The organism is Pseudomonas sp. TSO6, assembly GCF_056098905.1.
Genome location: NZ_JBLZWV010000063.1, coordinates 1 through 57,671, shown reverse-complemented (window position 1 = coordinate 57,671; position 57,671 = coordinate 1). Strand labels below are relative to the sequence as shown.

The following is a 57,671-nucleotide window of genomic DNA, read 5'->3' as shown; positions in this document are numbered from 1 at the left end:
AGTCGTCTGCAGTGCCTCAAGGCAAGGCCGCAGCAAGCCAAGGTTCTTTTCCACCGCCAGCCGCCCGACATGCAGCACGGCGAGATCGTCCGGGCCGAGCCCCCAGCTTTCGCGCAACGCCTGGCTGCGCCGGGCCGGGTTGAACAGGCAGGCATCGACACCCCGTGCGAGCAGCTCCAGGCGCTCGAAACCACGTCGCTCAAGCTCCAGGCGCTGGCTGACACTGGGCACCAGGGTGATTGCCGTGCGCCGATGGAACCAGCGCAGGTAGTGGGTGAGCAGGCGTGCCAGCAAACCCAGGCCGTACTGGCCGGAGTACTGCGGGAAGTTGGTGTGGAAGCCGCTGACGACCGCGATTCCCAGGCGCCTGGCCGCGCGCAGTGCGCTGAGCCCCAGCGGCCCCTCGGTGGCGATGTACAGCACATCCGGGCGCTGCCGCCGCCAGCGGCGCAACAACTTGTGCATCGACACCTCGCCCCACTGCAAACCGGGGTAACCAGGCAGCGCCCAGCCACGGCAGAGCATCAGGTACGGGTCGTTGTGCACGGGGGCTTCGCCGGCTTGGCGCGGGCGCACCACTTCCACCTCATGGCCGCGCTGACGCAGCCCTTCGCCAAGGCGGCCAAGGGTGTTGGCCACGCCGTTGATTTCGGGTGGGAAGGTTTCGCTGACCAGGGTAATGCGTAGGGCGGGTGTATTCATGACAAAAAGTTTCCGCTTGCCGGGTTGCGCCAATGTGACTGCAATGTGACGTACAGATGACGCCTGACCGCTGACGCTTTTGCCTTTATGAATATTTCGTTGCGCGGTGCTCAAGAAGGTGCAACCGGCAGCCGATGAAGATGCATTCGACTAGGTGATGCGCTCCAGGAGTGCGGTGATGTTCAACAGCAAGCTCAAGCAAGAAATCCGGCAGCTGCGCGAAGACCTGATGTCCGTGGAACAGGTCAAGAGTAGTCTCGACAGCGAGATGCTGGTACTTCAACTCGACCCACAGGGACGGATCGAGATGGTCAACGGCAACTTCGAGAGCGAAATGCTCTACCGTTCCGATCAATTGCTTGGACGCAACATCGAGGACATCGTCCCAGCTCATGTGAAGTCGCTGGATTTCTACCAACGCATGAAGAGCGCGATCAGCCGTGGCGAGCATTTGAACGGCGCCTTCCGTCTGCTGCGTGGCAACGGCCAGGAAGCCTGGCTGCGGTCGATCCTGCAGCCGGTGAAGAACAGCGAGGGGCGCATCAAGTACTTTACGCTGCACTCCAGCGACCTGACCCGCACCATTGAGACGTCTCGCGAGCACGAAAGCCTGATCAAGGCGCTGATGCGCTCTACCGCGGTTATCGAATTTGCCCTCGACGGCACCATCCTCACCGCCAACGAACGCTTCCTGGCCAGCGTTGGTTACCGCCTGGAGCAGATCCGCGGCAAGCATCACCGCATGTTCTGCGAGCCGGAGGAGGCCAACTCGGCCGGCTACCAGGCCTTCTGGGACAAGCTGCGCCGTGGCGAGTACGTGGCCGAGCGTTTCAAACGCATCGATGCCCATGGCCGGGTGGTCTGGCTGGAGGCCTCGTACAACCCGCTGTTCGATGCCCACGACGTACTCTACAAAGTGGTCAAGTTTGCCACCGTGATTACCGACCAGGTCAATCAGGAGCAGGCGGTGGCCGAGGCAGCAGATGTTGCCTACAACACCTCGCTGGGTACTGATGTCAGCGCCCAGAAGGCCACCGATGTGGTCACCCAGACCGTCAGCGTGATGCGCGGCCTGGAAGCTTCGATGCAGGAGGCGGCCGAGGGCATCCAGGCGCTGGATACACAGTCGCGGGTGATTGGCTCGATCATCAAGACTATCAGCGACATTGCCGGGCAGACTAACCTGCTGGCGCTCAACGCCGCCATTGAGGCGGCCCGCGCGGGCGAGCAAGGGCGTGGCTTTGCGGTGGTTGCCGACGAAGTGCGCCAGCTCGCCTCGCGCACCAGCACCGCTACCGAGGAAATTGCCCGGGTAGTGAAGCAGAACGAGCAGCTGGCGCAGGCGGCGGTGGAGATCATCGACACCAGCAAGCGCCAGGCCGAGCAGGGGCTGGCGCTGGCCGATGAGACGGGCAACGTGATTGTCGAGATCCAGGACGGGGCGAAGCGGGTGGTGGATGTGGTGGGGCAGTTCTCCAGCCGGTTGGGGCAGTAGAGCCCCGAGCAGATCTGGTCTGCCTTTTGGTGGACCCAATGGCTTTCACCATCACTCAGGCTGCCGCCTCATCTTGTAGGAGCAGCCTTGTGCTGCGAAGAGGCCGGTAAGGCTAAAGATTATCTTCGGCTGCAATGGCCTCTTCGCAGCACAAGGCTGCTCCTACAGGGGCGCGTACACCTCGGCAGTCAGTTACGCTCCCGCACCCAGAACAACGTGGCCCCGGCCACCGCCGCCGGCATCATCAGCACGTTCACCCCTGGGATCATCAGTGCCAGGTAGGTGATGCCGCCAAAGCCCAGCGACTGCCAGCGCTTGCTGCGCAGCCAGGCGAGCATGTCCTGCCAGCTCATCTTGTTGTTGTCCGCGGGGTAGTCGATGTACTGAATGGCCATCATCCATACCCCGAACATCAGCCACAGTGGCGCGGCGATTACGTTGACGACGGGGATCAGCGACAGGATGAACAGGCCGATGGCCCGTGGCAGGAAGTAGCCCAACTTGCGCATTTCGCGGCTGAAGGTGCGTGGCACCATGGCCACCAGCTCGCCCCAGCTGAACGCCGGGAAGGTGTCTTCGCCACGCACCACCACTTCGACCTTTTCCGCCAGGAAGCCATTGAACGGCGCGGCAATGATGTTGGCCACCAGGGTGAAGGTGAAGAACACCATCAGCACCAGCAGGGCAACGAACAGCGGCCAGAGTATGTAGCTGAGAAAGCTCAGCCAGGCTGGCAGCGTTGGCATCAGGGCATCGAGCCACAGGCCGAACTGGTGGCCGGCGAAGTAGACCATGCCACCGAACAGCAGCAGGTTGACCGCCAGCGGCAGCAGCACGAACAACCGCAGGTTGGGGCTCAGCACCAGTTTCAGGCCTTCGCGCAGGTATTGGGGGCCGGAGAGGACAGGGGCTTGCATCGGGAGACTCCGCAGAGAAGGAAAACGCGCTGACCTTACCGAGTTTGCCGCGCCGACGAAAGGTGGCTGGCAAGCGGGACACGGGCTGTAACAAAAGCGCCAGGGCTGGGCTACGGATGAAATCAGTGAATAGACCGTGCCTATGAGGTGGATTGTCTAAGGATATTTCCTTAATCTTTGCGACCTCGCTACAGTGCGCTCAACTTTCCGCTTTTCGGGCCTGCGCGTTGTAGCCTTCCCCAAGTGCTGCGTGGGTCCGTTTTAATTTTCCAGCTGGCGCAGCCGGTACACCGATGCCGGCCCGTGCCGCCGGCTCGACAGGAGTTCGACATGTCTGAAGTACGTCATTCGCGCGTCATCATTCTCGGTTCCGGCCCTGCCGGTTACAGTGCTGCAGTCTACGCTGCCCGCGCCAACCTCAAGCCGCTGCTGATCACCGGCATGCAGGCGGGCGGCCAGCTGACCACCACCACCGAAGTTGACAACTGGCCGGGCGACCCCCACGGCCTGACCGGCCCGGCCCTGATGCAGCGCATGCAGGAACACGCCGAGCGTTTCGAAACCGAAATCGTCTTCGACCATATCAATGCTGTCGACCTGGCCAACAAGCCGTTCACCCTGCAGGGTGACAGCGGCAAATACACCTGCGACGCACTGATCATCGCCACCGGTGCCAGCGCCCGCTACCTGGGCCTGCCGTCGGAAGAAACCTTCATGGGCAAGGGCGTTTCGGCCTGCGCCACCTGCGACGGTTTCTTCTACCGCAACAAGCCGGTCGCGGTGGTTGGCGGCGGCAACACTGCCGTGGAAGAAGCGCTTTACCTGGCCAACATCGCCAGCAAGGTTACCTTGGTGCACCGTCGCGAGACCTTCCGCGCGGAGAAGATCCTGGTCGACAAGCTCAACGCCCGTGTGGCCGAAGGCAAGATCGAGCTCAAGCTCAACGCCACCCTGGACGAAGTGTTGGGTGACAACATGGGCGTAACCGGTGCGCGCCTGAAGAACAACGACGGCAGCAGCGACGAAATCAAGGTCGACGGCGTATTCATCGCCATTGGCCACACCCCGAACACCTCGCTGTTCGAAGGCCAGCTGACCCTCAAGGACGGCTACCTGGTGGTCAACGGGGGCCGTGAAGGCAACGCTACCGCCACCAACGTTGAAGGTGTGTTCGCTGCAGGTGACGTGGCTGACCACGTTTACCGTCAGGCCATTACCTCGGCCGGCGCTGGCTGCATGGCGGCCCTGGACGTGGAGCGTTACCTGGACGGCCTGGCCAACGCCTCGTTCTGATCCAGCAACACAGGGGCCGCTTTGCGGCCCATCGCCGGCAAGCCAGCTCCCACAGGTAATGCGAAGGCCTGAAGGCAGTGCGTTGCCTCTGGGGCTTGCTGCGAGAGGCCCTCGGCAACGACAAAAAAACCGGCTCAATGGCCGGTTTTTTATTGCCTGCGGTCAGCTCACAGGCTCAACCGCATGGACAGGTCCACTGCTTTCACATCCTTGGTCATGGCACCAATCGAGATGTAGTCCACGCCAGTCTCGGCAATTACCCGCAAGGTCGTCTCGTTCACCCCGCCGCTGGCCTCCAGCTTGGCCTTGCCCGCGTTAATACGCACCGCTTCGCGCATTTCGTCCAGGTTCAGCTCGTCGAGCATGATGATGTCCGCGCCCGCTGCCAGCGCCTCGCGCAGTTCATCCAGGCTTTCCACTTCGATCTCTACCGGCTTGCCCGGCGCAATTCGGTGCGCCGCCGTTACTGCCTCGGCAACACCACCGCTGGCGGCGATGTGGTTTTCCTTGATCAGGAAGGCGTCGTACAGGCCGATGCGGTGGTTGTCGCAGCCGCCGCAGGTAACCGCGTACTTCTGTGCCAGGCGCAGGCCGGGCAGGGTTTTGCGGGTGTCCAGCAGGCGCACCTGGGTGCCTTCCACCAGGTCGGCCAGGAAACGCGCACGGGTGGCGACCCCCGACAGCATCTGCAGGAAGTTCAGCGCGCTGCGCTCGCCGCTCAGCAGAGAGCGGGCCGGGCCTTCCAGGTGAAACAGCGGCTGGTTGGCCGTGGCGCGATCACCGTCGGCCACCTGCCAGTGCACAGCCACACGCGGGTCGAGCTGGCGAAACACGGCGTCGACCCAGGCAGTGCCGGCAATCACGCAGTCTTCGCGGGTGATGATGGTGGCCTTGGCCAGGCGCTCGGCCGGGATCAGCTGCGCGGTGATGTCGCCACTGCCGATGTCCTCCAACAGTGCGCGGCGCACGTTGGCTTCGATTTCAGCGGTCAGGTCGGCAAGGCGTAGGTTCGGCATGGTCGGCTCCACAAGCTAGATGCCGGCGATTATAGGGCAGGGGGCCGATGTGTACAGCCGCCCCGGCCATGACCTTTGGTCGGTCTTCGTGAGCAATGCCTGCAAACCAGGGTCATTAACCCGTCCATGAATCGGCGCTGGCAGCTGTGCGATTTTTTACCGATAATGGCGACCAGTATTTGGCGTCATAGCTTTGACGATTTACAGCCCCTTCGGGCAAGACACCCTGCAAGGAGTCCAGGATGCAAAAAGAAGGCAAGGTGGTGCCCCTGGCGGCAGCCATCGACCGAGGGGGGCGTACGCCTCTGCCTTGCCTTCCGGTATTGCTCCTGCAAGTGCGCGACAAGGCTGCGCTGCAACTGCGCCAGGGCTTGCAGGCGCTGTTCGACAATGCTGACGACACCCTGTTCGAGATGGCCGACAAGGCCGTTGATCGCTGCGACCAGAACCTGTACTTCGAGGCCATGCGCGATCTGCGCCTGAAGCGCAAAAGTATCGAACGCGGCTTCCTTGATACCTTCTATGACGCTTACGCCCGCATCGGCCAGGTCGACCTGCTGGCGCAGCTGGCAGAAGCCGGCAACCTGCGTAGCAAGGTGCAACTGGAACGGGCTGCGGCCATCGAAGGCATGGTCGCGCGGGTGCTGTCGCGCGATGGTATTGCCCTGCAGCAACTGGGCCTGCGTTTGCAGGCCTTGCTCGACCGCCCCGTGCATGAGCAGCGCAACCCGCTCGGCCCTGCTGCATTGTGCGGGTACTTCCTTGAAGCTGGCCGTAACCTGGGGGTGGGCTTACGGGTCAAACTGGTCCTGCTCAAGCTTTTCGAGCGTTATGTCTTGCGCGATGTCGACGTCATCTATGCCGAAGCCAACCAGTTGCTGGCCGTCGCCGGTGTGCTGCCCGAGTTGCAACCGGCCCCGCGCCGGCGTGCCGAAGACCGGCGCATGAGGGCAGGACGAGGGCCGGCAAGCCAAGGCCAGGAAGTGGGGGCGGATGCGGCAGGCCAGGCCTTCTTTGCCTCGTTGCAAACCTTGCTGGCCCCGGCGCGCGGGCAGTTCGCACCGCGATTGCAGGCGGTGGCTGCGGCCCAGTCGATCAGCACTGCTGACCTGGTCCGCCTGCTTTCGCATTTGCAGCACTACGTGCCGGCTACCGGCGAGCCTGATGATTTCGAACTCGGCCAACAACTCGAACAACTGCTGCTGCGGGTCAGCGTGCGCAGTGGCACGCGCCGGCGCATCGCCGTAGCCGACGAGGACATGATCAACCTGGTCGGCCTGCTGTTCGCCTGTATTCAAGGCGACGACAACCTGCCGGCCAGCCTGCGTGCGCTGATCGCGCGCCTGCATATCCCGCTGCTCAAGGTCGCCCTGCTGGACAAGGGGTTGTTCAGCCGGGCCAGTCACCCTGCACGCCGGCTGCTCAACGAAATCGCAGGCGCAGCCATTGGCTGGGAGTGCGGTGGCGAAGGCCTGCGCGACAACCTGCACTTGCGGGTAGAGCGCATAGTCCAGCGCTTGATCAATGATTTCGCCGAAGATACCGGCCTGTTTGCCGAGCTGCTCGACGAGTTCCTTGCGTTCAACCAGGAGGAACGGCGGCGCAACGAATTGCTTGAGCAACGCACGCGCGACGCCGAAGAAGGGCGTGCCCGTGCCCTGCAGGCCCGGCAGCAGGTACAGCGGGTGCTCAACCAGCGCCTGCGTGGCCGGGTCTTGCCCTTGGTGGTTGTGCAAATGCTGGTACAGGCCTGGAGCCAGGTGCTGCTGCTGGCCTGGCTCAAGCAGGGTGAAGCCTCCCAGGCCTGGCGGGATAGCTTGCAGACGGTGGACACGCTATTGGCCACTATCACCCTCGGGCATGAGCCGCAAACCCTGTTGCAGCAGGTGCCGGGCCTGCTCAAGGCGCTGCGCGATGGCTTGGCCAGCGTGGCCCTGAATTCGGCGGCAACCCGTGAGTTCTTCCTGCAACTGGAGCAATTGCACCTGCGTGCCTGCGCAGGCGCTGAGCTAACGGTTGGCCATGGCCAACCTTTGGCCGAAGTGCTGGTGGACGAAGATATCGTGCTGGCGATTGCCGAAGAACCGTCCTGCGCGCCCTTGCACATTGCCGATGGCCAGGCTGCAGCGTTGCGGCAGGTGCAGCGCTTGCGCATCGGGACCTGGGTTGAAGTACTTGATGACGACGAACCGCTGCGCTGCAAGCTGGTGGCACACATCGACAGCAGCGACAGGCTGGTGTTTGCCAACCGCACCGGCATGAAGGTGCGAGAGTGGAGCGGCGCGGGCCTGGCGCAGGCGCTACACCGGGGGGACGTGCGGGTGCTGGATGACGGGTTGTTGTTCGAGCGGGCGCTGGAGGCGGTGCTCGACGGGCTGCGGCAACCGCAGGTGCGGTAGCCGGCAACATTACAATCATTCACATGCCAACGGCGTTGGCGGCAGGGCATACTGTGGTTCTGTTCAAGGCGCTTTCAGGATTTGCCCCATGCAATTGGACCGTGCCACTGGCTGGTTCCACGGAATCGGAATCACCCACTGCCCCTCGCCGAACTTCAATGCCCGCCCCGAAGGCGAAGTGGTTTCCCTGCTGGTGATCCACAACATCAGCCTGCCGCCGGCCTGCTTTGGTACCGGCAAGGTGCAGCAGTTCTTCCAGAATCGCCTGGACCCCGACGAGCACCCTTATTTCGCCAGCATCAGCCAGCTGACCGTGTCGGCGCACCTGTTCGTCGAGCGTGACGGGGCGGTGACGCAGTTCGTGTCATTGCTGGAGCGCGCCTGGCACGCAGGTGTGTCGTGCTTCGACGGGCGCGAAGGCTGCAACGATTTTTCCATCGGCATCGAGCTGGAAGGCACCGACGACCTGCCCTATACCGATGCCCAGTACGGCGTGCTGGAGCAGCTAACCCGGCACATTCGCAGCGCCTGGCCGGCCATCGACCTGGGCCGCATTCAGGGCCACAGCGACATTGCCCCGCAACGCAAGACCGACCCCGGCCCGTCGTTCGATTGGCCGCGCTACCGTGAAGCGTTGCTGCACAACGAGGACAAGGCATGAGTTTTCTGGTGTTGCTGCTGGCGCTGTGGGTCGAGAAGTTTTCGGCCCTGCGCCATCAAGTGCAGCGTGATGGGTTCTTTCTTGGCGAACTGGTACGCCTGGAGCGCAGCGGCAAGGTGCACCCCTGGTGGACGCTGGCCATCCTGGTGTTGGCACCGGTAGCACTGCTGGTGTTGCTGCTGCATGTGCTGGAGCCGGTGGCCTATGGGCTGTTGGCGTTGCCGGTGCATCTGCTGGTGTTGGTCTACAGCCTGGGCCGTGGCGATGCCAAGGCGTCGCTGGGACCGTTCCGTGATGCCTGGCGACGCGGTGATGATCAAGCGGCGCTGCATGTTGCAGAGCGCGACCTGGGCGTGGTGGCGGACGAGCCGCATAGCCTGTTGGTGCGTGTGCAGGGCAACCTGCTGTGGCAGGTGTACCAAGGCTTTTTCGCGGTGATCTTCTGGTATTTCGTGCTGGGCCCTGGTGCGGCGCTGGCATATCGCCTGCTGGCGCTGTGTGGCGAGCACAGCAAGCAGCCTGCGTTGAAGGCGCGGGCCGAACAACTGCGGCACATCATGGACTGGCTGCCGGTTCGCTTGATGGCGTTGAGCTTTGCGCTGGTGGGCAACTTCCTCGCAGTGACCCGGGTGATGCTGCACGAGGTGCTCAACTGGCACATCAGTGCTGCGCACCTGGTGGCGCGGGTGGGGCGCATTGCCGATGACATTCCCGATGAAGAAGACAGCCAGCGTGGGCTGGGGCGGCTGGACAGCCTGTGGGAGCTGCTGCTGCGCTGTGCGGTGTTGTGGTATGCCGGGTTCGCGCTGTGGACCGTGCTGGTCTGACATAGGGTCGCCTTGCTATTTGCGTCGCCTGGCAGATCGAGCGCCGCGCGGGCGGCGCTCGATCTGCCAGGCCACGCAACTACAAAGGCGAGCACCAGCCAAACAACTCGCAAGCATTGCGGCTACTGGCCAGCGCCAGCGCCTCTACATCCACGCCCATCACCTGGGCCAGCGCCCCGGCAATGTCCGGCAGATGCTCCGGGCTGTTGCGTTGCCCCGGGTACATCACCGGCGCCATATCCGGCGCATCGGTCTCCAGCACCACACTCTCCAGTGGCAGGCGCGCCAGCGTCTTGCGCAGCCGCAGCGCCTGTGGCCAGGTGCCGGCACCGCCAAGCCCAAGCCGAAAGCCTAGCTTGATGTATTCGCGCGCCTCTTCGTAACTGCCGGCAAACGCATGAATCACGCCCGCCCGCGCCGGCTTATAGCGCTTGAGCGTGGCGATTACCTGGGCATGGCTGCGGCGTACGTGCAACAGCGCGGGCAGTTCGAAGTCGCAGGCCATTTGCAGTTGCGCTTCGAACAGGTCCTGTTGGCGTGTCTTGTCCAGGTCTTCGAGATAGTAGTCCAGGCCAAACTCTCCCACGGCGCACAGCCGTGGGTCGCCATGCAGGCGTTCTAGCCATTCACGCAGTTGCGTCAGGTGCTCCGGGCGATGCTGGTCGAGGTACACCGGGTGCAGGCCGAGTGCTGCGAACAGGCGCTGATCGGTGCAGGCGAGGTCCCACACACGCTGGAAATTCGCCTGGTACACCCCCAGTACCACCATCCGTTCCACCCCGCGTGCCGCCGCGTTGGCCAGCAGGCGCGGGCGGTCGGCGTCGAAGTCGGGGAAGTCCAGGTGGGTATGGGTGTCGATCAGGCGCATGTTCAGGCCACCGTGATGCGCTGCTTGAAGGTGCGGCCCACGGCATGCACGCCAGGTTCGTAGCGTTTTTCCTCGATTGCGGCCAGCGCCAGTTCCAGCGCGGTGGCGGCAATCAGGCCATGCTGCTGGGCCATGGCATTGACCGGCAGTGGCAGGAAGTCGAGCAGCTGGTTGTCACCAAAGGTGCCCAGCTGCAACTGGCGCGAGTCGGCAGGGCGCGCCTGCAGGGTGTCGAACACCCCTTGCAGCAACACGTACGAGGTGGTCACCAGGGCATCCGGCAGGCCGCCCAGGTCATGGATAAGCTGTTGCATAAGGCGCTGGCCGCACTCACGGCTGAACGCCTCGCCCTGGTAGCGACGGACATCACCGGTATAGCCTTGCAGGGCTTCGTCGAACCCGCCGGCACGCGCCTGGCTGACCGACAGCTCGGGGCGTGCGCCTATCAGGGCAATGCTGCGTGGGGCGGCGCTGAGCAGGCTGGTAGCCAATTGCCGGCTGGCATCGCGGTCATCGCTGATGACCGAGCAGAAGTGCGCAGGGTCCAGCCGGCGGTCGATGGCGATCACCGGCAGGCCTTTGTCCTGCATATCGCGGTAGCTGTCGTCTTCCGGCGGCAGGCAGCTGGCGACGAACAGGGCATCGCAACGGCGCGCGCGGAACAGTTGCTGCAACTGGCGCTCGCTGTCGGGCTGGTCGTCGCTGCTGGCGATCAGCAACTGGTAGCCACGGGCGCGGGCGCCTTGCTCCAGCTGCTTGGCGATGCGGGCGTAGCTGGGGTTCTCCAGATCCGGGAGAATGAAGCCCAGGGTGCGGGTGTGTCGGCTGCGCAGGCCGGCGGCCTGCGGGTTGGGTGTGAAGCCGTGGGCTTCGACCACCGCGCGCACCCGTTCGACAGTGGCGTTGCTGATGCGCTGCTGTTCAGCCTTGCCGTTGATGACGTAGCTGGCCGTGGTCACGGACACACCGGCCAGACGGGCGATATCGCTGAGTTTCACCGAATTTTCCTTGTTATTTCCGGGGCTGGCTCTGAGGCCGGACCGGGTATTTTGACCCGGCGCTGGCGCCATGCGCAGACGACCATTGTCGCAATTGTCCGACAGGATGGGGCTTTTTACCGGGCAGATTATCGAGTAACGTGGCCGTCTGGTCAGATTAAACGTTTCAGCTGCCGAATTTTCTGCCTCGGCTGCCATCTGTGCAAGGCTGTTGAACTGGCCCTTCATGTGAATTTCACAACAATACTCCAGTACCCGACCGGGAACTGCAAAAGGAGAAGGTCATGCTCGAACTCGCCAAGGAGCAGATAGCCATGGGCCAGACGGCCGCCGACAAGGCCGGGGCGTTGCGCCTGCTGGCGGACCGGCTGGTTGCCGATGGCCTTGTCGCGCAGGGGTATCTGCAGGGGCTGCAGGACCGCGAGGCGCAAGGCTCCACCTTCCTTGGCCAGGGCATTGCCATCCCCCATGGCACCCCGCAAACCCGTGATCTGGTGTATGCCACCGGCGTGCGTCTGTTGCAGTTTCCCGAAGGCGTGGACTGGGGCGATGGGCAAATGGTCTATCTGGCCATCGGTATCGCCGCCCGTTCCGACGAACACCTGCGCTTGCTGCAACTGCTGACCCGCGCCCTGGGCGAGACCGACCTGGCCGAGGCGCTGCGCCGGGCCAGTTCCGCCGAAGCACTGCTCAAGCTGCTGCAAGGCGCGCCACAAGAGCTGGCGCTGGATGCGCAACTGGTCGGCCTGAACCTGCCGGCTGAAGACTTCGACGAACTGGCCTGGCGCGGTGCCCGCCTGTTGCAGCGCGCCGATTGCGTCGACAGCGGTTTTGCCGCTGTGCTGCAGCAGGCCGAGCCGCTGCCACTGGGCGAGGGCCTGTGGTGGCTGCACAGCGAGCGCCAGGTGCGCCAGCCGGGCCTGGCTTTTATTACCCCACAGCAGCCACTGCGTTACCGCGACCAGCCGCTCAATGGCCTGTTCTGCCTGGCCAGCCTTGGCGCTGCTCATCAGGCCCTGCTTGAGCGCCTGTGTGAAGTGCTGATAGAAGGCCGCGGGCAGATGCTCTACCAGGCCACCAGCAGCCGTGCGGTACTGGCAGTGCTGGGCGGCGAGGCGCCAGCGGACTGGCCTAGCGCGCGCATTGTGCTGGCCAACCCGCATGGCCTGCATGCCCGCCCGGCCAAGGTGCTGGCGCAACTGGCGAAAGGCTTCGAAGGGGAAATCCGCATACGCCTGGTCGACAGCGCGCAGCCGGCGGTGTCGGTGAAGAGCCTGAGCAAGCTGCTCAGCCTCGGTGCCCGTCGTGGCCAGGCCCTGGAACTGGTGGCCGAGCCGGGTATCGCCGCCGATGCCTTGCCGGTGCTGCTGGCTGCTATCGAACAAGGCCTGGGTGAAGAGGTGGAGCCGCTGCCGCAAAGTGCGGAGCCCGTTGCCAATGTTGCCGCCCAGGTGCTGCAAGCCCCCGCGGTCGGTAGCCGGGTTCAGGGCGTGGGCGCTGCCCCCGGCATTGCCAGTGGCCCTGCCCATGTGTGTGTCGAGCGTGAGTTCGACTACCCCCTGCGCGGCGAGTCCTGTGCCCAGGAACGGCAAAAGCTGCGCCAGGCCCTGGCAACGGTGCACAGTGAGCTGCAGGCCTTGGTCCAGCGCAGCGACAAGGCCATTGGCGAGATTTTCGTCACTCACCAGGAAATGCTCGCCGACCCGGCCTTGACCGACGATGCCGAGCAGCGCCTTGCCCAGGGGGAAAGCGCTGCGGCGGCGTGGATGGCAGTGATCGAAGCCGCGGCCCGCCAGCAGGAGGCGTTGCACGATGCCCTGCTGGCCGAGCGCGCCGCCGATTTACGCGACATCGGCCGCCGCGTGCTGGCGCAATTGTGCGGTGTGCACGCCCAGGCTGAGCCCGAGCAACCGTACGTACTGGTGATGACCGAAGTTGGCCCTTCCGACGTCGCCCGGCTGGACCCAAACCGGGTCGCCGGTATTGTCACTGCACAGGGTGGTGCCACCGCCCACAGTGCCATTGTCGCCCGTGCCTTGGGCATCCCGGCTGTGGTCGGCGCGGGGGCGGCGATCCTGTTGCTGGAAGCTGGCACGCCATTGCTGCTGGATGGCCAGCGCGGCGTGGTCAGCGTGGCACCGCCGGAGGATGAATTGCAACGCGCCCTGGCCGAGCGTGATGCGCGCGAACAGCGTTTGCAGGCCGCTTGGGCCAACCGTTTTGAACCCGCTGTCACCCGCGATGGCCACGCCGTGGAAGTGTTCGCCAACATCGGTGAGAGCAGCGGCATCGCCAAGGTGGTGGAGCAGGGCGCCGAAGGTGTGGGCTTGCTGCGCACCGAACTGATTTTCATGGCCCACACCCAGGCCCCCGACGTTGCCACCCAGGAGGCCGAGTACCGTCGCGTGCTCGATGGCCTGGACGGCCGGCCGCTGGTGGTGCGTACCCTTGATGTCGGCGGCGATAAGCCGCTGCCGTACTGGCCGATCAACGCCGAGGAAAACCCCTTCCTCGGCGTGCGCGGCATACGCCTGACCTTGCAACGCCCGCACGTGATGGAAGACCAGCTGCGCGCCTTGCTGCGGGCCGCCGACCAGCGGCCGCTGCGCATCATGTTCCCGATGGTGGGCCAGGTGCATGAGTGGCGCGAGGCGCGGGCCATGGTCGAGCGCCTGCGTGCAGAAATCCCGGTGGCCGACCTGCAACTGGGCATCATGGTGGAGGTGCCTTCGGCGGCCCTGCTGGCCGCGCAACTGGCCCGCGAAGTGGATTTCTTCAGTATCGGCACCAACGACCTGACCCAATACACCCTGGCCATCGACCGTGGCCACCCCAGCCTTTCGGCCCAGGCCGATGGCCTGCACCCGGCGGTATTGAGCCTGATCGACATGACCGTGCGCGCCGCCCATGCCCACGGCAAGTGGGTAGGTGTATGCGGCGAGCTGGCGGCCGACCCTCAGGCGGTGACTGTGCTGCTGGGGCTGGACGTGGACGAACTCAGCGTGTCCGCGCGCAGCATCGCCGAAGTCAAGGCCCTGGTGCGCCAGGCCGATCATCCGACGGCCCGCGCCCTGGCGCGCGAGGCCCTGCAACAAGACAGCGCCGCAGCGGTTCGCGCGCTGGTGGAGCGTTACTGAATGGCCAAGATCCTCACCCTCACCCTGAACCCGGCGCTGGATATCACCATCGGCCTCGATACCCTGCGCCCGGGGCAGGTCAACCGCAGCCAGGCCCAACAGAGCCACGCGGCGGGTAAAGGGCTGAACGTTGCCCAGGTACTGGCCGACCTGGGGCACAGCGTGACCGTTGCTGGTTTCCTCGGGCGCGATAACCTGCAGCCGTTCGAGGCGCTGATCGACTGGCGCGGCTTTACCGACTGCTTTGTGCGCGTGCCGGGCGAAACCCGCAGCAACATCAAGCTGGTGGAGGCCGATGGCCGCGTCACGGACATCAATGGCCAAGGCCCGGAGGTCGACGAGGCGGCATGCAGTGCCTTGCTGCAGCACCTGCAGCAGGTCGCCCCGGGGCACGATGCCGTGGTGGTGGCGGGCAGCCTGTCGCGAGGGATCAGCGCCGACTGGTTCCGCCAGTTACTGGACCGGTTGAAGGCCCTTGGCCTGAAGGTGGCGCTGGACAGCAGCGGCGAAGCCTTGCGCGCCGGCCTGCAAAGCGCGCCCTGGTTGGTAAAACCCAATACCGAAGAGCTTGGCGAAGTGCTTGGCCAGGCTGTGGATAACCCAGCGCAGCAACGTGCTGCCGCCGAGCAGTTGCTGGCCCGCGGCGTCGAACATGTGGTGGTGTCTGCCGGCGAGCAGGGCGTCAGCTGGTTCGCCCGCGACCTGGCCCTGCATGCCTGCCCGCCCAAGGTAACGATTGCCAGCACGGTAGGGGCGGGGGATTCGCTGGTGGCCGGAATGGTCCATGGCCTGCTGCAGGGCGAGGCCCCTGCGCAGACGCTGGCCCGCGCCACGGCGATTGCCGCCCAGGCCGTCACCCAGGTTGGCTTCGGCATCAGTGACCGTGAGCAGCTGGCGCGACTGGAAGCCGCAGTGCAACTGACAGAACAACAAGAGGGTTGCCGATGAACATTGCCATTGTCACCGCCTGCCCCAACGGCCAGGTGTCGAGTGTGCTGAGCGCGCGCTTGCTGTCTGCCGCTGCCCAGCGGCGCGGCTGGAGCACCAGTGTGGAAGTGCAGGATGCCGGGCACCCCGAGCGGCAACTGAGCACCGTGCAGATTGCCGAGGCCGACTGGGTGCTGGTGATCAGCACCGGCCCGGTGGACCTGGCCCGCTTCGTCGGCAAGCGTTTGTACCAGAGCACGCCATCCCAGGCCCTGGCCGACCGCGAGGGCTTTCTCGATGAAGCGGCGGCCAACGCCCAACTACTGCTAGCTGCAGCAGACGCGCCGGCCGAGGTTGCCAGCGCTGGCACACGCATTGTCGCAGTCACTGCCTGCCCGACGGGCGTCGCGCACACGTTCATGGCGGCGGAGGCCTTGCAGCAAGCCGCGCAACAAATGGGCTATCAGCTCACAGTCGAAACCCAGGGTTCGGTCGGTGCGCGTAACCCTTTGTCTGCCGAGGCCATCGCTGAAGCGGATGTGGTGCTGCTGGCTGCTGACATTGAAGTGCCGACCGCGCGGTTTGCCGGCAAGCGCATCTACCGATGCGGCACCGGCATTGCGCTCAAGCAGGCACGCGCCACCCTGGACAAGGCGCTGGCCGAAGGCAAAGTGGAAACCAGCGCCGATGCCGCAGCGGCTGCCACGACGGCGAAGGGTGAGAAGACGGGTGTGTACAAGCACCTGCTCACCGGCGTGTCATTCATGCTGCCCATGGTGGTGGCGGGCGGCCTGCTGATTGCGCTGTCGTTCGTGTTCGGCATCGAGGCCTACAAACAGCCGGGCACCTTGCCGGCTGCGTTGATGCAAATCGGCGGGGAGGCCGCGTTCAAGTTGATGGTGCCGCTGCTGGCGGGCTATATCGCCTGGTCCATCGCCGACCGCCCGGGGCTTGCGCCGGGCATGATCGGTGGCCTGCTGGCCAGCACCTTGGGTGCCGGCTTCATCGGTGGCATCGTCGCCGGCTTCATTGCCGGTTATAGCGCCAAGGCCATTGCCCGCTGGGCGCGCTTGCCCAGTAGCCTGGAGGCGCTCAAGCCGATCTTGATCATTCCGCTGCTGGCCAGCCTGGTCACCGGCTTGGTGATGATCTACGTGGTCGGCCAGCCGGTGGCGGCCATGCTCGAGGGCCTCACGCACTTCCTCGACAGCATGGGCACCACCAATGCCATTCTGCTGGGGCTGTTGCTGGGCGGCATGATGTGTGTCGACCTGGGTGGGCCGATCAACAAGGCCGCTTATGCCTTCTCGGTGGGGTTGCTGGCGTCGTCGAGCTATGCACCGATGGCGGCGACCATGGCCGCCGGCATGGTGCCGCCGATCGGCCTGGGCATCGCCACATTCCTGGCCCGGCGCAAGTTCGCCCAGAGCGAGCGCGAGGCGGGCAAGGCCGCGTTGGCGCTGGGGCTGTGCTTCATTTCCGAAGGGGCAATCCCGTTTGCTGCCAAGGACCCGCTGCGGGTGATCCCGGCCAGTATCGCCGGTGGTGCGCTGACGGGGGCATTGTCGATGTACTTCGGTTGCAAGCTGATGGCGCCGCATGGCGGCTTGTTCGTGCTGCTTATCCCCAATGCGATCAACCATGCCTTGCTGTATTTGCTGGCTATTGTCGCGGGTAGCCTGCTGACGGCGGTGGTGTATGCGGTGATCAAGAAGAGCGAGCAGGTGGAGCTGACCGTAGCGTCAGTGAAAGGCTAGAACCATTGGTTGGCCCTGCTGGCCCTATCGCCGGCAAGCCAGCTCCCACCGGTCGGCGTTTAGATCTGGATCTGCACTAACCCTGTGGGAGCTGGCTTGCCGGCGATAGGGCCGGAGCAGGTCAGCGCCCATGCTTCTTGCGCAACGGTACCAGCAGATCCCCCAGCCCGTTGTGGTCGATTTCATGCATCAACGCCAGCAACCCGCCCAGTTCCCCCGTGGGGAAGCCCTTGCGCGCAAACCACGCCAGGTAGTCCCCCGGCAGGTCGGCGAGGATGCGCCCCTGGTATTTGCCGAACGGCATGCTGCGGGTCACCAGCAATTCGAGCATTTCCGGCTTCATCTTCGGCGCACCTTGAGTGGAAAGCGCCGACCATACTGCAATCTGCACGAAGGCCCAAGCGGCGATCATGCAGAACGCCGGTATCATCCATTCTTTTTATTTCGATAACTAATTGAAAAATAAAGAATTTATTTTTTTAGAGAGCATGGCACGAACGCTGCACCTCTGTAGATGACTATCACCTGCCAAGGAGTTCGACCATGAGCAACCCCAACAAAGACGTGATTGACGTACTCAACGATCTGATCGAATACAGCAAGGATGGCGAGAAAGGGTTTAAAGCCTCGGCCGATGACGTGAAGAATCCCGAGCTTAAAGCGTTCTTCGTTCAGCGTGCGGGTGAATGCGCCAACGCCGCTGGCGAACTGCAAAGCGAAGTGCGTCGTCTGGGCGGCGACCCGGAAACCTCGACCAGCATCAGCGGCGACTTGCATCGTGGCTGGGTCAACCTGAAGTCGATGTTTACCGGCAAGGATGAAGAAGCGGTGCTCAATGAAGTCGAGCGCGGCGAGGACCACGCCCTCAAGGCCTACAAGGAAGCCCGCGAGAAGCTGGTAAAACTGGGGCGCAGCGCCAGTGACATGACCTATGGCCTGGTGGAAAAACAGCTGCAAGGCGTGCAGCGCAACCATGACCAGGTCAAGGCCCTGCGCAACGCCGCCCGCGCCCGCTCCTAAGCGTCGGGCCCCTCTACCCGGTTGCGGCCCTTGGCTTTGGCCCGGTAGAGCGCTTCGTCCGCAGCCCCCAGCACACTGCTCAGGTCGTGCTGGGGGCCGGACAGGCCTATGCCGATGCTCACCGTCACCGAGTGGGCGTCATCGGCAAAAGGTGCCAGCGCTTCCACACTGGTCCGAATGCGCTCGGCCAGCAGCCGCGCCCCGGCTAGGTCGGTTTCCGGCAGTACTACCTGAAACTCCTCCCCCCCATAACGAGCGGCCAGATCTGCAGGACGGCGGATGCTCGCCTCGATGGTTTTGGCCACCTCCCGCAACGCGTGGTCACCACCGGCATGGCCGTGTCGTTGGTTAAACGCCTTGAAGTGGTCCACATCCACCATCAGCACGGCCAATGGCTTGCGATTGCGCTGCGCACGCGCCCACTCCTGGCGCAGCACCTGGTCCAGACGACGGCGGTTGGCCAGGCCGGTCAGGCTGTCGGTTGCGGCCAGCGTCGCCAGACCTTGTTCGGCCTCCTGGCGGCGGCGCAGTTCGCGGCCCAGCAGCAGCGTCAGCCAGAGAATGCCCACGCACAGCACGCCCGTGGCGACGCTGACCAGAATCGCGGTGCGGCGCCATGACTGGAACACCTCGTCGGCCGAGTGCACCACCAGCACGATCAGCGGCAACTGCGCGACCCGGGCGAAGGTGTACATGCGCGGGTTGCCGTCGCTGCCGGAGCGGGCAGTAAAGTTACCGCTCTGTTCGCTGAGAATGCGCTTGAAGTTGGGCCGCTCGGCATAGTTGCTACCGATTGGTGGGTCTTGCGGGCGTGAGGGCTGACGGGCGAGCAGTTGCCCGTCGGCATTGAACAGGTTGATGCTGCTGTCGTCGCCGATGTCCAGGCGCTTGAACAGCTCACTGAAGTACGACAGGCGCAGTGCGCCTGCTGCCAGCCCGGCAAACTCGCCATCGGGGCCGGAGATGCGCCGGCTGAAGCTGATACACCAGTCCAGGCCCCCGAGCCTGGCCTTGAATGGCGGGCCCACCAGCAGGCCCAGGTTGGCATCGCGCTGGTGTGCCTTGAACACACCGGTTTCGCCAAAGTTGGCCTTGCGCGGCACATTGCTGGTGGAGTCGCCCACCACATTGCCTTGCTTGTCCAGCCATAGCACGTCACCGCGTTTGCGGTCGACGAAGGCTTCATTGAACAGCAGGCGTTGGCGCAACGGCCCGGGTATTTCCGGCAGCTCCTTGCGCCCGACGGCCCAGATCAGGCCCTGCAGTGACTGGTCGTAGAGTTCGGCGTTGCGCAGGATGTCGCTTTCGATCAGCTGGACGATGTTGTTGGACGAGCGAATCGCCGACAGCTCGACGCTGTCACGTTCACGCGCCAGCAGGAAGCTGACGATGGCCACGATGGCGAGCACGGCAAGGCAACTGCCCAGGTTGAGGGTCAGCTCGGGGTGCGACCTGTGAAATGCGAAGCGCGGTAATCGGGTGGGCATGCTCGCTACTGCGTGGGCAGGGCCATTCGCGGCGGCGACATTCTAGGGAAGCCGTGATTGTCGGACAAGATTTGTCCGACGGAATCACGTTGTGCTGCATATCTTGATGTATCCCGCAGCCTTGGAGCGAGGTCGCGTTGCGCCGATCGGGCGGCGCTTGATTTCATAGGCGCCGAACATGCTGTGCCGAGCACCTTCCATCACTGGTACCTTCTCAGGCACTTTTCGTCACAACTTAAAACATTTTCTTATTTGACTAAGCTGCGACAAGTACTAACCTATTGACACTTATTTTCTAAGTGGCCTAGGGATTGATACATGGCATTTGACGATACATTTCGTTTGAGTTCTCATGCTGTGATACTTAACGAAAACAATGAAGTGCTTCTATTAAAAGCAAACTACGGAAGTTTCTCGTGGGGGCTACCCGGCGGAGCCTTAGAAGTTGGGGAGACTATTCATGAAGCATTAGTCAGGGAGTGTCTTGAAGAACTAAGTCAGCCAATCACCGCTGCAACACTGACTGGTGTATATTACCACAAGCAATATAACTCACAGGCTTTTATCTTTCGTTGCAGTATAAATGAAATTTCAAAAATAACGTTGAGCAGTGAGCATTCAGAGTACAATTTTTTCCCCATAGCTTCTCTGAGTGAAATCCAAGGTATTCGTGTCAATGACTGTTTGAACTTTTCTGGAGTCGTTACCAGCAGGAAGTTCTGAGCAAGAATTTTAATTATCCCAGCTTTCCATAGTATTCACCGAGCAATCCTACCCCCGCTTAACGGCCCTTCATCTGCCCGCCAGAGCCGCGCCAAACAATTCCATACCTATCGCTCTTGACTTTGCTACTCGCAAGTTGACCTCTCCCATGTATTGAATGCTTCTATTGCAGGCCGTATGAGGCATGCGCGCGTAATAAACTGCTCAGTTGAGCCTCGCATCTATTAGTTTGTACTAAATGTTTCCGCAGCTGCAATCCTTCATGTATCGCCAAGCGAGCACATGAGATACAAATCATGGGGAATCAATAACGCGTTGATATTACACAGAATAATCCATGCCTTGAAAATCACCTGCATCACTAGTTGAAATTTCCTACGGTAACTTACCGTATTTCTCATCGCGATTTGTTTTAGGATCAGTATCGCAAGCTACTACTCAGATAAAACCTACGACACGATCACCGAAGGCAGCGATGAAGAAATATAATGACATGGATTTTATAGGCACAAGGTGGAGCAATTCCACGCAGTCCCCATACAAGACACGAAATGCAAGCAGGTGGCTAACGAAGCGCTCGAAAATCTTATCAATTGGAAGCTGCTTTGCAGTTAACTTCGCACGCTGGATCTCTTTGCATAATATCTCTACTACAGCTCCCGAGTGGGGCCTTCATTACAATACAAGAACTATACTTAATGAGCTGTCGCTTTGTACGAACGGATTACAGAGAAACATTACTTGGGCGGTCCAATCAGCCGATGGCAGGGTCCGTTTTCATGACGCAAAGAGACATCCCATCAATAAAGACTCCGAATTTGAGCTATCAGAGGAGCAGCTCAAATTAGAGACTCATGGGAAAAACGCAATAAAAAACTCTACTGCCTTCATCATCACCGTTGGTCTCAGCGAGATTTGGGAGCAGAGGATTGGAGATGAGTGGCATTACTTAAATCGAGCGCCCCTGCGAAATATCATTTCTGACAAGCCACTCATCTTTCGCCACCGCTTTCAGACTGTAAGTGAAATTAAATCTGACCTTCTTGAAATAATAAATACTATTCATTCCGCACACCACGGAGCAGTACCAATAATTTTTACAGTATCTCCAATACCGTTAAAAACTAGCGGTGTCCCTTACGACCCTCGGATTGCGAATGTCAGGTCCAAATCAAATCTGGTTGCTGCAATTCATGAATTATTTGATGAACACCCAGAGCTAGAAAGCGTTTCATATTTCCCTGCCTTTGAGATGTTTTTTCAATCCTCAAGCCTACCAACGGCATGGCAGCATGACGGACGGCATGTTACAGCAGAGAAAATAGACTCCGTCTGTAGGATGTTCATCTCAATCTATGCGAAAAATAAAGAACAATTCAACAAGAATATCAATTTTATAGTGCCGGAGGTTTGAGGTGAACAGTGCAACTCTTACGCCATTAAATTACGATCTGAATCTGATACCTACGATTCATATATCACCCTCGAAAAACTCAACGCTTCCGTTATTAGCAGCCTCCATACTGATCGAAGGAGTCACCCTTCTAGAAATTGATGATGATCATATTGAAGATATTAAAACCATGATTATAATCCTGTCCAAGCTAGGTGCTCACTGCATCCAAGAAAAAGATCGATTAATCATTGATGCACGTGGTCCTATTTACTCCGAAGCTTGTTTTAAAGAATGCTCGGATACGCGATACAGCTTATTACTGCTTGGTATATTGAGCTCACGGACTGGAAGTGCCAAAGTTTCGGTCCCTGGTGGCTGCGACCTGAACCGTCCTTTCGATTATCATGTCGAGTGCCTAACCAAGCTCGGAAACACAGTAAGCTATAACGATGACGAAATATCATGCACCAAAACTGCTGAGCCGATAAAAACACTACAGTTACCGTACCCATCTGTTGGCACCACACTTCAAGCACTATTTTCTTGTGCCGGCAGTATAAACTCAACAATAACCATCCAGAATGCGGCTCTGGAGCCAGAAATTGATGATGTCATAGCCTTTCTCAATAAGGCCGGCACAAAAATTTTGCGAAACGGTAGTGACTTGATTGTAGTGCCCGTGAGCAATCAAACACTACAAGGAATCAAGCACAAACCCATTTATGATCGAATCGAGGCTAGCTCATATGCTTTTGCATCGATGGCCGTTAGAAAGCTGGTGCTGCTTAAAAACTGCCCAACTCAGTTCATGAGTGAACCACTTCAAATACTTGATAATTTGAAGTGCGCTTACTTTCTATTAGGCGCAGGTGACATCCTGATCGATGGCAGAGTATTTGACGAAAATCAGCCCCTCGAAATCACAGCGCGCCCTTATCCAGGTTTTCCCACAGACCTGCAACCTATCTTAGCCGCTCTGTGCTGCACGCTTAGTTCAAAAAATATAATTCGAGACATGGTTATGCCATGCCGGACAAATTATGTCGATGAACTCAGGAAAATGGGGGCAGAGATTTCCTGCTTGGAAAATACAATTTCGATAAACGGGTTCAAAAAGAAAGCCAATCAAATATCGATAAACGTATCTGCTCCAGATCTGCGAGGTGGAATGGCAATTGTTCTGTTAGCTATCTCCAGCGGATGTCATATTAATATAACCGCCTTTAATCAAATATTGCGTGGCTACTCAAGAATAATAAGCAACGCCCAAATACTTGGGGGGCAGATAACTTATGATGATGCCAAAAAAATCTGACCTAACGGAATTTAATTCTTACTGTATTAATTCAAGCGCAGAGTGTACGTACTCTCCAACCAATTTGAGTGAACTGAAATCCGCAGTAGCACATAGCGAGGGCACAAATAGAATAATACTTGGAGGTGGTAGCAATGTAATCCTCAGCAAGTCCAACTATGATTGCGATACTTCATTTTTGCTAATGCAGCGGATGCCCAAAAAAATCACTTGGGAAGACAATTTGTGCACAGTAAGTAATTCAGTTCGACTACAGACACTCGTCCAAGAATCAATTGACAGAGATCTGATAGGCCTCGAAAGACTGATAGGAATACCTGGCACAATCGGCGGAGCTATTTACATGAATGCCGGAGCTTTCGACTGTGATATTCATCAATCGTTAGTAGAAGTAACAACTATCAATATTGAAAATGCCTTAATCACCACTTATAACAAGGGCGAGCTAAAGAACTCTTATCGAACCAGCATTTTTCAGGGTAGCAGAGAAATTATCATACAAGCAAAATTCAAGTTTATCCGAAGTGCACATGGCCAAGCCGTCGCTGTGTCAGCGAAAGCCATTCTCAATAAGCGCAGTATGACAATACCCTATATTTTACCGAACGCCGGAAGCGTGTTCAAAAGACCTAACCATGAGCTTAGGGTGGGTGAAATGATCGAGGCGTTAGGGATGAAAGGGTTTCGGATTGGGGGGGCTATGATATCCGAACTTCACGGCGGCTTTATTGTAAATATTTGCCAAGCAACCGGAGGCGACGTGATAGCACTAGCCCAATATATAAAAGACGCGGTTTTCAAAAAATACAATGCAACACTAAATCTAGAACAAATCATAATATGAAACTCTATTTCCTTGAGAATATCACAAGTAAGATCAAGTCAATTCTCGGATCTCCTAGCCTAGGCGTTAAAGCTGTGATATTTAACAACAAACAGCAAGTTCTTCTGATACAGCATACTTATCGTGTTGGCTGGCATTTGCCAGGAGGAGGAATAATTGCAGGAGAAACACCGCGTGGGGCCGTCTGCAGAGAAGTACTAGAGGAAACAGGCCTTACAATTTCCAATCCTTTACTCACATCCGTACTCTTGAATAAATGGAGGTATCAGCATGACTATGTCTTACTTTACAAGGTAACTGATTTTTTAGGTTTCCCAGAAATTCAAGATCATCATGAGATAGAAAACATTGGGTGGTTCAACTTGAACAGGCTACCAGATGGGATCACATCAAGCACTAGAAGTCGAATATCCGAAATTCTTAATGGAGACAACCAAAATGATCACTGGTAACAATTTAAAAGTCACTTGCCTGCAAAAGCTAAACAGCACATGCCAAGAGTGGGTGCCTGACATAGTCTTCTCCTTCATTGATCCCGGCACTCGATTGACAGAGTACTTAGAGTATCAACCGGCTAAACATTTTATTTATGAGCTCTACGATCAAGAGCAAAGCGCAAATCTTGAGCACATGGCATCAACCGTAAAAAGATATATGCGAGACATCAGCTCACTAGAAACCCGAGTTGGTACAAAATTACTGTTTCACTGCCACGCGGGCGTAAGCCGAAGTACCGCATTCGTTTATATTTACTTGTATTATCATGGGTCTAACGCCTTCTCGCAGCTATTGCAGTTAACAAACAAGCCCTGGCCAAACTATAAAATATGCGAAATCACTGAAGAGCTTTACTTTTGCGCTGGGGATCTTACCTCAGACCTCCAGCATTACAGGCAACAGCACAAAAATCGCTTGCGAGCTTACAGGCGCCTTAATCTTGCCAGAGGTTTAACTTCACCAGTAAAAAGATAAATCAGGATTTCTATATGAAAGACTACAGACTTGCAACTGGATTAAATGATAAAAATCGTCTGCAAATATTGAGTGAAATCTACAACCCCTCAAGCTTGGTTTTCTTGAGAAAACACGTATTTGACACTCAGGCGCCAGCATCAATGCTGGAGATAGGGTGTGGCCATGGACATATGACTTGCATCTTGGCTAAAGCCTTGAGTCCACACGGGGGGGGAATCATGGGTAGAGATATATCCGAGAGTCAGCTTGAAATTGCAAGGGAGGCTGCAAGAAAAAATAATCTTAGCAATATCAGCTTTGAGTGCAGTGATATCAGTGATAAAACTGAAGTCCCTGGGGGCTTTGATTGCACCTACAGTCGTTTCCTCCTCATGCATTTGCATAACAGAGTAGAAGCCTTGAGATCTATAAGCGAATCATTATCGGAGAGTGGGGTCTCAATATTTGAAGAGCCTTGCCTAAGTAGTCAGTTTTGCCACCCCTACTTTCCGGAGTTTTATGAGGCGAATGCCTTAACAATTAAGCTTGGCGAAAAACTGAACCTCAATTACAACAGTCCCGTGTCACTGCTGGAAGAAATCTCACAATTTTATCACGTAGAGGCCATTAACGTTTCGCAGCCTGTATTGGCCACAAGCGAACACAAAATGATAATCTATGAATCATTTAAGCAAGTTTCAAAAGATTTACTAAGTCATGCCCTCTGCAGCGAGGCAGATGCACATCGAATAGCTGAGGCGCTTTATGATTTTTCTTACTCTCCCAGTGGTTTTGCAGCCGGACTGAGAGTGCTACAGATCAAGGCGCGGCTGAAATAGAAAATCAACTTGAGCAGCTATCAGTTGAGTACTAGTTTACTGCGATATGACCGCATGGCTCGATACTGCGGCGAACAGACAAGGCGGTCGCGTAGATAGGCACAGGCGCTAGTGGCCCGAAACAAAATGTGAGAGCGGGTTTACCCGCGAAGAATCCACCGCGGTGCTTGGCACCGGCTTCGCCGGTGTTCGCGGGTGAATCCGCTCCAGGGTTATATGTTCTCCCTACAAACCGGAATCAGAACACGTTCAGCGGGTAGTCGACGATCACCCGCACTTCGTCGTTGTCGCTGTTGCTGTCGATCGACGCATAACCCTGGCTGCCACGGTGGGTGGCGTAGCGCACCAGTACCGACAGGTCCTTCAGGTCACCCTCCTGGAACACGTACTTCACGTCCAGGTCACGTTCCCAGTGCATGGCGTTCTTGCCATCTTCACGGTAGTAGTCGTAGTGGCTGGTGTCCTGCGTGGCTTTGGTCAGGTCGGCTTCACCGCGCGAGTACGACAGCGAGGTGGTCAGGCCAGGCACGCCGACACCGGCGAAGTCATAGTCGTACTGCAGCTTCCACGAGCGCTCGTTCGGCGCGTTGAAGTCCGAGTACATGCGCGAGTTGTCCAGGTACACGCTGTCGCCCAGGTTGATGTAGTCGAACGGCGTGTTGCCATTGACTCGCTGGTAGGCGGCGGTGACGCTGTGGAAGCCTGCGTTGACGGTGAAGTGCACGCTGTAGGTGTTGTTGTCGATCTTGCCCAGCTGGGCCTGGCCGGTGTCCTGGGTGTGGTAGAAGTGCACGCCCGGGTTCAGGCTGACCAGGTCGTTGACCACGTAGGTGTAGTCGAAGTCAGCGTAGTACTGGTTCCAGATGTCCTTCAGCTCGGCGGCGTAAAGGTTGGTGGTGATGTTCTCGGTACCGCTCCACGACGCGCCGGCCCAGTTCAGGTGCTTGCTCTTGTCGTGCTCGTCCAGCGACCCATAGTAGGTGTCGATGCGGCGGTGCCCGCTCTGGTTGTATGGGTGGGTGAAGCTCACCTGGCCGCCTTCGAGCAGCAGGCCGTCGATGCTGGTGTTGGTCAGGCTCACACCACGGAAGGTCTGCGGCAGCATGCGGGTTTCGCCGCCAGCGATCACCGGGTTGGTGAGGAACAGGTCACCGGCTTTCAGCTCGGTGTCGAACGCCTTGAGCTTGATTGCAGCGCCAGCAGTGGAGAACGAGTGCGGGGCAGCGCCCAGCTCACCGTCGTCCTTTATGTGCTCGGGCAGGATGCTGGTGCCGGCATGGCCGCCACCGCCGTCCAGCTTGAGGCCGAGCATGGCATGTGCATCCAGGCCAAAGCCGATCACGCCAGGGGTGTAGCCCGATTCGAAGCGTGCAACTGCGCCCTGGCCCCACTCGCGGGTGTCACGCACGCCGGCGTTGTGGTTGTCGCGGTTGAAGTAGGCATTACGGAAATGCAGGTTGAAGGACGAGCCTTCGATGAAGCCATCAGCCTTGTCTTCATCTGCCTGGGCGGCGAAAGGGATCGTTGCAGTCAACGCAATGAACAGCGGGGTAAAACGGAACGCGGAAGGCACCGGTACTAGCTCCTTTGGTCTGACGGTGGGGCAGTTTTTATTTTTGAATGTGCGTCTTTTTTATAGGTAGACGTTACAGCGTGGCTGAGAGTTAAAGCACATAAAAAAAGCCGCTGATCGGCAGCGGCTTTAAAAGGCTAACATATCGGCACCGGTGGTGCCCAATGCGTAGCCAAGGGAAATCGGGAGCAGTGACAGCGCTTGATCAGCTGTCGGCGTTGGCATCGACAGAAACTTTGGAAGCTGTCTGTTTTGCGTCTTTGGCGGCGTCAGCCTTGTTTGCAGCTACCGCCTCGCGGGCGTCTTGATGGACGGCGGCGAGCTCTGCATTACGGGTGACGAAAGCGCTGGATTCTTCGGCCATGGCCAGGGGCGACAACAACAGGGAAGACAGAACGAAGACGCTGGCAATACCCATACTGTTGGACATTTGAAACTACCTTCTTGCGGGGCAAGTGCTAATGAGGACAGGGGTAAAGTTAGTCCTTTCAGTACACTTGAAACAGAGCGAAGTGCGATAAGCACTGTTGCGCAAAAGGTAACGATCCAAAGAAAAGCAATAGTACTTTCGCCGCTAAACCCCGCACTAGACGCGTTACGCGTTCTTTGTGGGAGCGGGCGAGCCCGCGAAGCAGGCAGCGCGGTGTATGGCACGGGCTCCGCCCGTGTTCGCGGGCTTGCCCGCTCCCACAGGGGGGGGCGCGTCGACAGTCAGGTATGGATCGGCAGTTGGATACCAAAGGTATTGAGCCCGGCCCCACTGCGCACAAACACCTCCCCCCCATGCATCAGTGCAATCGCCTTGACGATGGCCAACCCCAACCCATGGTTGCCGCCACCGCTGTTGCTGCGCGCCGCATCCACGCGGTAGAAGCGCTCGAACAGCAACGGCAGGTGTTCATTGTCAATCGCCGGCCCCGGGTTGCTCACAGCGATGCTGACCTGCTCGGGCCCGGCATCGATCTGCACCTGGATCACCTGATGCGGCGCGGTGTGCTGCACGGCGTTGTTCAGCAGGTTGATCAGCGCCCGGCGCAGCTGGGCCTTTTCGATGGGCGCCTGGGCGTCGCCGATCACGCTCACGCTGACCTGGGCGTCTTCGAGGATGTAGTCCAGGTAGTCGAGGGTGGTTGCCACTTCCTCGGCCAGGGAGGCCTGGGTCAGGGCGGTGGCCTTGCTGCCTTGGTCGGCGCTGGCCAGGAACAGCATGTCGTTGATGATGCTGCGCAGGCGCTCCAGCTCTTCCAGGTTCGATTGCAGTACTTCGAAGTAATGCTCGGCACTGCGGCCGCGGGTCAGCGCTACCTGGGTCTGGCCGATCAGGTTGGTCAGCGGCGAGCGCAGCTCATGGGCGACGTCGGCGTTGAAGGCTTCCAGCCGTGAGTAGGCCTGGCTGACACGGTCGAGCGCGGCGTTGAAGGCGCCCGCGAACTGTGCCAGCTCCGGCGCCAGGGCATGGGTTTGCAAACGCCCGTCCAGGCGTGGAGGGGCCAAGGCCTGGGCCTCGTTGGACAACGCCAGCAGCGGGCGAAGGCCAATGCGCGCCACCCAGTAGCCCAGTATTGAAGCCAACAGCACGCCAAGCACCGCCAGCCCGACAATCGCCACCAGCAGGCTGTGCTGGGCCTGCCAGAAGGTTTCGGTGTCGATGCCGATCAAAAAACGCATCGCCGGCCGCTCGCCCAGCGCTGGCAGCTCACTGACCAGTACCTTGTACGGGTAGGGCTGGTCGGGCAGGTACAGGTCGCGCATACCCTGCTGGCCTTCGGCGAAGGCACGTACCAGCTCGCTGGGGTGGCCGTATTCGTAGGCCGGGTTGCTGCTGACCACCCAGAAGCGGATGCGCTTGTCTTCTTCGCTGAGCAGGTTGAGCTTGTTGTTGATCTTGGTCCAGTGATCTGGCGTGCCGAAGCGGTTGAGGGTGGATTCGAGCACGCTGAAGCGCGCGTCCAGCTCCGCTTGCGGCAGCAGGTCGAGGCTGCGGTCGACCTGGCGATACAGCGCCCAGCCGATCAGCAGGAATACACCCAGCGCCACCAGAATGAACAGCGCCGACAGACGCAGGGCGATGGAATTACCCCGCACGGTTTTCCAGGACATAGCCCATGCCTCGGATGGTGTGCAGCAGCTTGTTGTCGAAGGGCCCGTCGAGCTTGGCGCGCAGGCGTTTGATCGCCACTTCCACGACGTTGGCGTCGCTGTCGAAGTTGATATCCCAGACCAGCTCGGCAATCGCCGTCTTCGACAGGATTTCACCCTGCCGACGGGCCAGTACGCTAAGCAGCGAGAACTCTTTGGCAGTCAGGTCCAGACGCTGGCCGGCGCGGGTGGCCTTGCGCGCCATCAGGTCGATCCACAAGTCTGCCACCTGCACTTGCAACGGTTCATGGCTGCTGCTGCGGCGGGTGAGGGCTTGCAGCCGGGCGACCAGTTCGAGGAACGAAAACGGCTTGCCCAGGTAGTCGTCGGCGCCTTCACGCAGGCCATGAATGCGGTCTTCGACCCGCTCACGGGCGGTCAGCATGATCACCGGCGTCTGCTTACGCGCGCGCAAGGCGCGCAGCACGCCATAGCCGTCCAGGCCAGGCAGCATCACATCCAGCACGATTACCGCGTAGTCGCCCTCCAGGGCCAGGTGCAGGCCATCGATGCCGTCCCGTGCCAGGTCCACGGTAAAGCCCTGTTCGCTCAGGCCGCGATGCAGGTAGTCGGCGGTTTTTTCTTCGTCTTCGATGATCAGCACACGCATGGTCTTGTCCTAGCTGGCACTTGGCGCTGCCGCAGGGGCAGCCTGGCGGCGGTGGAACAGGCGCTCCAGGGCCAAGTATATGACCGGGGTGGTAAACAGCGTCAGGGCCTGGCTCACCAGCAGGCCGCCCACCACCGCAATGCCCAGTGGCTGGCGCAGCTCGGCGCCGGTGCCAAAGCCGAACATCAGCGGCACTGCGCCCAGCAATGCGGCCAGGGTAGTCATGATGATCGGGCGGAAGCGCACCAGGCAGGCCTGGCGTATCGCCTGCTCGGGCGTCATGCCGTGATGGCGCTGGGCTTCGAGCGCGAAGTCGATAAGCAGGATACCGTTCTTCTTGACGATGCCGATCAGCAGTACCACGCCGATCAGGCCCATGATGCTGAAGTCCTGCCCGCTGGCCCACAGCAGGATGATCGCGCCCAGGCCGGCGGAGGGCAGGGTGGAGATGATGGTCAGCGGGTGGACGAAGCTCTCGTAGAGCACGCCGAGGATGATGTAAACCGCCACCAGCGCGGCGAGGATCAGGTAGGGCTGGCTCGACAGCGAGCTCTGGAACGCCTGAGCGGCGCCCTGGAAGTTGCCGGTGATCGAGTCGGGCATGCCCAGCTCGCGCTGCGCACGCTCCAGGATCTGCACCGCGTCGCCCAAGGCCACGCCGGGGGCCAGGTTGAACGACAGGTTGGCGGCCGGGAACAGGCCGTCATGGCTTATCGACAGCGGCCCGGTGCTTGGCGCGGCGACATGCGCCAGGGCTGACAGCGGCACCATCTCGTTGGTCAGGGGCGAGCGCAGGTAGAAGAAATTGAGGCTTTCAGCCTTGCCACGCTGTTGCGCGTCCAGTTCGAGGATGACCTTGTACTGGTTGGTCTCGGTCTGGAATTCGCTGATCTGGCGCTGGCCGAAGGCATCGTACAAGGCCTGGTCGACGTCGGTGGTGGTCAGGCCGAAACGCGCTGCGGCCTGGCGGTCGATATCGATGCGGGTGACGCTGGCGCCCAGTTGCAGGTCGTTGGACAGGTCGCGCAGCGCCGGGTTTTCCCGCAGGCGGTCGGTCAGGCGCTGGGTCCACAGGTTGAGCGCGACCCCGTCGTTGCTCTTGAGCACGTACTGGTACTGGGTGCGTGACGGGCCGGAGCTGAGGTTGATGTCCTGGCCGGCGCGCATGTACAGGACGATGCCCGGCACCTGCGCCAGTTTCGGGCGGAGCCGGTCGATCCATTCGCTGGCCGAGACGTCTCGCTCGCCGCGGGGCTTGAGCGAGATCCAGAAACGGCCGTTGGCGATGGTCTGGTTGCTGCCGGTCACCCCCACCGAGTGCGAATAGGCGCGCACTGCCGGGTCGTCACCGATGATCTTCGCCAGCGCCAGGTGCTTCTCGATCATCGACGGGTAGGACACATCCGCCGCTGCCTCGGTGGTGCCAAGGATGAAGCCGGTGTCCTGCAGCGGGAAGAAGCCTTTGGGGATGCCCACGTAGCCGGCCACGGCCAGCGCCAGGGTAATGCCGAACACCCCCAGGGTAATCCGCCGGTGGGCCAGCGCGCGGTCCAGGCCTTTTTCGTACCAACCCAGCAGGCGCTGGCCGAACCCGCCCTGGTGGTCGCCGGGTGGGCGGCGCATGAACAGCGCCGAAAGAGTGGGGGCCAAGGTCAGCGATACCACCACCGAAATCAGGATGGTCGCGGTGGCGGTCAGGGCGAACTCCTTGAACAGCCGGCCCACCACACCGCCCATGAACAGCAGTGGAATGAAGGCGGCGATCAGCGAGAAACTGATCGACACCACGGTGAAACCGATCTCGCCGGCGCCTTTGAGCGCCGCGGTGCGGCTATCGTCGCCGGCTTCCAGGTGGCGATGGATGTTTTCCACCACGACGATCGCGTCGTCGACCACGAAGCCGACGGCAATGACGATGGCCACCAGGGTCAGGTTGTTGAGGCTGAAACCGAACACGTACATCAGCGCGCAGGTGGCGATCAGCGAGACGCCGAGCACGCTGGAGACAATGAAGGTGGCCGACCACTGACGCAGGAACAGCGCCATTACTCCGATCACCAGCGCCACAGCGATCATCAGGGTCAGCTCGACCTCGTGCAGCGAGCTGCGGATGGTCTGGGTGCGGTCCTGCAGCACCGACACTTCAACCGAGGCCGGCAGCATTTCCTGCAAGCGCGGCAAGGCGTCGAGCACCCGGTCCACGGTGTCGACGATATTGGCCCCGGGCTGGCGGAAGATCACCAGGTTAAGCCCGGGCTGATTGCCCGACCAGGCCCTTACATACGCGTTCTCGGCACCGTTGATCACCTTGGCCACGTCCTTCAGGTGCACCGGGGCGCCATTGCGATAGCTGACGATCAGCTGGGCATAGTCTTCGGGGTGAAACAGCTGGTCGTTGGCGGCGATGGTCGACACGCTGTGCTCGCCGTACAGCGCGCCTTTGGCCAGATTCAAGCTGGTCTGCTGGATGGCCAGGCGCACGTCGGCCAGGGTCAGGCCGATGGCTGCAAGTTTCTCGGGTTGTGCCTGCACCCGTATGGCCGGGCGCAGTTGGCCGGTGATGTTGATCAGGCCGACCCCGTCGATCTGGCTGAGCTGGCGGGCCAGGAGGGTTTCGGCGTAGTCGCTGAGCTCGTTGCCGGGCATCTGTGCAGAGCTGACGGTGAGGATAACCACCGGGCTGTCGGCCGGGTTGACCTTGCGCCAGGTGGGCGGGCTGGGCAGGTCCTGGGGCAGGCGGGCGGTGGCGGTGTTGATTGCCGCCTGCACTTCCTGGGCGGCGGTGTCGATGTTCTTGTCGAGGGTGAACTGCAGGATCAGCGTGGTCGAGCCCAGCGCGCTGCTGCTGGTCATCTGGGTCATGCCGGGGATGGCGCTGAACTGCACCTCCAGCGGCGTGGCCACCGAAGAGGCCATGGTTTCCGGGCTGGCACCGGGCAGCTGGGCAGTGACCTGGATGGTCGGGAAATCGGCCTCGGGCAGCGGCGCCACGGGCAGCCGCGGGAAGGCGATGGCGCCCAGCAGCACCAGGGCGAAGGTCAGCAGCAGGGTGGCGATGGGGTGGTCGATGCACCAGGCCGAGACGCCATTGCGGGTGTTCATGGCTGGCTCCTGCGGTCGGCCATGTCGGCAGGCGCCGGGGCATCAGGGGTGATCTCGACCCTGGAACCGGGTTTGAGGCGCGACTGGCCGTCGAGCACCAGCTGGTCACCGGCCTTGACCCCGGCGACGATGTTCAGCGTGCTGTCCTGGTACAGCACCTTGACCGGCACGCTGGTGACCTTGTCGCCGTCGACGCGGTAGACGAAGTGGCCATCGATGCTGCGTTGCACCACGGGCGGCGGCACCACCAGGGCGTCTTCGTCCATCGCCGTGCGCAACCGTACGGTGACCAGTTGCCCCGGCCACAGCAGGCCGTCCTTGTTGTCGAACTCGGCCTTGACCCGCACCGTGCCGGTGTTGGCCGAAATCTGGTTGTCGATCAGCGCAAGGTGGCCTGCGCCCAGCAGGTTGCGCTCGCCATCGGCATCCATGTAGGCCTCGACCAGCGCAGGGGCTTGCGCCTTGAGCAGGCCTTGGAGGGTCGGCAGCATCTGTTGCGGCAGCGAGAACTCCACAGCGATCGGGTCGATCTGGGTCACGCTGAACAGCCCTTGGGTGTCGCTGGTGCGCACCAGGTTGCCGGGGTCGATATTGCGGATGCCGACGCGCCCGGTTACCGGTGAACGTATCTGTGTGTAGGAGAGTTGCACCTCGGCATTGGCGATGGCCGCCTGGTTGCCCTTGACCGTGGCCTGCAGCTGGTTGACCAGTGCTTGTTGCTGGTCGAGGGTTTGCTTGGACACGCCATCATCGCTGCTGAGCAGGCGGTAGCGCTTGAGGTCGACGCCGGCCACCTGGATCTGTGCCTGGCTTTGGCCGAGTTGTGCACGGGCCTGATCGAGGTTGGCGCGGATGCTGCGGTCGTCGAGGGTGGCGAGCAGGTCGCCTTGCTTGACCCATTGGCCTTCCTTGACCAGCACTTGGGTGAGTATGCCCTCCACTTGTGGCCGGACCTCTACGCTGTGCAGCGACAACACCGAGCCGATGGCGCTGGCATAGCGCGGCACGTCCTGCTGGGCGACGCTGACTACGCGTACCGGTATGGCGGTTTGCGCGCGAGTAGCCGGTGCGGGCTGGTGCTGGCTGAACCAGATGCCTGCTACCACCAGGGCCAGGAGCGCCAGGGCGGCGAGGAAGGCAGAGCGGGACGGACGTCGCATCGGTGCGGGCACCTTGGCCAGAAGGGAGGGAAACGGTTGTCTGTACTCAATCTTATAGCCCCCGAACCGGGTCGGCAGCGTGACGGCTGGCTGACAGCGCTGTCAGTTTCACCTGGTGGTATGCGACCGGGGACCAGTGTGGGAGCGGGCATGCCCGCGAAGAATACAACGCGGTGGATGGCACCGGCTGCGCCGGTGTTCGCGGGCACGCCCGCTCCCACAGTTACCGTGCATGAGTTTCTGCAGTCGCTCAGGCTAGAAGCCGATGAAGGCGTAGTACACCGGGGTTTCACTGGTAGTGCGCAAACCAAGCCCCTGCAAGCTGGCAACCAGCGCCTCATCCTGCACATGCAAGGTCCACTGCCCATCGTTATCCCACTGCTCCTGCGCCAGCGCTGTGGCGAACGCGCCCATGTCCGGCAGGTAGGCGGTAAAGCCATTGCCCTTGAGCGCACTGGTGGTCATGCCCAGCGCCTGGCACACCGCCACCTTGGCGGCAATGTCATCGCGGTCGGCCTGCCGCGAGGCTTGCACAAGCGCTTCCAGTTCCGCATCCACCAGTTGGGTGCCGTGTATCAGTTCCGGCCCCTGCTGCCAGGCCTCGGGCGGGCAGTCCTTGCTGGCCGGGCGCAGCGGAATGTGCGGGTTGATTTCAACCGGGTAGATGCGACAGACCAACGGGCGCTGGTCGTAGATGGTGCACAGGTCGTTGTCGTCGAGGTTGCGGCAACGCCCGGGGTTGAACGCGGCGATGGTCACCGACACGCGTGCCTCGCCGTGGCCGCAAGCCACTGGATACGAGCGGCGCAGCACATGATCGCGCTGCTCAGGCGGCATACCGGGGCCATCAGTCACGAAGGCCTCGATCAGCACTATCACCTGGCCGGCATCATCTGCCCACCGGCGGGCCTCGGCCAGCGTCAGGGGCACGTGGTGCCCGGTGCAGCACTTGCCGCAGCCGGTACAACCGAATCGCAAGCTGTCGGTCACTTGGCTTCCGGGCTCCACTCGCTGATGAAGGCACGCTGGTGCTGGCGGTCGTACAGGCACAGCTCGGTGCCGGTGCGTTGCTGCATGTGCTTCTGCGGGTAGACGCCTTCGACCAGCAGGGCGCTCATGCCGACCTGGTCATCGAACTCGGCGGGCTTGCCGCGGGCGTGGGCATCCTTGAACTGGCTGGCGGCCAGGCAGGCCTTGAGCATCTGTTGGCGCTGCTCGTTCCAGGCCTCGCTGCTGGAGGCCTGGGCGACACCGCTGAAGAGGGCGCAGGTGATCAGGATAGAGCTGAAAAACTTCATACGCGATTCCGGCAAGTTGCTTGCAAGGGGCGCGAATTATGCCCGACTCACCCCCGGCGGCAAGCCGGGGAGTTTGTCGCTTAATATATCAGTGCTCGGCAAACACCACGGTACGCGCGGCCACCACCAGACAATCGGTCAGCTCTGGCGAGGAGAACTTGGTGAGGATGGCGTTGGCCCCGGCCTGGGTCGCCTTCTCGCTGCTCATGGCGCTGTCCAGCGAGGTGTGCAGCAGCACGTACAGGTGCTGGAAGTCAGGGGTTTCGCGCAGGGTGCGGGTGAAGGCGTAGCCGTCCATTTCGCTCATTTCGATGTCGGAGACGATGATGTTGATCTCCTGCGCGGTGCCTTGCAGCTCCAGCAACACGTTGATGGCATCTTTGGCGCTGCGCGCGGTGTGGCATTCGATGCCCAGGTTGCGCAGGGTATGTACCGACTGCTGCAGGGCCACCTGGCTGTCGTCCACCACCAGGATGTTGGCGGCGGCCAGCAGGCTGGCGTCTTCTTCGCTCAAGGTGCCGTGAGGCGGTTCGGCCTGCGGTGGGGCGATTGAGTGGATGACTTTTTCGATGTCCAGCACCTGCACCAGGGTGTTGTCGACCCGCGTCACACCGGTGATGAACGAGCGGTTGCCCGAAGCAAAGGGCGGCGGTTTGATGTCGGTGCTCAGGCAATGCACGATGCGGCTGACCGCCTGCACATGCAGGCCTTGGCGCGAGCGGCTGATTTCAGTGACGATCAGGCAGCCGCCTTGCGGGTCTTCCAGGGGCCGCTCGCCGATGGCGCGTGACAGGTCGATGACCGACAGCGAATGGCCACGCAGGGTCGCCACACCTTTCACGTTGGGGTGCGATTCCGGCAGCTTGGTCAGCGGCGGGCAGGGGATGATTTCGCTGACCTTGAGCAGGTTGATTGCCATCAACTTGCCGCTGCGCAGGGTGAACAGCAGCAGGGACAACGAGTCCGCGCGGGCATTTTGCGTGGCCATGGTGACCTTCGGTGGGGAACAGGGGATAACCGGTTATCGGCCTGTTTTGGTCGGGCTTTAGGCATTTTGCACAGAACCCGGGGATGCTTGGGACCCTGTGGGAGCGGGCATGCCCGCGAAGCGTGCGACGCGGTGCATGGCACCGGCTTCGCCGGTGTTCGCGGGCATGCCCGCTCCCACGGGTGATGTGTGTAAACCCTGGATCAGCGTTCGCGCAGGGCCTCCTTGGCCCGGTTCAGCGGTTTGATCAGGTAATCGAGGATGGTCTTCTCGCCGGTGCGGATATCCACCGTGGCAATCATCCCCGGCACGATCGCAAAATGCTTGCCGGCCTTGTTCTGCAAGCTGTCCTGCTCGGTGCGGATGAACACCCGGTAGTAGTAGATTTCCGGTTTCACCTCATCCTGCAGGGTGTCCGGCGAGATCCCTACCACCTTGCCATCCAGCCCGCCATACACCGAATAGTCATAGGCACTGATCTTGACCTTGGCCGCCTGATCCGGGTGGATGAAGGCGATATCGCGTGGGGCGATGCGGGTTTCGATCAGCAGGCGTTCGTCCATCGGCACGATCTTCATCACCTGGCCACCGGGCTGCACCACGCCGCCCAGGGTATTGACCTCGATGTCCTTGACGATGCCGCGCACCGGTGAGCGCAAGGTCAGGCGGGTAAGCGAGTCACTTCGCCCACGGACCACTTCCGACAGGCTGTCGGCCTCGGCGCTGGCTTTGGCCAGCTCTTCCCGGGCACGCACAAGGTAGTCGGAGCGGGCTTCGTTGGCCTTGAGCTCCAGTTCTGAACGCTGGCGGTTCAGGCGAATCACTTCGACCCGGCTGGAGGCGCCCATCTTTGCAAGGTTCTCGGTAATCTTCAGCTCGCTGCGCACCAGTTGCAGCGAGTCCTGGATGCCAGCCAGGGTCTGCTCCAGCCCGCGGCGGCGGGTCTGGTACAGCGCGGTTTCCGCGTCTATCAGGTCGGGCGAGTCGCGCAGGCTTTCCGGGAAGGTCAGCGGCTTGCCCGTCACCTCTGCCTGCAGGCGGGCCTGGCTGGCCTTGGCAGCGCGGTACTTGGCTTCGCTCTCGCCGACACTGGAGGCGGTCTTGGTCGGGTCGAGCTGGGCCAGCACCTGGCCGCGCTCGACCAGGTCGCCTTCGGCCACGCTCATCTGCGCGACGATGCCGCCCTCGAACGACTGGATTACTTGCTCCCGCGAACTGGGGATCACCTTGCCGGTGCCGGTGGACACTTCGGTCACCTCGAACCAGGCGGCCCAGGCCAGGAATGCGGCCAGCATCAAGGCACAGATGGTGATGATGCGGCCGGCGCGGAACACCGCCTGGTCGTCCTGCCCATCCAGGTAGGAGGCCGGGAGTTCATGGTTGCTCATGCCTGGGCTCCTTGCAGTTTGGCCAGCGCAGCATCGCGGGTGTCATCGATGACGATGCGCCCGCCGTCCAGCACCAGGATGCGGTCGACCCGTTGCAGCACGCTCAGGCGGTGGGTGGCGATCACCAGGGTGCGGCCCTGGCAGAAGCGTTCGAGGTTATCCAGCAGCTTGCGCTCAGTCATGTCGTCCAGCGACGCAGTCGGCTCGTCCAGCAGCAACACTTGCGGCTGGCGCACCAGCAGGCGCGACAGTACCAGGGCCTGGCGCTGGCCGCCGGACAAGCCCAGGCCGCCTTCCAGGATCAGGTGGTCCATGCCCTTGGGCAGGCGGCGGACGAAGTCCAGCGCGCCCGTGGCAGCCAGCGCGGCCACCAGCTCCTGGTCACTGGCCTGGCCGGCGCCGAGGGTGAGGTTTTCCCGCAGGGTGCCGTGGAACAAGCGCGCGTACTGTGGTAGCAGGCCCACGTCACGGCGCAGGTCGGCAGGGTCGAGGTGGCCCATGGCGATGCCGTCCAGGCTGACCTCGCCTTGCACCAGGTCCATGGCCCCTCCCAGGGCTTGCAGCAGGGTCGACTTGCCGGCGCCGTTGCGCCCGAGCACGGCAATGCGCTCGCCCGGCTGGATATCCAGCTGACCGATGTTCAGTACTGGCGGGGACTCCTCGCTGTAGCGGAAGTTGGCCTGGCGCAGGCGGTACTCGCCTCGAATCGCCGGCAGGTGCACGCGGGCTTCGCCTTCGGGGTGGTCGACGGGGGACTGCATGAGCTTGTCCAGCCCTTGCAGGGCCACCTTGGCCTGCTGCCAGCGGGTCAGCACATGGGTCAGTTGCGCCAGTGGCGCCATCATCCGCGACGACAGCATCGACGCCGCCACCAGGCTACCGGTCGTAAGGTCGCCGGCGATCACCATCGGTGCACCGACCACGATGACCACGGCAAACACCGCGCCCTGCACGTTCTGGGTCCAGGTCACCAGGCCGTTGGTGAGGGTGCGCAGGCGCAGGTTGGTATGGGCGCAGGCGGCGTTGTACTGGTTCCACTGCCGCTCGAAGCGTGCTTCGGCCTGCAGTGCCTTGATCTCGTCCAGGCCCTGGATGCTTTCCACCAACATGGCATTGCGCAGCGCCGATTCACGCATCGAGGCATTGGCATACCTGGCCAGGCGCCGTTGTGCCAGCAGCCCGGGCAAGACCATGGCCAGCAATGCGACCAGCGGGATGATCACCAGCACGCCGCCGATCAGCCAGAACACGAACAGGAACAGCAGGAAGAACGGCAGGTCGGCCAGCGCCGTGGCGGTGCTGGAAGTGATCAGGTCGCGGATCGATTCCAGCTCGCGCAGCTGCGAGATGAACGAGCCGGTGGACTTCGGCCGTACCGAGTTGCGCAGGCGCAGGGCATGCCCGTAGACCAGGTCGCTCACCCGCAGGTCTGCGCGTTTGCCGAGCAGGTCGGTCACCTTCAGCCGCAGCAGGCGCATGCTGAAGTCGAACACCAGCGCCAGCACTACACCACCGAACAACACGTACAGGGTTGGCAGCGATTCGGCCGGGATCACCCGGTCGTACACCTGCATCGAGAACAGTACCCCCGCCAGGGCCAGGACGTTGGCCACCAGCGAGGCGACCATCACCTGCCCATAAGGGCGCAGGTCGCGCAGCACGATGCGGGCAAACCAGTGGCGGTCGTAGGGTGCGGTGTAGTCATCGGTGCGCACATCACGCAGCGGCCGTGCCGGGCGCAGCAGGGCCACGCGGTTGATGCGGCCCTTGAGGCTGTCACGGGGCAGGCGTGAGGTCAGGCCCTGGTCTCCAGCGAACACTACCGCCAGATCGTCCTCTTCGGTGACCGACTCGACCACCGCCAGCTGGCCATCATCCAGTTCCAGTACCAGCGGTGTACGCCACTGTCGCAAGCCCTTGGCGTCGAAGCGCACGAAGCGCAGGGCCAGGCCGGCCTGGCGCGCCATGTGGCGAAGAATTTCATCCAGCGGGCGGGCATCCTCGACGGCGGCCAGGCGAATACGCTGGGGCGACACGTCCAGGCGGTAGTGGTGCGCCACCTGCAGCATCACTTCCAGCCACGGCCCAAGGTCCGGTCGATGAGGCGCTTCGGCCGCGGGGGCAGTGGGTTGTTCAGGCAGGGTCACATTGATCGAATCGGTCATGGCTGGATCTCCACCCCTTGCAGGTTGCGCCCCTCAAGGCCAAAGGCCGTGCGCAGGGCGCCGGTGTTGTACAGGCAGTCGACATCCAGGCGCAGCAGGTCGGAGCGGGTGCCGGCGAGTTCGAAGCGTGACTGGTAGATCTCCTGCTCGGCGTTGAGCAGGTCGAGCAGGGGCCGCGTGCCCAGGTCCAGGTACTGGCGGCCGTAGAGCATACGTGCTTCCTGGATGCTGACCTGGCGCGCTTCCAGCGAAGTCAGCCTGCGGCCTAGCCCGGAGGTTTGTGCCATGGCCTCGGCCAGGCCACGACGGGCTTGCAGGCGGGCAGCGTCTTCGGCGGAGTCGGCGGCGGTCAGGGCGTGGCCGGCTGCGCGGCTGCGGGCACTGATGGCACCCCCTTGATAGATAGGTACCTCGACGTTCAGGTAGATGCCTGCCTGGGTGCGGTCCATGCGTGAGTTGTCGCGGTTATAGTCGTTGTCCAGGTAGTGGTTGACCTGCGGTTGCAACGACAGGGTCGGGTAGGCCTCGGCCTTGGCCTGGGCCAGCTCGGCCTGGCCCTGGGCGCGCTGGGCCAGGGCCATGAGCACGGCAGGCAGGCGGTCATCGCCTTGCGAGGGCCGCTTGCAGGCCTGGTTCAGCGCTGCTGGCGAATCCTCGGCCAGCGCCGGTGGGGTGATGCGCCCCATCAGTGCCGCCAGGGTCGAACGCCAGCGCTCGTACTGCGACTGATATTCCTCCAGCGTGGCGCGGGCGCTCTCCACCCGGGACTCGGCCTGCACCACGTCGGAGCGGGTGCTGGCGCCCATGTCGCTGCGTTGACGGGCCATGCCGGCAATGTCACCGACCCCGCGAATCTGGTCGCGGGCAATGGTCATCAGTTGCTCGTAGCGGCGGGTTTCGATCCAGGCATAAGCGGTGTCGCGGGCCAGGTCGTCTACCACCAGCAGGATATTGGCCTGGGCGCGCGCGGCAGCAGCCTGGGCCGCGCTGACGGCGCTGTCGACCTTGCCGAAGTCGTAGAGCATCTGCTTGAGCGACAGGTTCAGGGCCTGGCTGTTGCGGTCGCCGCCATAACCGGTGTCATAACCGGTGCGGATACCGCCGGAAATCTGCGGGTAATACCCGGCGCGGGCGACGTTGATGCCTTCGCCCTGCTTGTAGAGGTTGCCGATGGCCTCGGCGATGCTTGGGTGCCATTGAGCGGCCTGCAGCACCGCGTCCGTCAGCCCCAGCCGCTCGCCACTGGCGATCGGGGCCATGCCGGTGGCGGGGCGTGCGGGCACTGCTTCGGGCGCATCGCGTAACAGCGATGGCCCGATCTGGCGCAGTTGGGGGTCTATGTCATCGGCTGCCTGGGCAACCGGGTGGAAGTTCAGGGCCAGGAGCCCGAAGGCTCCCAGCAACAGCGGTGACAGCGGACTGCTTCGCTTCACATAGTTCCCTTACTGCTGGTCGTCCTTGCCGCCGGGCATTTGCCCGGCGGGTTTGCAGCGGCCTCAGACCACATGGATACCGTTCTGCACCCACAGGTGATGGCTTGGATCCTCCTGGGCCGTGTATTGGTTATAGTCGATACCGTCGGCAGTTTGGTTCCCGACCAGCGTCCAGTTGTCCGTCATGTGAACCGAGTCTTTGTCGTCCCCTTTGATGATGAGTGTGTCGGTGCCGGTTTCGGTGATTGCCACCACGTCCGCCAGGTTGAGCGTCAGCGCCACCGAACTGGTGTCGTTGAGGTCGATGACTTCGATGTCGTGCACGCGCCCGGCCAGGTTGCCCAGGTCGATGCTGGCATCTCCGCCGCCCCACAGCAGGGTGTCGGTACCCGTACCACCCTCGACGCTGGCGAAGTTCTGGTCGACCACCACCAGCGTGTCGTTACCCGCACCACCCTGCAGGGTGATGTGGCCACCCTGGCTGCCATCGAGGTGGTCGTTGCCGTCGGTGCCGGCGATCACATCGGTGGCGGCTGCCAGGCTGGCCAGCGCTACGGCCTCGTCACCGGTGTCGGCCTGCAGCGAAGTGAAGGTGGTGAGGCCGGCAGCATTGTCCAGGTTGACGGTCAGCGTGGCGGTGTCGGTGGTGCCGTTCGGGTGGGTCAGCTCGTAGGTGAAGGTGTCGTGCTGGCCGACCACCGCCGAGGTAAGCCCCGGGTTGAGGGTGTAGGTGTAGCTGCCGTCGGCATGCACCAGCAGCGTGCCGTAGGTGCCGGCCACGCTCACCCCGTTGTAGCCCGGGATGGTGTAGGTGTTGGCCGCTGTCAGCACGCTCAGCACGGTCAGTGCCGAACCGACGTTGTCGTCACTCAGCAGGTTGCCGGTGGCTGCCGTGGCGCCGCTGACCACGAACTCGGTCAGGTGCGTGGTGGTGGCGTTGAGGCTGGTGGTGATGGAACTGAGCAGGCCGATGCCGCCGGCGGTGACACGCACGTGGTAGGTGCCAGCCCCCTGGTTCTGGAAGGTATACCCCGCGCCGCCACCCAGCAGGCTGATCAGCGAACCCCCCGGTACCGACTGCACCAGCACATACTGGCCGGTGGCCGGGTTGAGCTTGAGCAGCTCGATGGTGGTGCCGTTGAGCAGGCTCAACAGGTTGGTGGAGTTGACCACCACCTGCAGGTTGGCCGTGGTATCGGCGGCAACCGTGGTGGTGTAGGTGGCCTGGCGGGTACCGATCACCGGCAGGCTCAGCGAGCCCAGCGTACTGCTGCTGGTGTCCACGCGGTTGGCCAGGGTGACGTGGCTGGTACCGACATCGTTGACTGCGTCGACCACCGTGGCCGGTGCAGCGTAGTTGGTGTTGCTCCAGACCTCCGTGGCTTGCGGGCTGTCGATGCGCACGTACAGGTTGGCGGTATCGGACAGGCCGTTCGGGTGCACCAGCTGGTAGCTGAACACGTCCACCTTGCCGACACTGTTCGGGCTGCCGTTAGGCGTGTAGGTGTAACTGCCATCGGCACTGATCACCAGGGTGCCGTACTGGCCCTGGACCGTGGTCGAGGTACCGGCCGAGACATAGCTGCCGTTTTTCAGCACTTGCAGCACGGCGGCGCTGTCCGGGCCACGGGCATCCACCGCGCCATCGGTGCCCACGTCGGTGATGACGTTGCCCGAGGTGGCCGTGCCGGTGCCGGTGAACTGGGTCAGGCTGGTGGAGGTGATGTCCAGCGTGGTGCTCACGTTGGTCACCAGGCCGATGCCGCCACTGCCCACGGTCAGCCGGTAGTCACCGGCTTGCAGCACGCCAATGTCCACCTGCAAGCCGATCGGCAGCACGATCAGGTCGAGCAGGCCCTGCGTGTTGCCGGTGGCGATGGTCACCCAGGCGCCGCTGGCGTCTTTTACCTGCAGGGTGAAGCTGGTGTTGTTGAGCAGCGCCAGCACGCTGTTGGTGGTCAGTGTGAGGGTCGGGTCGGCCGTGGTGCCTGCCGCTACCGTCCAGGTGTAGGTCTTGGAGAAGCCCGACAGCAGCGTGGTGAAGCTGTCGGTGTAGGTCTTGGTGGCACTGACCGCTGCCAGGTTGACCGTGGCGGTGGCCAGGTTGTCGCTGGCGATGACCGGCGCGTTGGCATCCACATCCGGCGCGGTGACGTTGACGTTGCCCGACACGTTGCCGCGCGGGTCGCTGAGGGTCACCGAGAGGATCTGGCCGTTGTCCTGAGGCGGGCTCAGGGTCACGGTGAAGTTGCCGTCCGGCTGCACCGTCGCGGTTTGCAGCACGGTACCGTTGGCGCTGCGTACGGTCACGGTGGCGCCCACTTCGCCAGTACCGGTCAGGGTACCGCCGTCGGCACTGATCAGCAGGTTGCCGGCAGCCGCAGGTGGGGTCAGGTCTGGTGCGGTCAGCGTAGTGCCGGTGGAGACGTTGCCGGCGCTGTCGGTGAGGGTGACGCTGAGCGCCTGGTTGTCGATCTGCGCCGCAGTCAGGCTGACCACGAACAGGCCGTTGCTGCCCACTGTCGCAGTCCCCAGCACGGTGCCGGCGCTGTTGCGCACGGTGACCGTGCTGCCGATCTGGCCAGAACCGCTGACCGAGGTGCCATTGGTGTTGATGGTGGCCAGCGGGGCGGCTGGTGGGGTGGTGTCTGGCGCGGTCAGGCTGGTGCTACCGGACAGGTTGCCGGCAGCATCGGCCTGGCGGACCACCAGCAGTTGCCCGTCGTTCTGTGGCGAGGCCAGGTTGATGGTGAAGGTGCCGTCGGCTTGCACCACACCGGTACCCACCTGGCCGTTCGGGCCTTGGACCGTAACCGTGGCGCCCGCTTCACCGTTACCCGTGAGCACGGTACCCGCGCCGTTGATGGTGACGTTGGTCGGTGTTGCAGGTGGTTGCACGTCCGTGGCGGTGTAGCTGGTACTGCCGGACACATTGCCCGCAGCATCGGCCTGGCTCACGCCCAGTACCTGGCCGTTGAGCTGTGCGGCGTTCAGGTTGACGGTGAACACGCCACCGCCATTTACCACCGCCGTGCCGAGCACGTTGTTGCTGGCGTCGCGCACGGTCACCGTCGCGCCTGCTTCACCGGTGCCGGTCAGCACCAGGCCGTTCAGAGACAGCCCGGTCACCAGCGGGTTGGCCGGTGGCGTGATGTCGGTGGCTTGCAGGAAGGTCGGCTGCGATTCGCCGCCTACCAGTGCTACAGCAGTCACCGAAATATGCTGGCCGTTGAGCTGCGCTGTGTTCAGCGTCAGGGTAAAGGTGCCGTTCAGGGTAGCGCCGCCTGTGCCGATCAGGTTGCCTGCGGCATCGTAGACGCGAATGCCCACGCCGCTAGGCGCATTACCGGCCAAGGTCAGGCCGTCGCTGCCCAGCGTCACGTTGGTGGGGGGCACTGGCGGTGCGATCAGTGGTGTGGTGTACGTCGCCACCGCAGAGGTATTGATGCCGTCGGATTGCGTCACTGCCAGGGTTGCGAGCGAGCCCGCAGCCGGCACCAGCGTTATCTGGAAGTTACCCGCGGCATCTACCGTGCCAGTGCCGAGCACCGATCCGCCGCGGCTGATGGTGACGGTGGCATTAGGCTCGCCCTTGCCGGTCAGCACGTTGAACGTGTTGTTGATGGCCATGTCGGTGACCACCCCAGGCGGTGAGGTGTCGTTGGTTTGATAGGGGACAACCACCGAGGCGTTGCCGGCATCGTCCGTGGACACCACTGTGAGCAACTGGCCGTTGTTCTGCGCCGGGTTGATCGGCACGGTGAACTGGCCGTTTGCACCCACTTCCACGGTGCCTACGACGTTGTTGTTCGGGTCACGCACGGTGATGGTGGTGCCGGCTTCTGCCGTACCGGTCATCGACGTGCCTGCCGGGTTGAGCAACAGGTTATCGGGTTGCACTGGCGCCGTGAGGTCTGGCGCGTTCACCTGCAGGGGCGCCGACGGATTGCCGGTGGCGTCCTGGGCGATGACGGTGAGGACTTCGCCGTTGATCTGCGGGTTGTTCAGGTTGAGGACAAAAGTGCCGTCCGGGTCGACCGTCACCTGGCCCAGCAGGTCGCCGTTGTTGTTGACCACGGTGACACGCGTGCCGGCTTCGGCAGTACCGATCACCTGGGTACCGCTGTCGTTGATGGTGGCGATCACAGTGGCCGGTGGCGTGATGTCCACCGCCGTGACCGAACTGATTGGCGAGATGTTGCCGGCTGCATCGGTCAGGGTTACCTGCAGCACCTGGCCGTTGAGCTGCGCGCCATCAAGCTCGACGATGAAGGTGCCGTCGGCGCCCACTGTGCCGGTACCGACCTGCGTGGTACCGACGAAGACGCGCACGGTGGCGCCCACTTCGCCGACCCCGCCCAGCTCGTCGCCTGCCGCATTGAGCCGCAGCTCGGTTGCCGCCGCAGGTGGCGTGTGGTCCGGCGCCAGTACGCTGACCGGCAGGCTGACGTTGCCGGGTGGGTCGGCCTGCAGCACCGACAGCAACTGGTTGTTGATTTGCGCGGGTGACAGTTCGACGCGGAAGCTGCCGTCGGCAAGCACGGTACCTGTGCCCAGTACGGTACCGGCGGCGTTGCTCACGATTACCGTCGCGCCGGCTTCGCCTTGGCCGCTGACCACACTGCCGTCGGCGTTGATCACCACCTGGGTGAGCGGTGCTGGCGGGGTGAAGTCCGGGGTTTGCAGGGTTGCCACTGCCGACACGTTGCCGGCCGCATCGGCCTGGGTGAAGCTGAGCAGCTCGGCGTTGCCCAGTGCCGGGTTCAGGGTGATGGTGAAGTGGCCGCTGGCATCGACGATGGCGCTGCCGATTTCGTCGCCGGCCGGGTTGGTCACGGTCACCAGCGCGCCTGCTTCGCCACGGCCGGTGAGGGTGACGCCATCCCCGGAAACGGCCAATTCGGCAGGTGCCGTTGGCGGCGTGGTGTCGGGTGCGGTGATGGCGCTGGCGGCAGACTGGTTGCCAGCCGCATCGGTCAGCACCACTTGCACTTGCTGGCCGTTGGCCTGAGGCGATGCGAGGTTGACCTGGAAGGTGCCGTCGGCACGCACCGTTGCACTGCCCAGCACCGACCCATCGGCGGCGATTACCCGCACGGCGGCACCAGCTTCACCGGTACCGTCGAGCAGGCTGCCACCCCCGGCGAAGGCCAGGTTACCGGCAGCATCCGGGGCGACGCGGTCAGGGGCGATCAGGCTGACGCTGTTGGACTCGTTGCCGGCCACATCGGACTGGCTGGCGCTGAGCTGTTCGCCGTTGATCTGTGCGGCGCCCAGGTTGACGCTGAAGTTGCCGCTGGCATCGACCACGGCAGTACCCAGCTCGATACCGCCTTCGCCAAGCACGGTAACGGTGGCACCTGCCTCTCCGCGGCCACTGAGAACCAGGCCGTCGTTGGACAGCACCAGGTTGGTCAGCGGTTGCGGTGCCGTGGTGTCCGGTGCCTGGAGGGTGGCGGGCAGCGATACTGCGCCATCGGTGCCCGTTGCGCTGACCTGCAGCACCTCGCCATTGGCCTGTGCACTGCCCAGGTTGACCGTGAAGGTACCGTCGTTGGCGACCGGGCTGCTGCCCAGCAATTCGCCGTTGGGGCCATACACCTTGACTGTGCTGCCCGCGTCGGCCGTGCCGGTCACCGACAGGCCGTCGGCGGCCAGTACCAGGTTGTCCGGTGTAGCCGGTGCCAGAACACCCGGCGCAGTGACGCTTTGCCCAGGGGAGACGTTCTGTGCGGCATCGGCCTGGACCACGTTCAGGCTTTCACCCGTGATCGCCGCCGGCGACAGGGGCACGCTGAAGTGGCCGTCGGCTGCCACTGTGGCGGTGCCCAGCACGGTACCGTCAGGTGCCCGCACGGTCACGGTTGCGCCTGCTTCGCCATTACCTGTCAGGGTGGCGCCACTGGCGGAAACCGCCAGGTTGGTCACGGCGGCTGGCGGCGTGGTGTCGGCCGCAGTGTAAGGCGCGGTCGGCGACACGTTGCCGGCTGCGTCGGTGGCGGTCACCTGCAAGGTCTGGCCATTGGTCTGGGCACTGTTCAGGGCGACCTGGAAAGTGCCGTTGCTGCCGGCTACCGCCGTGCCCAGCACGTTGCCGCTGGCATCGCGTACGGTCACGGTGCTGCCGGCTTCGGCGTTACCGGTCAGTTGCAGCCCGGTACCGGACAGGGCGAGTGCGGTGGGTACCGCAGGCGGGGTGAAGTCCGGCGCGGTAACTGCCACGGCGGGGGAGGTGTTGTTGCCCGCGTCGGTTTGCGTAACGCTCAGGTGCTGGGCGTTGAGCTGGGCACTGTTGAGTGTGAGGGTAAAGCTGCCATTGGCCGCCACCAGGCCGGTGCCGATGATGGTGCCATCCGGGCCGCGTACGGTGACTGTGGCGCCGGCTTCGCCCAGGCCGGTCAGGGTCAGGCCGTTGTTGTTCAACGCTACGTTGGTCAGCGGCGCGGGTGGGGTCAGGTCCGGGGTCGTCACATTGACTGCTGGCGAAGTGTTGCCGGCGGCATCCACTTGCGTGACGCCGATAGCCTGGCCGTTGGCTTGCGGGGTGTCGAAGGTCACCGTGAAGCGACCGTCGGCGCCCACCGTGGCGGTGCCTAGCACCGCACCGGCAGCGTTGCGTACCTGTACCGTGGCGCCCACCTCACCGCTGCCGGAAAGCTGCCGGCCATCCTGGCTCAAGGCCGGGTTGGTGATGGCGGCGGGTGGCGTGCGGTCTGGCGTGGCGAGGTTGGCCGGCCCGGAGACGTTGCCGGCAGCATCGCTGAGAGTGACCTGCAGCGGGCTGCCGGTGGTTTGCGCGCTGGGCAGGGTGACCTGGAACTGGCCGCTCTGGTTGACGGTGCCGGTGGCCAGGATGGCGCCACTGGCATCGCGAATGGTCACTGTGGCGCCGGCTTCGCCCTGGCCGCTGAGCACGGTAGCCGCGCTGTTCAGGCTGAGGTTGCTGGCCGCCAGCGGTGCTTGCAGGTCGGGTGCCTGCACGCTGGCTGCCAACGATACGTTACCGGCGGCGTCGGCCTGGGTGACGATCAGGTTCTGGCCGTTTGCCGCAGCCGGAGAGAGGTTGACGCTGTACAAGCCATTGTTGCCGACCACGGCGCTGCCGAGCAGGGTGCCCTGGGCGTCGGTGACCCGCACGGTTGCGCCCACTTCACCCTGGCCGGTCAGCGTGCTGCCGGTACGGTCGATGTCTGCGGTAGGTGCGTTTGGCGCGGTGGTGTCGTTGGCGACTACGGTGGCCGGAACCGATGGCTGGCCATCGGCGCCGATACGTGCGCTGACCTGCAAGGTTTGCGCGTTGAGCTGGGCGTTGCCGAAGAACACCCGGAAGGAGCCATCGCTGCCCACCGTCGCGGTGCCCAGGGTGGTGCCGCCGGAAGTCACGGTAATCAGCGAGCCGACCGTGCCGGTACCCGTCAGCACGAAGCCGTCGGCACTGATGGCCAAGCCTGCAGGCGTTGCTACCTCGGTGCCGGTCGGGCCGGTCAGGGTAACGCCATCGGATTCATTGCCTGCAGGGTCGATGACCACCACGCTGACTTGATCGTCCGAGGTCAACGGCGGGTTTACCGGTATCACGAAGGTGCCATCCGGGCCCGCAGTTGTGGTGCCGAGGTCGTCGCCGGTGACCGGGTCGCGGATGACCACGGTGCTACCCGGCTCGGCGGTACCGCCAACGGTGCTGCCATCCGGGCTCACGGTCACGCCGGTGGCGGGTTCCGGATCGGTGTTGTCTGGTGCGGTGACGGTAATCGGCGCCGAGCTGTTGCCAGCCGGGTCGGTGACGATCACGGTCACGGTTTCGCCGTTGTTCTGGGTGGTCGGTAGCGTCACGCTGAAGCTGCCGTCGGCATTCACCGGAACCGTGGTTTCTACGCCAGCGCCGTCACGCACGGTCACGGTTTCTGCACCCGGCGCGTTGCCGCTGACGGTAGTGCCATCCTCGCTGACCTCAACCCCGGTCGGCAGGGCCGGTGGGGTGATGTCCGGTGCATTGATCGGTGTGTTGTCGGAAACGTTGCCCGCGGCATCGGTCAGGGTTACCTGCAGGGTTTGGCCGTCCAGCTGTGCAGGTGCCAGCGGCACGGTGAAGTTGCCACCTGCCGGTACTACCACGGTGCCAAGCAGGTCGCCGCCAGCGTTGCGTACTTCAACGGTGCTGCCTGCCTCGCCGGAGCCCTGAATGGCGTTTCCGCCCGGGGTGATGGTGAGGTCGGCCGGAGCGGTCGGTGCTGTGCTGTCGTCAGCGGTGAAGGTCGCCGACGGCGAGGCATTGCCGCCGCCATCGATCAGCACCACCGACAACACTTCACCGTTGGTCTGGGCGGGGGCAAGTGTCACTTCGAACGTGCCGTCCGGATTCACCGGTATGGTGCCCAGCAGGTCGCCTGCAGCGTTGCGTACCTCTACGGTGCTGCCAGCCTCACCCTGCCCGCTGAGCACTGTGCCGGTAGGGTCAAGGCCCAGGCCTTGCGCCGGCAACGGCGCCTCCAGGTCAGGTGCGGTGACGGTACCGGCGGGCGAGTCGTTGCCGGTATTGTCGGCCTGGGTGACAGACAGCGTCTGGCCATTGAGCTGTGGTGGGTCGATTGTCACCTGGAAGGTACCGTCAGGCTGGACCGTTGCGGTACCCAGTACTGCGCCACCCGCGCCGGTCACGGTCACCTGCGCACCAGGCTCGCCGCTGCCGCTCAGGCTGCTGCCGTCGCCAGCCAGGACCAGGCCGGTGGGTATATCGGGTGCCTGGGTATCCGGTGCTGGCAAGTCGACCGCCGCTGACAGGTTGCCAGCCGGGTCGCGTTGCTCCACGGTCAGTGCCTGGCCGTTGGTCTGCGGCGTGTCGAGGGTGATTTCGAATGCGCCGCCAGTGCCGATCACGGTGCTGCCCAGCACGCTGCCGTCCGGCCCGCGCACGGTGACGGTGGCACCGGGTTCGCCGTTGCCGGTGACCGTGGTGCCGGTGCCATCGATGGCCGGGGTGGTGACCACTTGCGGAGGGGTGGAGTCGGGTGCAGTGAAGTCTACTGGCCCTGCGCTGTTGCCCAGGTTGTCAGTGGCTTCGACTGTGAGGCTTTCACCATTGCGCTGCGGTGCGTTGAGGGTGACATCGAAGCGGCCGTCGCCGCCCACGGTCGCGGTGCCCAGTACGTTGCCGTCAGCGTCACGCACGGTGACGATGGAGCCGCTCTGACCTTGGCCGGTAAGGTGAATGCCAGCGGTATCGATGGCCAGCCCCGACGGTTGCAGCGGGCCATCTGTGTCCGGTGCCACGATGGTGGCGGTCGAGGTATTGCCCGCTGCGTCGCGCAGCACCACGTCCAGTTCCTGACCGTCGGTCTGCGGCGGGATCAGGACCACGCTGATCACACCGTCGTTACCGACCTGGGCGTTGCCCAGCACAGTGCCGTCGGCACTGATCACCTGTACGGTGGTGCCCGGTTCGCCACGGCCGGTGAGCAGGCCGCCATCGGCACTCAGTTGCAGTTCGCTGGCTTCATTGGGCGGTGTGATATCGGGGGCGGTGATCTGGGTCGGCAGCGAGCTGTTGCCAGCGCCGTCAACCGCCACCACATCCAGGGTCTCGCCATTGGCCTGTGCCGGGCTCAGGCCGATGGTGAAGCTGCCATCCTGGCCGGCCTCAACGCTGCCCAGCACATTGCCCTGTGCGTCACGCACTTGCACCTGCGTACCGGCCGGTGCAGTACCGGAAACGCTGGAGCCGTCGCCGGCCACCACCACGCCGCTCGGGCTTTCGGGCAGCGGGGTGTCGGCAACGGTCACACTGACCCCTGTCGAGGTATTGCCGGCGGCATCGGTCTGCACCAGCACGATGTTCTCACCTGCGGCCAGCGGTGCGTCCAGGTCAACCACGAAGGTGCCATTTGGCGCCACGATGCCGGTACCGATGACAGTACCTTGCGCATCACGCACTTCCACCGTGGCACCAGGCTCACCACGGCCAGACACGGCCAGGCTGCCATCGCCTGCCACCACGTCGCTGACGATCGCCGGTGCGGTGATGTCCGGGGCCGCGTAGCTTAGCGGCACCGAGGTGTTGCCTGCCGCATCGGTCACAGTGATGGACAGGGTTTCGCCATTGGCCTGTGGCGGGTCGAGGGTCAGGCTGAAGCTGCCATCCGGCCCGGCAATGGCGCTGCCGATCAGGTTGCCCGAGGCATCTTTCACCTCCACCCGGGCGCCCCCTTCAGCAGTGCCGACCAGGCTGTCGCCATTGCTCAGCACCAGGTCGGCTGGTTGCAGCGGTGCTACCTGGTCCGGCGCCGTCAGTGGGCTAGGTGTAGAGACGTTGCCGGCAGCATCGGTCAGGGTTACTTGCAGCGACGAGCCATCCACCACCGGGGTTGGCAGTTGCACATTGAATGTGCCATCCGGTTGCACGGTGCCGCTCACCAGCACCTGGCCCTGGTCGTTGCGCACCTCCACAGTGGTACCTGCTTCACCACGGCCGGACACCGTGCGGCCATCGACGCTGATGACCAGTTGGGTGGCAGGCGCTGGCGGTGTGGTATCACCGCCGTTATCAATGATCGGTGCAGTGACGGTGCCGGCTGTGGAGGCATTGCCTGCGGTATCGGTGGCGGTCACCTGCAACTGCTCGCCCGCCACTTGTGGCGGGGTGAGGCCGATGCTGAACGTACCGCCGGCACCGACCACGACGCTGCCCAGCACGGTGGTCCCGTCGGCTGCCAGCACGCGCACGGTGCTACCGGCTTCGGCACGCCCGGTCACCACGCTGCCATCGGCGTTGACGGCGAGTTCGCTTGGTGCAACGGGTGCGGTGATGTCGGGCGCGGTCACTTGTACCGGCAGTGACGAAGCCCCGTTGTTGTCGATGGCGACCACGTCCAGCAACTCGCCGTTGGCTTGGGCCGGGTTGAGCACCACGGTGAAGGTGCCTTCGGCGCCAACCACAATGCTGCCGACCACGGCGCCGTTGGCATCATGCACTTCCACGCGGCTGCCGACCGGCGCGGACCCGCTGACGCTGGTGCCATCCGCAGCGACTACCAGGTCGCTCGGGCTGGCCGGTGTGGCCACCAGTGGTACGTCGTAGGTCAAGGCCCCGGACGCGTTGCCGCTGGCGTCGGTCTGCACCAGGCTCAGGCGCTCGCCCGGCAGCGCGGCCGGGTCCAGGTCGAGCAGGAAGGTGCCGTTGGCGGTCACCGTGCCAGTGCCGATCACTGTGCCATTGACGTCGCGTACTTCGACGGTAGCCCCGGCTTCGCCACGACCGCTCAGGGTCAGGCCGTCTGCACCGACCACGATGGTGCTGACTGCGGCAGGCGGCGTGGTATCTGGCGCATCGAACTGCAATGGGGTCGAGGCATTACCCGCGGCGTCCACCAGGCGGATGTCGAGGACTTCGCCATTGGCTTGGGCAGGGGACAGGGTAACGCTGAAGCTGCCGTTCGGGTTGACCACGCCAGTGCCGATCAGGTTGCCCGAGGCGTCGCGCACCTGCACGGTAGCGCCAGCTTCACCGCTACCGGTCAAGGTAACGCCGCCGGCCAGGTCCAGGCCGGTCGGCTGGGCGGGGGCCTGCAGGTCTGGGGTGGCCACCGTGCCAGGGGTAGAGGCATTGCCGGCGGCATCGGTCAGCACCACTTGCAGCGTACTGCCATCGTTCACCGGCGGGGCCAGGCTGATCTGGAAGGTGCCATCCGGGTTGACCGTACCGTTGGCCAGCACGTTGCCCTGGGCATCGCGCACTTGCACGCTGGCGCCCGCTTCGCCACGGCCGCTCAGCTGGCCACCGGCCAGGCCGACGATGAGGTTGGTCGGCGCCTGGGGTGGCGTGGTATCGACACCGTCGACGTCTGGGGCCGTGACACTACCGGCGCTGGAGGCATTGCCGGCGGCGTCGGTGGCGGTGACCTGCAGCACTTCACCGTCCACCTGTGCGGGGCTCAGGGTGATGCTGAAGCTGCCGGTGGCGCCCACTACCGCCGTACCCAGCACGGTAGTGCCATCGGCTGCCAGCACACGCACGGTGCTGCCCGCTTCGGCACGGCCGGTGACGACGGTACCGTTGGCGTTGATCGCGAGTTCGCTCGGGGCGGCCGGGGCGGTGATATCCGGCGCACTGATCTGCACCGGCAGGGACGATGCACCCGTGCCGTCGATGGCGACCACATCCAGCAGCTCGCCGTTGGCCTGGGCCGGGTTGAGGATGACAGTGAAGGTGCCTTCGGCGCCCACTACCACGCTGCCGACCAGGTTACCGTTGGCATCGCGTACTTCCACGCGGCTGCCGGCCGGTGCAGCACCCGTGATGCTGGTGCCATTAGCCGCCACCACCAGATCGCTTGGGCTGGCCGGGGCAGGGGTCAGGGGCACCTCGAACTGCAAGGCTTCGGACGCATTGCCGCTCGGGTCGGTCTGTACCAGGCTCAGTGCGGCGCCCGGTTGGGCTGCCGGGTCGAGATTGACCACGAAGCTGCCGTTGGCGCCGACCGTGGCAGTGCCGATGACGGTACCGCCGGCATCACGCACTTCAACAGTGGCACCGGCCTCGCCGCGACCGCTGAGCACCAGGCCACCGGTACCGACTACGACATTGCTGACAGCAGCAGGCGGGGTGATGTCCGGTGCATCGAACTGCAGCGGTGCAGAGCTGTTGCCAGCGGTATCCACCAACCGCACGTCCAGCGCCTCGCCATTGGCCTGGGCCGGGAACAGGGTGACGCTGAAGGTGCCGTCTGCGTTGACCAGGCCGGTACCAATCACGTTACCGGCGCTATTGCGCACTTGCACCGTGGCGCCAGGTTCGCCGCGGCCAGTGAAGGTGACGCCATCGGCCAAGGCCAGTTCGGTCGGCTGTGTCGGGGCTTGCAGGTCTGGCGAGGCGACCGAGCCCGGTTGCGAGACGTTGCCAGCGGCATCGGTGAGGGTGACTTGCAACGTGCTGCCGTCGTTCACGGCAGGGGACAAGGTTACCGCGAAGATGCCATCCGGGCCGACGGTACCGGTTGCCAGTACAGTGCCTGCGGCATCGCGCACCTGCACGGTGGTGTCGGCCTCGCCACGCCCGCTCAACTGGCTGCCGGCGAGGCCGATCACCAGGTTGGTCGGTGCGTCAGGTGGCGTGGTATCGCCCCCGTCGATGTCTGGCGCGGTGACCGAGCCAGCGGTCGAGGTGTTGCCTGCCGCATCGGTGGCGGTGACTTGCAGTATTTCGCCGTCGACCTGGGCCGGGTCGAGGGTGATGCTGAAGCTGCCCGTGGCGCCCACCACCACGCTACCCAGCACGGTGGTGCCATCGGCGGCCAGCACACGCACGGTGCTGCCTGGTTCGGCACGGCCGGTGACTACCGTACCGTCAGCGTTGACCGCCAGTTCGCTCGGGGCGGCAGGTGCGGTGATGTCCGGTGCGGTGATCTGTGTTGGCAGGGACGATACGCCAGCGTCGTCGATGGCCACCACGTCCAGCAGTTCGCCATTGGCCTGGGCCGGGTCGAGGACCACGGTGAAGCTGCCATCGGGGCCCGCTACGACGCTGCCAATCAGCGCGCCGTTGGCATCATGCACTTCCACGCGGGTGCCGGCAGGTGCCGTGCCGCTGATGCTGCTGCCGTCTTCGGCGAACACCAGGTCGCTGGGGCTTACTGGGGCGGTGGTCAGCGGTACGTCGTATTCGAGGGCAACGGAGGCGTTGCCGTTCGGGTCGGTCTGCACCAGGCTCAGTTGCTCACCCGGCTGAACCGCCGGGTCGAGGTTGATCAGGAAGGTGCCGTTGGCGGCGACCACACCGGTGCCGATCACGGCGCCGTTGGCATCACGCACTTCGACAGTGGCGCCAGCTTCGCCGCGACCACTCAGGGCCAGGCCGTCGTTGCCGACCACGATGTTGCTGACCGCAGCCGGCGGAGTGATGTCCGGCGCATCGAACTGCAGCGGGGCAGAGCTGTTGCCGGCGGTATCTACCAGGCGTACGTCCAGGGCTTCGCCGTTGGCCTGGGCAGGCGCAAGGGTAACGCTGAACAGGCCATCGGCGCCGATTACACCCGTGCCGATGATGTTGCCACCGGCATCACGCACCTGCACGGTAGCGCCCGGTTCGCCGCGACCGGTGAAGGTTACGCCGTCAGCCAAGGCCAGCTCGGTAGGCTGGGCAGGGGCCTGCAGGTCCGGCGAGGTGACCGAGCCGGGTTGCGAGACGTTGCCAGCGGCGTCGGTCAGGGTGACTTGCAGCGCGCTGCCGTCGGTAACGGCCGGGGTCAGGGTAATTGCGAAGCTGCCATCGGCAGCGACAGTGCCGGTGACCAGCACAGTACCTGCTGCATCGCGTACCTCTACGGTGGTGCCGGGTTCGCCGCGCCCGCTCAGCTGGCTGCCGGCCAGGCCGATTACCAGATCCGTCGGGGCTGCCGGTGGCGTAGTGTCGACGCCGTCAATGTCCGGCGCGGTCACCGCGCTGGTGGGTGATGTGTTGCCGGCGGCATCTGTTGCCGTGGCTTGCAGCACTTCACCGTCGACTTGTGGCGGCGCGAGATTGATGCTGAACACGCCGGTGGGGCCGACCACGGCCGTGCCCAGTTCGGTGCCATCGGCGGCAACGATACGCACAGTACTGCCGGGTTCGGCACGGCCGGTGAGCACGGTGCCGTCAGCGCTGACGGCCAATTCGGTCGGTGCGGCAGGCGCAGTGATATCCGGAGCGGTGATTTGTGCCGGCAGCGAGGACACGCCGCTGTCATCGATGGCGACCACATCCAGCAGTTCGCCATTGGCCTGGGCCGGGCTTAGCTCGATGCTGAAGGTGCCATCGGCATTGGCGATGGCGCTGCCGATCAGGGTGCCGTTGGCATCGTGTACCTCTACGCGGGTACCCGCAGGGGCGGAACCGGTGAGGGTGGTGCCGTCGACATCGATCGTCAGATTGCTCGGGCTGTCTGGCGCGGTGGTCAGCGGTACGTCGTACTCGACTGCCACGGAAGCGTTGCCGCTTGGGTCAGTCTGCACCAGGCTCAACTGTTCGCCAGGCTGTGCAGCTGGGCTGAGGTCAATCAGGAAGGTGCCGTTGGCAGCGACTACGCCAGTGCCGATCACGCTGCCATTGGCATCGCGCACTTCAACCGTGGCGCCGGGTTCTCCACGACCGCTCAAGGCGGCGCCACCCGCACCGACCAGTATGTCGGTTACGGCATTGGGCGGGGTGATGTCCGGGGCTGTGAATTCCAGTGGTATCGAACTGTTGCCGGACGCGTCCACCAGGCGTACGTCCAGTGCTTCGCCGTTGGCTTGCGCAGGGTTCAGGGTCAGGCTGAACAGGCCATCGGCGCCGACTATACCCGTGCCGATGATGTTGCCTGCTGCGTCACGCACCTGCACGGTGGTGCCGGCTTCGCCACGGCCGCTCAGTTGGCTGCCGGCCAGGCCGATTACCAGGTCAGTCGGGGCTTCAGGCGGCGTGGTATCCACACCGTCGATATCCGGTGCAGTGACGGAGCTGGCCACGGACGTGTTGCCAGCGGCATCGCTCGCAGTGGCTTGCAGGACCTCGCCGTCCACCTGCGGTGGGTTGAGGTTGATGCTGAACACGCCGGTCGGGCCGACCACGGCCGTACCCAGTTCGGTGCCATCGGCGGCAACAATACGCACAGTGCTGCCGGGTTCGGCACGGCCGGTGATGACGCTGCCATCGGCGCTAACAGCGAGTTCGGTTGGTGCGGCCGGGGCGGTTATGTCTGGTGCGGTGATCTGTGCGGGCAACGAGGACGCGCCGCTGTCATCAATGGCGACCACATCCAGCAGTTCGCCATTGGCCTGGGCCGGGCTCAGCTCGATGCTGAAGGTGCCATCGGCATTGGCGATGGCGCTGCCGATCAATGTGCCGTTGGCGTCATGCACCTCCACGCGAGTACCCGCCGGGGCGGAACCGGTGAGGGTGGTGCCGTCGTCATCGATGACCAGGTTGCTTGGGCTGACCGGTGCAGTGGTCAGCGGTACGTCGTACTCGAGGGCCACAGAGGCGTTGCCGCTTGGGTCGGTCTGCACCAGGCTCAGTTGCTCGCCGGGTTGCGCGGCTGGATTCAGGTCGATGAGGAAGGTGCCGTTGGCACCGACTACGCCAGAGCCGATGACGTTACCGTCGGCATCGCGCACTTCTACGGTGGCACCCGGCTCACCACGGCCACTCAGGGCCAAGCCATCAGCGCCGACCACGATATTGCTTACTGCGCCAGGTGGCGTGATATCCGGGGCATCGAACTGCAGCGGC

At 62.9% G+C, this 57,671-nt stretch carries 35 protein-coding genes and 1 pseudogene (1 of these 36 running past the window's edge); 16 read left to right on the top strand and 20 right to left on the bottom strand.

What is annotated here, in order from left to right; genetic code table 11:
• Window positions 1-702 carry the 5' portion of a glycosyltransferase family 4 protein gene (locus ACN6NG_RS25145; RefSeq protein ID WP_063423749.1) on the bottom strand. The gene continues 489 nt to the left of window position 1, outside the view, so the window shows 702 of its 1,191 coding nt (coding positions 1-702); its start codon is at window positions 700-702; its stop codon lies off the left edge, out of view.
• Window positions 703-859: 157 nt separating this feature from the next.
• On the opposite strand from ACN6NG_RS25145, the pseudogene ACN6NG_RS25140 reads away from it, so the two are divergent.
• A pseudogene (locus ACN6NG_RS25140) lies at window positions 860-1,609 on the top strand (PAS domain-containing protein); the annotation flags it as partial.
• 156 nt (window positions 1,610-1,765) lie between these two features.
• Complete coding sequence (locus tag ACN6NG_RS25135) at window positions 1,766-2,197, top strand: methyl-accepting chemotaxis protein (protein ID WP_371321157.1); 432 nt, start codon at window positions 1,766-1,768, stop codon at window positions 2,195-2,197.
• Window positions 2,198-2,385: 188 nt separating this feature from the next.
• Here the strand turns inward: ACN6NG_RS25135 and cysZ are convergent, their stop codons facing one another.
• Entirely contained in the window at window positions 2,386-3,114 is a 729-nt protein-coding gene (cysZ, locus tag ACN6NG_RS25130) for a sulfate transporter CysZ (protein WP_061202965.1), read from the bottom strand.
• A gap of 330 nt (window positions 3,115-3,444) precedes the next feature.
• On the opposite strand from cysZ, the gene trxB reads away from it, so the two are divergent.
• Window positions 3,445-4,407 (top strand): thioredoxin-disulfide reductase, encoded by a 963-nt coding sequence (gene trxB, locus ACN6NG_RS25125; RefSeq protein WP_003247318.1) that lies wholly within the window; start codon window positions 3,445-3,447, stop codon window positions 4,405-4,407.
• A 167-nt stretch (window positions 4,408-4,574) separates the two neighbouring features.
• Here trxB and nadC read toward each other — a convergent pair whose 3' ends face one another.
• A complete protein-coding gene (gene nadC / locus ACN6NG_RS25120; protein WP_016501457.1) occupies window positions 4,575-5,423 on the bottom strand; it encodes a carboxylating nicotinate-nucleotide diphosphorylase in 849 nt (282 codons plus the stop codon).
• A gap of 242 nt (window positions 5,424-5,665) precedes the next feature.
• Here nadC and ACN6NG_RS25115 point away from each other — a divergent pair, with 242 nt between their 5' ends.
• The 3 genes from ACN6NG_RS25115 (at window position 5,666) to ampE (ending at window position 9,310) form a co-directional block, all read left to right on the top strand.
• Entirely contained in the window at window positions 5,666-7,822 is a 2,157-nt protein-coding gene (locus tag ACN6NG_RS25115; RefSeq protein WP_063424892.1) for a DUF1631 domain-containing protein, read from the top strand.
• An 88-nt stretch (window positions 7,823-7,910) separates the two neighbouring features.
• A complete protein-coding gene (ampD, locus tag ACN6NG_RS25110) occupies window positions 7,911-8,483 on the top strand; it encodes a 1,6-anhydro-N-acetylmuramyl-L-alanine amidase AmpD (protein WP_016501455.1) in 573 nt (190 codons plus the stop codon).
• Complete coding sequence (gene ampE, locus ACN6NG_RS25105) at window positions 8,480-9,310, top strand: regulatory signaling modulator protein AmpE (RefSeq protein WP_016501454.1); 831 nt, start codon at window positions 8,480-8,482, stop codon at window positions 9,308-9,310. Before ampD ends, ampE begins: the two co-directional genes overlap by 4 nt.
• A 79-nt stretch (window positions 9,311-9,389) precedes the next feature.
• Here ampE and ACN6NG_RS25100 read toward each other — a convergent pair whose 3' ends face one another.
• Both ACN6NG_RS25100 and cra read right to left on the bottom strand, forming a co-directional pair.
• The gene (locus ACN6NG_RS25100) at window positions 9,390-10,178 is read right to left on the bottom strand and encodes a TatD family hydrolase (protein WP_474316766.1); all 789 of its coding nucleotides are present in this window, start codon (window positions 10,176-10,178) and stop codon (window positions 9,390-9,392) included.
• A 2-nt stretch (window positions 10,179-10,180) separates the two neighbouring features.
• Window positions 10,181-11,176: a catabolite repressor/activator gene (cra, locus tag ACN6NG_RS25095; RefSeq protein WP_353456164.1), complete on the bottom strand. Its 996-nt coding sequence runs from the start codon at window positions 11,174-11,176 to the stop codon at window positions 10,181-10,183.
• Window positions 11,177-11,460: 284 nt separating this feature from the next.
• Here cra and ptsP point away from each other — a divergent pair, with 284 nt between their 5' ends.
• From ptsP to ACN6NG_RS25080, 3 genes are read left to right on the top strand one after another with little or no spacing between them, the layout of a single operon-like run.
• Window positions 11,461-14,313, top strand: coding sequence for a phosphoenolpyruvate--protein phosphotransferase (gene ptsP / locus ACN6NG_RS25090; protein WP_474316764.1), 2,853 nt, complete (start codon window positions 11,461-11,463; stop codon window positions 14,311-14,313).
• Window positions 14,314-15,261, top strand: a complete 948-nt coding sequence (gene pfkB, locus ACN6NG_RS25085) for a 1-phosphofructokinase (RefSeq protein WP_063424897.1) — start codon at window positions 14,314-14,316, stop codon at window positions 15,259-15,261.
• Complete coding sequence (locus ACN6NG_RS25080) at window positions 15,258-16,997, top strand: PTS fructose-like transporter subunit IIB (RefSeq protein WP_063424898.1); 1,740 nt, start codon at window positions 15,258-15,260, stop codon at window positions 16,995-16,997. Before pfkB ends, ACN6NG_RS25080 begins: the two co-directional genes overlap by 4 nt.
• Before the next feature lie 121 nt (window positions 16,998-17,118).
• Here ACN6NG_RS25080 and ACN6NG_RS25075 read toward each other — a convergent pair whose 3' ends face one another.
• Entirely contained in the window at window positions 17,119-17,340 is a 222-nt protein-coding gene (locus tag ACN6NG_RS25075) for a DUF3820 family protein (RefSeq protein ID WP_063424911.1), read from the bottom strand.
• A gap of 200 nt (window positions 17,341-17,540) precedes the next feature.
• Between ACN6NG_RS25075 and ACN6NG_RS25070 the strand changes: the two genes are divergently transcribed.
• A complete protein-coding gene (locus tag ACN6NG_RS25070) occupies window positions 17,541-18,017 on the top strand; it encodes a ferritin-like domain-containing protein (protein ID WP_474316760.1) in 477 nt (158 codons plus the stop codon).
• On the opposite strand, the gene ACN6NG_RS25065 is transcribed toward ACN6NG_RS25070, so the two are convergent.
• Window positions 18,014-19,504 (bottom strand): sensor domain-containing diguanylate cyclase, encoded by a 1,491-nt coding sequence (locus tag ACN6NG_RS25065; protein ID WP_063424899.1) that lies wholly within the window; start codon window positions 19,502-19,504, stop codon window positions 18,014-18,016. The genes ACN6NG_RS25070 and ACN6NG_RS25065 overlap by 4 nt on opposite strands.
• Before the next feature lie 318 nt (window positions 19,505-19,822).
• Here ACN6NG_RS25065 and ACN6NG_RS25060 point away from each other — a divergent pair, with 318 nt between their 5' ends.
• The 6 genes from ACN6NG_RS25060 (at window position 19,823) to ACN6NG_RS25035 (ending at window position 25,575) form a co-directional block, all read left to right on the top strand.
• A complete protein-coding gene (locus tag ACN6NG_RS25060; protein ID WP_081237990.1) occupies window positions 19,823-20,227 on the top strand; it encodes an NUDIX hydrolase in 405 nt (134 codons plus the stop codon).
• 475 nt (window positions 20,228-20,702) lie between these two features.
• The gene (locus ACN6NG_RS25055; RefSeq protein ID WP_474316757.1) at window positions 20,703-21,641 is read left to right on the top strand and encodes a GSCFA domain-containing protein; all 939 of its coding nucleotides are present in this window, start codon (window positions 20,703-20,705) and stop codon (window positions 21,639-21,641) included.
• A gap of 1 nt (window position 21,642) precedes the next feature.
• Window positions 21,643-22,938, top strand: coding sequence for a hypothetical protein (locus ACN6NG_RS25050; RefSeq protein WP_474316755.1), 1,296 nt, complete (start codon window positions 21,643-21,645; stop codon window positions 22,936-22,938).
• Window positions 22,916-23,782, top strand: coding sequence for a UDP-N-acetylmuramate dehydrogenase (murB, locus tag ACN6NG_RS25045; RefSeq protein ID WP_474316753.1), 867 nt, complete (start codon window positions 22,916-22,918; stop codon window positions 23,780-23,782). The genes ACN6NG_RS25050 and murB overlap by 23 nt, the downstream gene beginning before the upstream one ends.
• On the top strand, window positions 23,779-24,234 hold the full coding sequence (locus tag ACN6NG_RS25040; RefSeq protein WP_081237998.1) for an NUDIX domain-containing protein: 456 nt from the start codon (window positions 23,779-23,781) through the stop codon (window positions 24,232-24,234). Before murB ends, ACN6NG_RS25040 begins: the two co-directional genes overlap by 4 nt.
• Window positions 24,235-24,768: 534 nt before the next feature.
• The gene (locus tag ACN6NG_RS25035; protein ID WP_081238000.1) at window positions 24,769-25,575 is read left to right on the top strand and encodes a class I SAM-dependent methyltransferase; all 807 of its coding nucleotides are present in this window, start codon (window positions 24,769-24,771) and stop codon (window positions 25,573-25,575) included.
• A gap of 238 nt (window positions 25,576-25,813) precedes the next feature.
• On the opposite strand, the gene ACN6NG_RS25030 is transcribed toward ACN6NG_RS25035, so the two are convergent.
• From ACN6NG_RS25030 to ACN6NG_RS24970, 13 genes are all read right to left on the bottom strand, one after another.
• Window positions 25,814-27,148 (bottom strand): OprD family porin, encoded by a 1,335-nt coding sequence (locus ACN6NG_RS25030; RefSeq protein WP_063424902.1) that lies wholly within the window; start codon window positions 27,146-27,148, stop codon window positions 25,814-25,816.
• Between the two features lie 205 nt (window positions 27,149-27,353).
• Entirely contained in the window at window positions 27,354-27,578 is a 225-nt protein-coding gene (locus ACN6NG_RS25025; RefSeq protein ID WP_049277257.1) for a hypothetical protein, read from the bottom strand.
• Between the two features lie 281 nt (window positions 27,579-27,859).
• On the bottom strand, window positions 27,860-29,248 hold the full coding sequence (locus ACN6NG_RS25020) for a heavy metal sensor histidine kinase (RefSeq protein ID WP_474316749.1): 1,389 nt from the start codon (window positions 29,246-29,248) through the stop codon (window positions 27,860-27,862).
• Entirely contained in the window at window positions 29,223-29,897 is a 675-nt protein-coding gene (locus tag ACN6NG_RS25015; protein WP_012270545.1) for a heavy metal response regulator transcription factor, read from the bottom strand. The genes ACN6NG_RS25020 and ACN6NG_RS25015 overlap by 26 nt, the downstream gene beginning before the upstream one ends.
• Window positions 29,898-29,906: 9 nt before the next feature.
• Window positions 29,907-32,999 carry a multidrug efflux RND transporter permease subunit gene (locus ACN6NG_RS25010; protein WP_258655286.1) on the bottom strand — a complete coding sequence of 1,031 codons (3,093 nt, stop codon included), beginning with the start codon at window positions 32,997-32,999 and terminating at the stop codon, window positions 29,907-29,909.
• Complete coding sequence (locus tag ACN6NG_RS25005; RefSeq protein ID WP_474316747.1) at window positions 32,996-34,159, bottom strand: efflux RND transporter periplasmic adaptor subunit; 1,164 nt, start codon at window positions 34,157-34,159, stop codon at window positions 32,996-32,998. The genes ACN6NG_RS25010 and ACN6NG_RS25005 overlap by 4 nt, the downstream gene beginning before the upstream one ends.
• A gap of 255 nt (window positions 34,160-34,414) precedes the next feature.
• Window positions 34,415-35,149 (bottom strand): YkgJ family cysteine cluster protein, encoded by a 735-nt coding sequence (locus ACN6NG_RS25000; protein WP_353456173.1) that lies wholly within the window; start codon window positions 35,147-35,149, stop codon window positions 34,415-34,417.
• A complete protein-coding gene (locus ACN6NG_RS24995; RefSeq protein WP_063424908.1) occupies window positions 35,146-35,457 on the bottom strand; it encodes a hypothetical protein in 312 nt (103 codons plus the stop codon). Before ACN6NG_RS24995 ends, ACN6NG_RS25000 begins: the two co-directional genes overlap by 4 nt.
• An 88-nt stretch (window positions 35,458-35,545) precedes the next feature.
• Complete coding sequence (locus tag ACN6NG_RS24990) at window positions 35,546-36,445, bottom strand: chemotaxis protein (protein ID WP_063424909.1); 900 nt, start codon at window positions 36,443-36,445, stop codon at window positions 35,546-35,548.
• Between the two features lie 203 nt (window positions 36,446-36,648).
• Window positions 36,649-37,833, bottom strand: coding sequence for an HlyD family type I secretion periplasmic adaptor subunit (locus ACN6NG_RS24985; RefSeq protein ID WP_059396041.1), 1,185 nt, complete (start codon window positions 37,831-37,833; stop codon window positions 36,649-36,651).
• Window positions 37,830-39,998, bottom strand: coding sequence for a type I secretion system permease/ATPase (locus ACN6NG_RS24980; protein WP_474316741.1), 2,169 nt, complete (start codon window positions 39,996-39,998; stop codon window positions 37,830-37,832). The genes ACN6NG_RS24985 and ACN6NG_RS24980 overlap by 4 nt, the downstream gene beginning before the upstream one ends.
• On the bottom strand, window positions 39,995-41,431 hold the full coding sequence (locus ACN6NG_RS24975; RefSeq protein WP_063424910.1) for a TolC family outer membrane protein: 1,437 nt from the start codon (window positions 41,429-41,431) through the stop codon (window positions 39,995-39,997). The genes ACN6NG_RS24980 and ACN6NG_RS24975 overlap by 4 nt, the downstream gene beginning before the upstream one ends.
• A 63-nt stretch (window positions 41,432-41,494) precedes the next feature.
• On the bottom strand, window positions 41,495-57,671 hold a 16,177-nt coding region (locus tag ACN6NG_RS24970; RefSeq protein WP_474316738.1), incomplete at its 5' end, for a BapA/Bap/LapF family large adhesin.

Excerpts from the sequence above, each read along its gene's own strand:
- ACN6NG_RS25135 (WP_371321157.1), top strand. The coding sequence starts at position 1,766 with ATGCGCGGCCTGGAAGCTTCGATGCAGGAGGCGGCCGAGGGCATCCAG.
- cysZ (WP_061202965.1), bottom strand. The coding sequence starts at position 3,114 with ATGCAAGCCCCTGTCCTCTCCGGCCCCCAATACCTGCGCGAAGGCCTG.
- trxB (WP_003247318.1), top strand. The coding sequence starts at position 3,445 with ATGTCTGAAGTACGTCATTCGCGCGTCATCATTCTCGGTTCCGGCCCT.
- nadC (WP_016501457.1), bottom strand. The coding sequence starts at position 5,423 with ATGCCGAACCTACGCCTTGCCGACCTGACCGCTGAAATCGAAGCCAAC.
- ACN6NG_RS25115 (WP_063424892.1), top strand. The coding sequence starts at position 5,666 with ATGCAAAAAGAAGGCAAGGTGGTGCCCCTGGCGGCAGCCATCGACCGA.
- ampD (WP_016501455.1), top strand. The coding sequence starts at position 7,911 with ATGCAATTGGACCGTGCCACTGGCTGGTTCCACGGAATCGGAATCACC.
- ampE (WP_016501454.1), top strand. The coding sequence starts at position 8,480 with ATGAGTTTTCTGGTGTTGCTGCTGGCGCTGTGGGTCGAGAAGTTTTCG.
- ACN6NG_RS25100 (WP_474316766.1), bottom strand. The coding sequence starts at position 10,178 with ATGCGCCTGATCGACACCCATACCCACCTGGACTTCCCCGACTTCGAC.
- ptsP (WP_474316764.1), top strand. The coding sequence starts at position 11,461 with ATGCTCGAACTCGCCAAGGAGCAGATAGCCATGGGCCAGACGGCCGCC.
- pfkB (WP_063424897.1), top strand. The coding sequence starts at position 14,314 with ATGGCCAAGATCCTCACCCTCACCCTGAACCCGGCGCTGGATATCACC.
- ACN6NG_RS25080 (WP_063424898.1), top strand. The coding sequence starts at position 15,258 with ATGAACATTGCCATTGTCACCGCCTGCCCCAACGGCCAGGTGTCGAGT.
- ACN6NG_RS25075 (WP_063424911.1), bottom strand. The coding sequence starts at position 17,340 with ATGAAGCCGGAAATGCTCGAATTGCTGGTGACCCGCAGCATGCCGTTC.
- ACN6NG_RS25070 (WP_474316760.1), top strand. The coding sequence starts at position 17,541 with ATGAGCAACCCCAACAAAGACGTGATTGACGTACTCAACGATCTGATC.
- ACN6NG_RS25065 (WP_063424899.1), bottom strand. The coding sequence starts at position 19,504 with ATGCCCACCCGATTACCGCGCTTCGCATTTCACAGGTCGCACCCCGAG.
- ACN6NG_RS25060 (WP_081237990.1), top strand. The coding sequence starts at position 19,823 with ATGGCATTTGACGATACATTTCGTTTGAGTTCTCATGCTGTGATACTT.
- ACN6NG_RS25055 (WP_474316757.1), top strand. The coding sequence starts at position 20,703 with ATGAAGAAATATAATGACATGGATTTTATAGGCACAAGGTGGAGCAAT.
- murB (WP_474316753.1), top strand. The coding sequence starts at position 22,916 with ATGATGATGCCAAAAAAATCTGACCTAACGGAATTTAATTCTTACTGT.
- ACN6NG_RS25040 (WP_081237998.1), top strand. The coding sequence starts at position 23,779 with ATGAAACTCTATTTCCTTGAGAATATCACAAGTAAGATCAAGTCAATT.
- ACN6NG_RS25035 (WP_081238000.1), top strand. The coding sequence starts at position 24,769 with ATGAAAGACTACAGACTTGCAACTGGATTAAATGATAAAAATCGTCTG.
- ACN6NG_RS25025 (WP_049277257.1), bottom strand. The coding sequence starts at position 27,578 with ATGTCCAACAGTATGGGTATTGCCAGCGTCTTCGTTCTGTCTTCCCTG.
- ACN6NG_RS25020 (WP_474316749.1), bottom strand. The coding sequence starts at position 29,248 with ATGTCCTGGAAAACCGTGCGGGGTAATTCCATCGCCCTGCGTCTGTCG.
- ACN6NG_RS25015 (WP_012270545.1), bottom strand. The coding sequence starts at position 29,897 with ATGCGTGTGCTGATCATCGAAGACGAAGAAAAAACCGCCGACTACCTG.
- ACN6NG_RS25010 (WP_258655286.1), bottom strand. The coding sequence starts at position 32,999 with ATGAACACCCGCAATGGCGTCTCGGCCTGGTGCATCGACCACCCCATC.
- ACN6NG_RS25005 (WP_474316747.1), bottom strand. The coding sequence starts at position 34,159 with ATGCGACGTCCGTCCCGCTCTGCCTTCCTCGCCGCCCTGGCGCTCCTG.
- ACN6NG_RS24995 (WP_063424908.1), bottom strand. The coding sequence starts at position 35,457 with ATGAAGTTTTTCAGCTCTATCCTGATCACCTGCGCCCTCTTCAGCGGT.
- ACN6NG_RS24990 (WP_063424909.1), bottom strand. The coding sequence starts at position 36,445 with ATGGCCACGCAAAATGCCCGCGCGGACTCGTTGTCCCTGCTGCTGTTC.
- ACN6NG_RS24985 (WP_059396041.1), bottom strand. The coding sequence starts at position 37,833 with ATGAGCAACCATGAACTCCCGGCCTCCTACCTGGATGGGCAGGACGAC.
- ACN6NG_RS24980 (WP_474316741.1), bottom strand. The coding sequence starts at position 39,998 with ATGACCGATTCGATCAATGTGACCCTGCCTGAACAACCCACTGCCCCC.